This window comes from Stenotrophomonas sp. 21LCFQ19, from assembly GCF_056861425.1.
In genome coordinates this window covers 43,200-99,555 of record NZ_JBSPUF010000017.1, presented here as the reverse complement: position 1 = coordinate 99,555, position 56,356 = coordinate 43,200, and the positions used below count along the sequence as shown (strand labels likewise).

Here is a 56,356-nt window from a genome sequence, read left to right as displayed (position 1 = left end):
CCAAGGGCGCGCCCGCCAACAGGTGCAGGTGAATGTGGAATACCGTCTGCCCGGCATCTTCGCGGCAGTTCATCACGATCCGGTAGCCGTTCTCTGCGAAGCCTTCCTGGCGCGCATACGCCGCAGCCGCCAAGGCCAGCTTGCCGATCAGATGCGCCTGCGTCGGCTGCAGATCATCCAGGGTCGGGATGACCTCGTTCTTCGGGATGAAAAGCACATGCACCGGCGCCTGCGGGGCGATGTCCTTGAAGCCCAGCACTTCATCGTCTTCGTAGACGATGGCGGCGGGAATTTCGCGGCGGATGATCTTGCCGAAAATGGTGTCGGTCATGTGGGAGCTCGTTGCAGTAAACGACCTACAGCTTACAACCCCGGCGCGGCTTATTCGCCGACTTCGCTGCGGCTGCCGAAGGCGTGCGACAAGGTGCCGCGATCCACGTATTCCAACTCGCCCCCCAAAGGCAGGCCCTGTGCCAGGCGGCTGGGACGTACCTTGTTGCGACGCGCCAGCTGCGCCAGGTAATGCGCGGTGGCCTCACCTTCAACGGTGGAGTTGGTAGCGATGATCAACTCGGTGACTTCACCCTGCGCCAAGCGTGTTTCCAGCTGATCCAGACCCAGCTCACGTGGACCGATGCCATCCAGCGGCGACAAACGCCCCTGCAACACGTAGTACACGCCGCGGTAGCTGGTGGCATGTTCGATCGCCAGGCGATCGGCCGGTGATTCGATCACGCACAGCATTTGCCGCTCGCGGCTGCTGCTGGCGCAGACCGGGCACAGCTCGGTTTCGCTGAAATCGCGGCATTGCTTGCAATGACCGATCTTCTCGATGGCCTCGGCCAGCACTTCCGACAGTCGCTGGCCACCGTCACGGGCACGTTCAAGCACGTGGTATGCCATGCGTTGGGCCGTCTTCTGGCCAACGCCGGGCAGCACGCGGAAGGCTTCGATCAGTTGTTCCAGCAGCGGCAGGCTCATCGCAACGGTCTCATCACAGCAGGCGTATCGCTAAAACAAGCGCGCGAAGCCCGGAGGCTTCGCGGCGCGGGGACGTGCATGCGCCGGACCAGCCGGCGCGGACCACATCAGAACGGCAGCTTCATGCCTGGCGGCAGCTTCATGCCGGCGGTGGCCGAGCCCATTCGGCTCTGCGATTCGGCATCGATCTTGTTGGCGGCGTCGTTGAACGCGGCTGCGATCAGGTCTTCAGCCATTTCCGGATCGCTCAGCACCGACGGATCGATGCGCACCTTGCGGCACTCCTTGGTGCCACTCAGGGTCACGCTGACCATGCCGCCGCCGGCGCTGCCGGTGACTTCCAACTTGGCGATTTCTTCCTGGGCCTTCTGCAGGTTTTCCTGCATTTTCTGGGCCTGCTGCATCATTTGGGCGATATTGCCACGCATGGTTCGTTACTCTTTGAAAGGACGGATGGAATCGGCCACGACCCGTGCACCCTGCTGTATCAGCTGCTGCACCTGGGGGTCGGCCATGAACACGGCTTCGGCCGCGGATTGCTGTTCACCGCGCTGGCGATCTGCGCGCTGGTGCAAGGTTTCAGCCTGGGCGTTGCCAGTCTCAATGAGGATCTTGGGCGTGCTACCCAAGGCCTGCGACAGCGCCTGCGCCAAGGCATTCAAGGCACGCTCAGACTGCAGGTATTCAAAGCCCGGCAACAAGGCCAGCCGCAGCACACCATGCTGGAAGCTGACGAAGGCGGCATTGGCGGCCAGCTCGCGCGACGGACCACTCAGGCCGCTGTCGTCGATCAGGTCCAGCCATTGTTCTGCGTCGTTCAAGCTGCGGCCGCCCTGCGTCGGTGCAACTGACTCTGCGGATGCCGCCGGCTCGATGGCGATGCCGGTTGGGCGCACCGGCTCGGCCTGCTGGACCGGCTGCGGCGCGGCAACGGGCGCCGGCTTCGGCGCCTCAATTGGTGTTGCAACGGGCATCTCAATGGCTTCGGACGCTTCCGGCATGGCCATCTCGGCCGCCATTGCCTCGTCACGCGCATTCGCTTCAGCCGCCTCAACCGCCCATGGCGGCAGATCTTCGTCAGCAGCTACTGGCTTGGCGGCTTGAACCGGGGCCGGCGCTGCAACCGGAGCTTGCACAGGCTCAGGCGCGGGCGCTGCGGGTTCCGGCGCAGGCGCGACTTGCTGCGGCACGACGGCTGCGGGTTCGGGTACAGGCTCGGGCTTGGGTTCCGGCGCTGGCGCGACTGCAGCGGGTGCAGCCTGCGCTGCAACCGGCTTGGCGGTCTGCGCCGACGCTGCGGCAACGGCTGGTGTGGCTTGCGTATTGCCACCCACGCCTGCGCCAGTTCCGGATGCGCTGCCTTCCGGGGTCGCCGGTACCGCGCCTGCCGGGCGGAACGCCAGCATGCGCAGCACAGTCATTTCAAAGCCCGCACGCGGGCTGGGAGCCAAGTGCAGGTCGCGACGGCCGCCAAGGGCCATCTGGTACCAGAGCTGCACCACTTCCGGGCGCAGGCGCTGGGCAAAGGCCACGGCGTCGACGCCTTCACCCGGCACCGAAGTACCCGGCACCAGTTGCTGCACCTGGATGCGATGCAGGCCTTCGGCCAGGGCGTCCAGCACGCCACTCCAGTCCGGCGAGAACTCGGCCAGCCCGGCAACCACCTGCAACAGGCGCGCACCTTCGCCATCGGCCAGGGCATCGAGCATGGCGCTGACCTGCGTGCGATCAACCGTGCCCAGCATGGTGCGCACCACGTCGTCACGCAGCGCGCCACCGGCATAGGCGATGGATTGGTCCAGCAGCGACAAGCCATCACGCAGCGAGCCATCGGCCGCGCGTGCCAGCTGTACGATCGCGCTGTCGTCGAACTCGATCTGCTCGGCGGTCATGATCCGGGTCATCTGCCCACGGATCTGCTCCTCATCCAGACGCTTGAGGTTGAACTGCAGGCAGCGACTGAGCACGGTGACCGGCAGCTTCTGCGGATCGGTGGTGGCCAGCAGGAACTTCACGTGCTCCGGCGGCTCTTCCAGCGTCTTCAGCAGCGCATTGAACGCCGCCTTGGAGAGCATGTGCACTTCGTCGATCAGGTAGACCTTGTACTGCCCACGCGAGGGCATGTACTGGGCGTTCTCGATCACCTCGCGCACGTCATCCACGCCGGTATTGGACGCGGCATCGATTTCCAGCAGGTCGATGTAGCGGCCGGCGTCGATGTCCAGGCAGGCCCGGCACTGACCGCAGGGGTCGGCGCTGGTGCCGTTCTCGCAGTTCAGCGACTTGGCGAAGATGCGGGCAATAGTGGTCTTGCCGACACCCCGGGTGCCGGTGAACAGAAAGGCGTGGTGGACGCGGCCACTGTCGAGCGCATTGCTCAGCGCGCGGACCACGTGTTCCTGGCCCACCAACTCGGCAAAACGCTTCGGACGCCACTTGCGGGCAAGGACGAGATAGGACATCAGGCAACCGTCTTCATCTGAAGCCCCATTGTGCCACGCCCGACCCATCCGCCAGCACCCCGTTCCGGGGGTGCTTGTGAACGGCCGCCAGTCCCTATAGAATCCACGCCCCTGCCGAGGCATTAGCGCGGCAGGATCCGGAGAGGTGTCCGAGTGGTTGAAGGAGCACGCCTGGAAAGTGTGTAAGCGTCTAAACCGCGCTTCGGGGGTTCGAATCCCCCTCTCTCCGCCAGATTACATAAACCCCTGATTCGTCAGGGGTTTTTTGTTGGCAGAGAGAAATCCGCAGGGACACAAATCGGGACACACTTCCGATGCGCATTCCTCACTATCTGACACGCTCGCCCTCCGGTGCCTACACCTTCCGCTTGCTGGTGCCTCGTCACCTACGAGACACACTTGGCCGTAAGGTCATCAAGCGCAGTCTGCACACCACCGACCTGATGACCGCGCAAACCTCTGCGCTCTCTCTGTACAGTCAATGCCGACGACTGTTTGGAGGGCAAGGGATGGGCAAGACGTTCGACGAACTGCTGGCGAGTGCACAACGCGCCAACAGCAAAGAGTGGTCGCTGGAACGCGACCAATTCGGCAACATCATCAAAATGCAGGCTGACGGCCCTGCCGATCACAAACGACTTATGGAAGCGGTGGATGTACTGGGACGTCAGCCCACGTCCAACACTCCACCCGTTGCCGTTGCCCCTGTCCCGCCGAAGCCTACCGTTGCCAAGGTGCTGACACTGGGCCAAGCAAAAGAACTCTGGCTAACCGCCATCGAGCCGGCAACCATCCCCAAGACGCATACGATTAAACGCACGGCGATTACGCAATTCACCGCATACGTTGGCGCAGACACGAAACTGCCGGAGATTGCCCGGCCCGACGTGGCTAACTTCTTCCAGCATCTGCGCAACGGCAATATTTCAACGCCCACCATCGTCAACAAGTCCTCCTACCTCAAACACTTTTTTGAGTGGTGTTCGGCGTCTGGCTACTACCCAGAGGGCACGAGCCCAACGGTCGGACAAGTCAGTTACAAGAAACGCGAGAAGCGCCAACGCCGCAAATTTCGCTTCAAAGAATTCACGGCCGAACAGGTGCAACAACTGTTTGACCCTGCCAATTTTGCGACCTTGCCCCTTTCCAGCCGCTGGGCGGTAGTGATTGGCCTGTACACGGGGGCGCGCGTAAGCGAGGTAGGGCAACTGCATTTGAAAGACGTGGCAGAAGTGAACGGCGTGCTGTGCTTCAACCTCACCGATGACGGCGAGCACCAGCATCTGAAAACCGATGTATCAATTCGCGCCGTCCCCGTCCATCCCGACCTACTTGCGCTCGGCTTCGCCGACTACATCAAAACAGTGAAAGCGCAAGGCTCGAAGCGAGTTTTTCCCAATGCGAAAGACGGCGTAAAGAACGGCGCAGGCAACTGGATTACAAAAGCATTTGGGCGCTATCTGCAAGACCAGACAAAGGGCTGGGATAAATCCAAACGCGGGTTCCACTCCCTGCGCAAAACGTTCATCCAAGAGATGCAGGGCGTTGGCGTAGCATCTGAACTGCGTGCGCAAATCGTTGGGCACGAACTGGACGACGAACACCACGACACCTATTCCCGCGACTTCACCCCAAGCGAAAAAATGTCAGGAGTGAAATCCGAAGACTTCAATTCCGCAGGAATGAAGGCTGTGACCTACGGGCTGAAAACCAAAGAATTGCGGGCACTACTGACGCATCCCTAAAAAATCGCGATGGTGTTAACGGCGGGGTCACATCCCCGCTGATGCTGTTATCTCCACCCAGCCCCGATAGCCCCCTTTGAGGGGGCGTTATCGGAAGGGGGTGTTTCGCTTTTCCGCGTAGGGTTCAACGGTGAACAGCATTGTGGTCTACGACCTTGAACGCATTGCACGTTTTGCCTAGATGCCAACCCATTGGGATTGCTTGCGCCAATGTTGGGGAAGGGGAGCGTTCCCCTTCCCCGCATCTTGCGATGCTCCCCAACCGCCGACGCGTTGCGGGCTGGCGCCCTTTCGCGTCTTCCTCGTTGCCTCGGTTGCCTTCGGCCCCTGCAACTCGTTCGCTTTGCTCGTAGTAAGCGGGCAATAGTGCCCCTAGGGAAAAACAAATAGTTTTCCGTGCGGAGGTATGATCACGCTGGACTTACAGCGCTCTAGCGGACGATGTAATTCATTCCGCCTTGGGATGTTCACCGCATTACAGCAGCGTGCCTCAGGTCACCCCACACAACTACAGTCGTTGTGCCCATCTCTCTGACAGCGCTACAGCATCGTCTAGCGCGTGCTCGCAGATTGAACTGCTAGTGTCTATGACCGAGAACGACTCTGCGATTCTTCACGTGGGTTTTTCACCACTTACGCAGAGAGGGACGTATGTTCGACACCGCACAGACCATTGCGATTTTCGGACGTTGTAGCGAGTTGGGCTTGATTTTTTTCGATTGCTTGTTACGTTGAAGTCAGGAGCAATCACTGCTTGGGTATCGCAAAATCTTTCTTTGCCGTACTCGCCACTTGGTTCGTTACACCTCGTGGCCATATCTTCAAAGTAAAACAAAACCGCTCTATGTCAAGAGCGGTTTTGCTTTTTGTGCGTTATGGCTCTTCAGTGTCGTGTGTCTGGTGTGCTGATGTTGTCGCGTTCAGCGTTGGTGTGCAATCTGATGGGTTGAAGCACAAAGCAAATAAGTACTGATACAGCAATCGCACCTCGGGTGTCGGCTGTCATTGCATCGAAATCCATCGAAACCATTGATGCGACTGGGTTCCGAGTGTCGGCGCACCCCGCCGGCAAAAACGGCTGTTTTTACGCTGAAATCGTTACATCGCAATGACCTTCGTGTCGGCGCATTGATGAAAACCATCATTGAGTGGTGCCGTGTTTTTGGTTGTCGTTGTCACCTTGATGCAACGACAACAACAAGAAGACAAAAGCAACAACAGAGAGAGTGAAAGAGCAAAAGCACAACAACGACAGAAGAACCAACGACAGCAACGACAGAAGCAACAGCAACAGCAACAGCAACAGAAAAGTTTGAGTGTTGAGAACTGGTGAAAGCCGTTGAGGTTGGGTTGATGAAGGGCGGCGGCAACGACGAAAAAGCGCAGGTGGAGAAAGTTGGGTGGCGGAGCAGCGGGGTGGAGCAATAGCAAAGAACAGAAGCAAGCGCGAACGAAAACCGGACAAGAGCAACAGCAACAGCCGGGGGGATGGGGTTGAGTGGTTGTCGGGAAATGTTGAATTGAAGATATGCACATGTCGCACCTGCGGTTTTTGTGCACGTATGTACGTTTGAGTGCTTTTCTTCTGGAAAGCATTGGAGTGCAACGCTTTCAGCGTAATACGCTCTGGAATACGATTGTTGGCCAGAAATGCTCTCAATCCGTTGCGGCGCAACACTTTCCAGCGTATTCCAAATTTTCACAGGGTCGCGTGTTTAATCACTTACACGACCTCGCAAAAATTTGCGCTGAAAATTTTTCAGTGCTAACAGTACGTCACGAGTAGTGACCGCTCGCAACGAAATCATTGCGCTGAAAATTTGTACAAAAATTCATCACGTCGATTCAGCGCAGTGCGACCACTTGCGCAACTTCGCGAATCTGATTAGATGAAGTGATGAAACAAAAACGTCCACACACCGACAACAGCACTGACCATTTTCGGACGGTTATACCGTCCGAGAATGGGGGGAGAGTGGACGGTGTGGAACGAGAGTGGAACACCATAAGGCCACTCGGGGGCACAGCCCCCACGCCGGTTTGTGTATCGCAAACCGGCGTTGTTGCGCACGATGTTCACCCCTCACCCCTGTGTGAGGCGTGGACGAGTAAGCACGAAAAAAAACTAGAGCGCGATAAAAAATTTCACAAGAGGCAGAGCATTGCGTCGGGTAAGACGTGGACACTTGAAGCCGACAAGTACACGCGGAACGTTCTCGCCGACTGCCCAGCACGCGAACTCAACACAAGAACAGCGGGCGAATATCGGCGGGTCTATGCCCGCTTGGTCAGCGAAGGTGTTACCGCGTGGGAGAAAGCAAACAGCGCCCAGCACTGGAACAAACTGCGAACCGCCTGCCGTTGGATGATGGCGGAGGATGCGCGTGCGTGGCGTGTGCTGTCCGAGCAAGCGCGAAAAGCCGGAGACATTGCCCGCGCCCAAGAGTGCACGGCGGAAGCGTGGCGTTTGGCCGTTGCACTGGACGAACAATTTTTAGCCGCAGGTCATCCAACTTGGACAGACAAAGCGAGGGCAATGAAAGCGAGCGGCCAGAAGCCCGTAGACAAGTCCAAGAGGCGCACCTGTGCGCCTGCGGCCGACATTGCATCCTGCGCCCTACTAACCAGACATCAGCGGGACACGCGGCTGGCAGAACGGCACAGCGAGCGGCTGGCGGTGCTTGCGCTAACGGGTTGCCGCCCCGCCGAACTGCAAGCCGGCGTAGTGATTCGCTTATGGCACGACAGCAAAGGAGAACAAGCCATCGTGTTGGAAATCAAGGGCGCAAAGGTGAGCGAGCAACGTGGGCACGCTGTGCGTTGTCTGGGCTTCCCCGTTGCAGGTGCTGGGAGCGCGGTGCAGGCGTTGGCGCAGTTGTGCGCCGAGCGTGGCGGACGCTACACCCTCACCACCACGCCCGCCGATTGCAGGAGCCTCAACCGTGCATTGCAAGCCAGCGGCCTGAGTTGCTACTCGTTTCGACATACGATTGGAAGTGATTTAAAAGAGGCCATAGCGAGCGGAAAATCCACACCAGAAAAGGCAGCAGAGGTAATGGGCCACCGATCCACTTTGTCCCTCTCCTATTACGGAAGCCGCAGCCGTTCTCGAAGCGGCAGGGCGATTGAGGCTAGGGCTTTGAACGATGTGAGAGTCTTACCTGTGTCATATGAAGCCAAAGCCGAAGCCCGTATCAAAGCAAAAGCTAATTCTATGGGTATGCGCTTTGCGCCCCAGCCGAAGCCGAAGCCTCCACGCACTTAGTCATATCCATTCCGAGCTAAAATGTCCCCAACCCTTGGCAGCCCCCTTCCCTAGCAAAAGGTCTTAGTTGATTATGAAATCTGCAATTTACCGTTTCAGACTGACTGGCCTATTTATTGCGTTATGCATCTCTCTTTCTGCCAATGCTGCGACTAGCAACAACGACCTTCCTGTAGGTGAGGCATTAAATTTGTATCATGCCGCCGTCAGGCAAAGCGAAGCCACGACTTCTGCTCTGCAGACTGGAACGCACGATCAAGCCTCATCTGACAACGCGTATCAGGCAGCCTTTCGCAATGCAGTGTGGGAGGGCCTGAAACTCATTAGGCCACAAGCCACGCCAGAAGAACGGGCTCATATGGCGAGCCTCATCAACACGGCCAAATCGTTGGCAGATGCGTCCGCAGGTTCCGCCCTCGGCTACTACATAGCAACGGGCGTGGAAATCGACCAATTTATCGAAATTGGCGTGCAGAGGGATGCCGACGACGCATTCAGACTCGGATATGCCCAAGCGTTGAAACGAGAGCGCGCCACTTCACTCGAAGACTAGATGCTCTTGGCAACAAGAGTTAAACTGACAGGACACAATCAAGGGCATACCTAGGTTTGTGTAACTTGCGAGGATTCAAGGGGTTGGGACAGGTTCCGGAGTGTCCCCCTCTCTCCGCCAGACAAAAAAAGCAAAGGCCGCCCATCGGGTGGCCTTTGCTTTTTTTGTCTGGGGGAAAGCATGGGCGATGAGAGCCCCTATGGGTTCGACCGCCGGCGCAGCCGGTGGGACGGCGTAGCCGCCCGAAGGGTGAAGGTGCGAAGCACCGAATCAATCCCCTCTCTCCGCCAGACAAAAAAGAAAAGGCCGCCCATCGGGTGGCCTTTTCTTTTTTATCCGGGGGAAAGCATGGGCGATGAGAGCCCCTATGGGTTCGACCGCCGGCGCAGCCGGTGGGACGGCGTAGCCGCCCGAAGGGTGAAGGTGCGAAGCACCGAATCAATCCCCCTCTCTCCGCCAGATAAAAAGAAAAGGCCGCCCATCGGGTGGCCTTTTCTTTTTATCTGGGGGAAAGCATGGGCGATAAGAGCCCCAATGGGTTCGACCGCCGGCGCAGCCGGTGGGACGGCGCAGCCGCCCGAAGGGTGAAGGTGCGAAGCACCGAATCAATCCCCCTCTCTCCGCCAGTTAAAAAAGAGAAGGCCGCCCATCGGGTGGCCTTCTCTTTTTCCTGTCAATTGCCAGCAAGCGAAATAATTCCCAAAGCCAAGTTCAGAGACTCGAAGGAATCACTTTCGATGGGATTGCAGCGCTCGCTCTTTGAGCCACCGGCAACCTCAATATCCGCAGTTTCTTCGGTTCACTCCACCGACTCCCCCAGGAACGTCGCCACCTTTTGCAGCGCTGCGTCTCAGATCCAGACAGGACCCATGGCCCGCCAGACATCCCTTGGACATGCTAGCTTCCCAACATTAGACCGATCCAAAAGGTGCGGGATGAAGCAGCTTGGTGCGACCCTGTTAGTGCTTGCAGCAACCGTGGCAACCTCCTCGTTGGCAGCGCCTTCCGCGTTGGCGGCCTCGCCCGCCGCCAGCGAAGCCGCCTACGCCGCCGTAAACCCCTTCATTGGTACCGGTGGCGAGGGCCATACCTATCCGGGTGCCACCGTCCCTTACGGCATGGTCCAGCTCTCGCCCGATACCCGCATCCAGTCACGCAAGAACGGCTATGGCTGGGCGGCGGGTTACCGCTATGACGACAGCACCATCGTCGGTTTCTCGCATACGCACTTCTCCGGCACCGGCCATTCGGATCTCGGTGATCTGCTGTTGATGCCCACTACCGGCGAGTTGAAGCTGGAGCGCGGCAATCCCGATCAACCCTTGAGCGGCTATACCTCGCGCTTCAGTCATGCCAGCGAAACCGCCCAGCCGGGCTATTACGCGGTAACGCTGGATGACTACAAGGTGCGCGCCGAACTCACTGCCAGCGCGCGCGTTGGCATGCACCGCTACAGCTTCCCGGCTGGCAAGCCGGCACATGTAGTGCTCGACCTGCGCACCAGCATGTATGACTACCCGGGCAAGATCCTGTGGTCGCGCTTGCGGGTGCGGGCCGATGGCACGGTTACCGGCTTCCGCGAGACGCGCGGCTGGGCGCCAGGCCGGCAGCTGTATTTTGCGATGCGTTTCTCGCAGCCGCTCAGCGGCCATCAGCTGCACGACACCGAACAGGATGTCGCCTACAAGGGCTTCCCGCCGCCGGGCGAGAAGGACCCGACGCAGCGCGCGCAGATTGAAGGCCGGCAGCTGGTTGCTGCCTTTGATGTGGTGCCGCAGGCCGGCAAGCCCTTGCTGGTGAAGGTGGCGATCTCGCCGGTCAGCGAGGAAGGCGCGATTGCCAACCTCGATGCGGAAGCGCCGGGTTGGGATTTCGATGGCATGCGCGTCGCCGCCAAGCAACAATGGAGTGAAGCGCTGGGCGCTGTCGAGGCACAAGGTAGCGCGGATGAGCGCACCCGCTTCTACACCGCGCTGTATCACACGCTGCTTGGGCCAACCTTGTTCATGGACAGCGACGGCCGTTATCGCGGGCCGGACAACGCGGTGCATCAGGCCAAGGGCTGGACGAACTATTCGACCTTCTCGCTGTGGGATACCTATCGCGCCCTGCACCCACTGGCCACGCTGGTGCAGCCAGCGCAACGCACCAACGACTTCGTCAATTCGCTGTTGGCCTCACGCCGCGAAAGCCCTTATGGCGTGCTGCCGGTGTGGTCGTTCCACGGTCTGGAAACCTGGTGCATGATCGGCTACCACGCCGTGCCGGTGATCGCCGATGCCTATATGAAGGGCATCCGTGGCTACGACACCGAAGAGGCCTTGCAGGCGATGGTCGCCAGCGCCAACTACGGCCCGTACGACGGCATCGCGCAGTACCGCCAGCTCGGCTATGTGCCGATCGACGAGGAAGGCGAAGCAGCCAGCAAGACGCTGGAATATGCCTATGACGATTGGACCATCGCACAGGTGGCCAAGGACATGGGCAAGACCGAGGTAGCGAGCGAGTTCAGCAAGCGTGCGGCGAACTGGAAGCATGCATTCGACCCGGGTACAGGCTTCATGCGCGCGCGCAAGCGCGATGGCAGTTTCCGCGAGCCGTTTGATCCCAGCGCCAGCGGTTACGGCACGGATTTCACAGAAGGCAATGCCTGGCAGTATTCCTGGTACGTGCCGCAGGATGTCGCCGGCTTGGCGGCGGCGCATGGCGGCAGCGACAAGCTGCTGCAGCGTCTGGATGATGTGTTTGACGCCAAGGTTGATCCGTCGATCTTCGCGCACATGGAAGACATCACCGGGCTGATTGGCTGGTACGCACATGGCAACGAGCCCAGCCACCATGTTGCCTACCTGTATGCACATGCCGGGCAGCCGTGGCGCACGCAGGCACGCTTGAAGCAGATCATGGACACGCAGTACGCGGCACGCCCGGATGGCTTGGCGGGTAACGATGATCTTGGGCAGATGTCGGCCTGGTATGTGTTTACCGCGCTGGGCTTCTATCCGGTTACGCCGGGCAGCAACCAGTACATCATCGGCCGGCCGTTCCTGCCGCAGGCGACCTTGAATCTGCCGGATGGGAAGCGTTTCAGCATCGTGGCTACCGGGCTGGATGCTGCGCATACATATGTTGGTTCGGTGAGCCTCGATGGCAAGCCGCTGGACCGTGCATATGTGACGCACCAGGAGATTGTTGCTGGCGGGGAGCTGCGGTTCACGATGCAGGCTGAGCCGAACAAGTCTTGGGCTGCGGATGCGGCGACGTTGCCTTATTCGATGTCGCGTTGATTGGTTTTTGTGCTGCTAGGTTTGCGTTGTTTGACCGTTGAAAGCACGCTTCGCGCTCCCCTCTCCCCAACCCCTCTCCCGCAAGGGGAGAGGGGCTAAAGCTAAAACCAAAACCAAAGCCAAAGCAGCCCCCCCTCCCCAGCTGCTAGATTGCAGCCCATGCCGATCCGTCCCTATCAACCGTGTGATGCAGACGCCTGCCTGTCGCTGTTCGACAGCAATGTGCCCAAGTACTTCACGCTAGCCGAACGCGCAGACTTCGAGCAGTTCCTACAGCGCGATGCGCAAGGTTGCGACTATCAGCTGATCGAGCACGATGACCAAGTTGTCGCCTGCGGCGGTTTGGCGATACGGGACGATGGCGTCGCCGTTTTCTGCTGGGGCATGGTCGAGCGCAGCCTGCATCGGCAGGGGTTCGGCAGGCAATTGAGCCTTGCGCGTTTACAGCAGGCCAGACAGAACCCGAACGCGAAGCGCGTGGAGCTCAGCACCAGTCAGCACACGCAGGATTTCTACGCGCGACTCGGATTCAGCGTGACCCGGATCGTGGCGGATGGCCACGGTCCGGGTCTGGATGCAGTCGAGATGGTGTTGGTGCTGCGCGAGGACTGAGGCCGTTATCAGCTGCTGGACAGCTTCATCAGCACCAACCCGCTGACGATCAGCACCGCCGCGCCAATACGCATCGCACTGATCTGCTCGCCGAGGAAGATGATGCCGATGACGAAGGCACCTACCGCACCGATACCGGTCCAGATCGTATAGGCCGTGCCCAGCGGCAAGGTGCGCATGGCCAAGGCCAGCAACCAGAAGCTGGCGATCATGCCGACGATGGTGACGATGCTGGGAACCAGCTTGGTAAAACCGTGGGATTGCTTCATTGCCAGCGCCCAGACGATTTCCAGCGCACCAGCGATCACGAGATAGATCCAAGCCATACAGCCTCCTAGAGAAGCCAGGCCGTCCTGGGTGAAGTCCCGTGATGGGCGGAGGTCGTCCTCCGTTGGGTGGGCATTCTATCCAAGCCGGGCGTCTGGGGCCGCTAAATGGCGGCTGCGGGTTACACGGGGTTCAAGCCGGAACGCTGGTCGGGCGGTAGTGCATACGCTACAATCGCCGCACACGATCAGGACCTGCTCCAGTTTGTGTCCGGTCCATGAAGCATCGGCGGCTGATGATCGCATCGCCCCAGCCTCTCGTATCGTGAATGGCCGCGCCTAGCGCGGCCAAACCGTCTCTATGGTGGCCCCGTCGGCCCCTCGCGACGCTAGGTCGAAAATCCCGCCAGGGCCGGAAGGCAGCAACGGTATCGATCGACGCGGGCGCCGAGGTCAGCCGGCGGGGTCGCCACCTTTTTGGGCCTTGGAAAGTTCCGCCGCTGATGAAGCGGTGGCTTTTGCTTGTGCGCGTTGTAGCCCGGGTAAGCGCAGCGCACCCGGGGCTTTGGGTCGGGGGGGACTTCTGCCGGACGATCGACTGGGTTGCCGGCCACGAATCGGGCTCTTATTCGTTAAGAGCTACCCGACATGCGTCCCGGGTGCGCTGCGCCTAGCCGGGCTACGTTGCTTCGGAGGGTTCGGGTGAGGCTGATCTGGACCGGCTCCGGCCTTGCCCTCACCCCAACCCCTCTCCCGCAGGCGGGAGAGGGGCTCAGTGATCATTGCTGCGGACAATTTGGGCTCTACGTGCGCCTAAGCTCCGTGGAGCCGCAGCCCGACGCTCAACCCTCAAACCGCTCCGCACGCGGTGCCGTCGGCTCGGCCAGTACAACGCACTCACCCGGCATCGCCACGCGGTGGCCGCGCGCGCGCAGGGCGTCGCCGTCGGCGGCGCTGGCGTAGTGGTAGAGCATCATCCGTGCCTGGGTGGCGGCGTCGTATTCGCGCTCCAGATCATCCACGCCGGTGTGCGAAGGATTGCCGTGCAGTCCGCAGTCGTGCGCGATCAATTCGTTGTCATCGGCAAATCGCGCCAGCATCTCCGGGATCGGGCGGGTATCGCCGCTCCATACCACTGCGCCCTGCAGGCGCAGGCCGTAGGCGGTTTCCGGCCAGTGATGGCGCACCGGGAACACTTCCAGGCGCACGCCCTCATGCCAGAACGCCTCACCGACCACGATCAGCTGGAAGGCATCCCAGAAGTTGGCGCCGCCCTCGGCCAATACGTTCGGGTAGTCGCCTACCCGCTTGTGCAGCAGCGGCACCAGCGGCGCTGGCACGTATAGCCGCACCTTGCCGCGCCGTTGCGGGTTGAAGAAGGCATCGACGAACAGACGCTCGAAACCGGCCACATGGTCCAGATGGATATGGGTGACGAACACCGCATCCGGCATGGCGCGGTAATGGTTGCGATAGGCGGTCAGCCCTTCGCCGCCGCAATCGATGGTCAACCATGGCTGGCCGCCGTGCTCGATCACCGACATCGGCGAACCCAGCTCCACCGCCGACGCATTGCCGACGCCAAGGAAACGCAACGCCCAACTCATCTCACACGCCCCGGTTCCAAGCCAGATCATAGGCGCGGCGCAGCCGCGCATAGTCCTGCTCGACGTCCTCGCGGCTGCGCGCGCCGCGCAGCTTCAGCAAGGAGCGCAGCAGGCGCTTGAGGTTGCGCTCGCGCCAGCGGGTGGCGGGAATGCGCAGCACGCCGCGATCGAAATCGATCAGCCAACCACGGCGGGCGTCATCAAACAGGATGTTGTGGGCATTCAAATCAGCGTGATCCAGGCCCGCACGGTGGAAGCGCGCGATCATCCGCCCGGCCTCCTCCCATGGCGCGCCGCGCCCGGCGACCTGCGCGTGGTCGGCCAGCGAGCGCACGTCTTCCAGCCGCTCCATCAGCAGTGCCGCCTTGTAGCGCAGGCCTTCGCGCATGTAGAACGCCGCGTAGGGACGCGGTACCGGCAGCTTCTGCGCGATCAGTTCGCGCATCAGGCGGAACTCGGCAAAGCTGCGCGTGCGGTTGGCACCACGCCACAGATAGCTGCTGTGGCTGATCTTGGCGGCGACACCGCCGCGCAGGTACTGGCGCAGCACGCTGCGACCGAACGGCGCATCGATGAACCATGCGCCGCCACGGCCGCCATCGCCCACCGGATGGGCCTTGCTGCCCCACTGCGCAGGCACGAACAAACCGGGATCGGCTTGCCGCAGGCGTTCGCGGTCGAACAGAATGGCGCCATAGCCGCGACCATCGCGGCAGGGCGTCAGCGCTTCAGTGGCGTCGAATGCGACCATCTTTACGAGTCTAACAACACATGCCTGCATCGTCGTCCCCGTTGTGTCTTTTACGCCTGTCGGCACTGGGTGATGTCACCCATGTGGTGCCGCTGGTACGCACACTGCAGCGGGGGTTTCCGGGCACGCCACTGCACTGGGTGATCGACAAGGCCGGCCACAAGCTGCTTGATGGCTTGCCCGGGGTCAGTTTCCACGTCTACGACAAGAACAGCGGATTGGCTGGAATGCGTGCGCTGCGTCGCGAATTTCCGGCCGGTCGTTTCGAGGCCCTGCTGCAGATGCAGGTGGCCGCGCGCGCCAACCTGCTGTCAGCCTTCATCCCGGCCAAGCGCCGCATCGGCTACGACAAGTCACGCTCCAAGGACCTGCATGGGCTCTTCATCAATGAGCGCATCCCCGACCGCCCCGGCATCCATGTGCTCGATGCCATCGGCAGCTTCTGCGAGCCGCTGGGGCTGAAGCAGACCGAGGTCAGCTGGGACCTGGCCACACCGCCGCAGGCGCACGAGTGGGCGCGCGCGCAGTGGGAGGAAGATGGCCGGCCGGTGTTGATGATCTCGCCCTGCTCCAGCCACCAGCGCCGCAACTGGTACGCCGAGCGCCACGCCGCGCTGGCCGACCACGCTGCAAGCCAGGGCTGGCGGGTGGTGCTATGCGGCGGACGCAGCGAACTGGAACGCAGCACCAGCGACGCCATCCTCGCCGCGATGAAGCACCCGGCGCTGGACCTGGTCGGCAAGGACACGCTCAAGCAGTTGCCGGCCCTGCTGGCCCGCGCCTCGCTGCTGGTCACCCCGGACTCGGGGCCAATGCATATCGCCAATGCGGTCGGCACCAAGGTGCTGGGCCTGCATGCGGCCAGCAACCCGGCACGCAGCGGCCCGTACTCGGACCGCCGCTATTGCGTGGACCGTTATGACGATGCCGCCCGCCGCTATCTCAACAAGCCGGCCAGCGCGCTGAAATGGGGCACCAAGATCGAGTTCGACGACGTGATGTCGTTGATCACGGTGGAGGATGCGATTGCCGCGTTCGAGCGCTATCGCGCGGATCATCAAAGCTAGGCAGCTGCAGGAGCCGCTTTTTTGCAGGAGCGGCGTAAGCTGCGAAGCTAACCATGCTGCAGCGCTGGGAATTCCCGCCATCTGCTGATCTACGAGCTTCGCGGCTTACGCCGCTCCCACAAGGCGGATTTGGTTTTTATGTGGGAGCTGCGTCAGCTGCGAAGCTGACTGTGCTGACGCGCCCGGCATTCCTGCCATCTGATGATGTACGAGCTTCGCGGCTCACGCCGCTCCTACGAAACAGATTCAGCCCGCCCGGTAGTCCTGGTAGGACTTCTCTTCCACGTAGCTGGAACCCAGCGCCAGGTTGATGGCCTTCTTGATGCGTGCACGCTCATCGTTCTGGATGTAGACGCTGCGGGCCAGCTGCACGAACGAATCGTCGAAGGCCTGCGCCTTCTCTTTCAGGCGGATGTCGTCTTCGATGTCCCACAGGCGCTCATTGACCGCCTTCAGCTCGGTACGCAGCGCCGCGATGTCCTGCGCGGCGGCCGGGTGCGCCGCCCAGGTGCTGTCCAGCGCGTTCAACTCATTGCGCACATTGGCCAGCTTGGCCGCGTCGCTCATGCGCTCGGACTTGATCTGCAGGATGGAGATCTTGTCCAACAACTCACCGAAGGACACGGGGACGAGGATTTCTGACATGGGGCTTACCGGTTGGATCAGGCGCACAGTGTAGCCGCTGCTGCCGGGTATTCAGCCGCAGAGCCAAGGTGCAGGAGGAGCAAAAAGAAAAAGCCACCCGAGGGTGGCTTTTTCAAGTATCTGGCGGAGAGGGGGGGATTCGAACCCCCGAGGCGCTATAAACGCCTGCCTGATTTCGAGTCAGGTACATTCAACCGCTCTGCCACCTCTCCAGATGGTCCCGGCGAACCGGGCTGCGAATAATAAGGGGCATCGGCTGCGCGGACAAGCGGTTTTTAACAAAAAAACGCTATTGGCCATCCCGGCGCTGCATTCCGCCAGCCAAACGAGTGTCTGCAGGCGCTTGCCGTACACCTCCATGAACGCGATGATGCAGAGACCTTCACCGTTGATATACAGCCCGCTCGGGCACTCATGATCGAATTTGGACACCTCAGCCACGTCGGCCTGCGCCGCCAGCTCAATGAAGACACCTACTACGGTGACGGCGAGCTTGGCCTGTGGCTGGTGGCCGATGGTATGGGCGGCCATGCCTGCGGCGAGGTAGCCAGCGCCTTGGCGCGCGAAACCATCGTCCGCGAGGTGCGCAACGGCGCTTCGCTGGTGCAGGCCATCCGCACCGCCGATGAGGAGATCATCCGCACCTCGCGCCGCCGCAACGACAGCCTGCCGATGGGTACCACGGTGGTGGCCGCACGCGTGCAGGGCAATCGTTTCGAGGTGGCCTGGGTTGGCGACAGCCGCGCCTACCTGTGGCGCGACGGCAAACTGGGCCAGCTCAGCCAGGACCACAGCTATGTGCAGGAACTGATCGCCCAGGGCACGCTCACCGCCGAGCAGGCGCGCGCGCATCCTCACCGCAATGTGGTCACGCAGGCATTGGGCGTGACCGATCCGGCCCACCTCAACGTCGCCACCATGACCGGCGAACTGCGTCCTGGCATGCAGCTGCTGCTGTGCAGTGATGGGCTTACCGAGGAAGTCGACGATGCCGGCCTCACCGAGGCACTGGCCCACGGCGACTGCAGCGCGCAGGAATGCGTGGATGCGCTGGTCGCCGCCGCACTGGATGGCGGCGGCTCGGACAACGTCACCGTCGTCCTGGTCCGCTGCCACTAAAGCAGCGGAATTCCGCTCAAATCAACGACCGGCGTGACTCAGGCCGGCTCGCTCGGCGCGGGCGCGGGCTCGCCGTCCCACCACGCATGGCCGGCTTTCTTGCGCAGCCTGGCCAGGCGCGCCTCGTGCGCTTCCTGCTCGGAAGCGGTCACCAGTACGCGGGGGCGCGGCAACAGCGCCGACACATCGAATGTCTGTGCAACACCGCTGGCACTGGTCGATTCGGCTTCCGGCTGGCCAAAACCAATTTCTTCCTGGCCCGAGGTCAGCGCGATATAGACGTCGGCCAGGATCTGCGCATCGAGCAGGCCGCCATGCAGCGTGCGGTGGGCATTGTCCACACCCAGCCGCCGGCACAGTGCATCCAGCGAGTTGCGCTGGCCGGGATAGCGCTCGCGCGCCATCGCCAGGGTATCGGTCACCGTCACCCGGCTGGCCAGGCGGCCCTTGCCGGCCAGGCTCATCTCGTTTTCGAGGAAGCCCATGTCGAACGAGGCGTTGTGGATGATCAGCTCGGCACCGTCCACATAGGCCAGGAACTCATCCACCACTTCTTCGAAGCGCGGCTTGTCGGCGAGGAAATCCAGGCTCAGGCCGGTGACTTCCGCGGCGCCGGATTCAAAATCGCAATCCGGCTTCAGGTAGCGGTGGAAGTTGTTGCCACTGGGCCGCCGCTCAAGCAGCTCCACGCAGCCGATTTCGACCACGCGGTTGCCCTTCTTCCATTCCAGGCCGGTGGTTTCGGTATCAAGGACGATCTGGCGCATCAGCTACCTCAGTTGCTCGCGGCGCCAGCGCGCACGCGGATTGCAGCATCGCGGGCCAACTGGTCCACGCGTTCGTTGTCCGGGTCACCGGAATGGCCCTTCACCCAGCGCCAATCGATCTGATGACGCTGTGTGGCCTCGTGCAGGCGCTCCCACAGGTCACGGTTCTTGACCGGATCACCGCCGGCAGTCTTCCAGTTGCGTCGCACCCAGCCCGACATCCACTCGGTGATGCCCTGGCGCACGTACTGCGAATCGGTGAACAAGGTGATGTTGCAGGGCTCGCTGAGCGTTTCCAGGCCCATGATCGCGGCCATCAACTCCATCCGGTTGTTGGTGGTATGGGCTTCGCCACCGGCCAGCTCGCGCTCATGGCCCTTGTAACGCAACAACGCGCCCCATCCGCCGGGGCCGGGATTGCCGAGGCAGGCGCCATCGGTATGTACTTCAATTGACTTCATAGTGTTCCGTTGAATTCAGGTCGCCACCGGGTCGCGCCAACTGACGCGACTGGCCTTGATCGGGCCGATGTAAGCCTCGGTGCGTTTTTCAGCTTCCAGCACGCACAAGGCGCGCAGGGCCGGCAAAGCCGTGCCCGGGGTGTTGCCCGACTGCGTCCACAGCGGGCCATAGTGCCGCAGCGAGCGACATCGTATGCCTTGCCGCTGCAATAGTGTCCTGCAACGTGTCACCGAAGGTGGCCGCGCGCCCTGCCATTGCCAGTGCGCGCGGTAGGGACTGCAGCGGTTGAGCAGGGTCACCCAGACCCGACCGCCGGGCATCAGCACCCGCGCGCATTCGGACAGCAAGGGCTCCAGCTCCTCGGCCGCCGGATGCTCGATGACGATGGCCTTGATCGACTCGCTGGGCAGCGGCAACGGCAGGCTGCACCGCAGATCGCCCGTCCAGCCCGGCGCTTGCGGGTTGCGGTGCAGGCGCAGGCCGCGGCCCTGCGGCGGGGAATCGGGCTGCCAGAAGGCGTTTGGCGCCAGCCACAGCCATGGCGGCGAGGGAAATCCGCGCATTTGTTCAGACAGCAACCGCTGCTCCCATTCGCGCATCGCCTGTGCCCCGGCTTTCTCAAACCAGGGCGAGACTGCAGCTTGACGGGGGGACTGGGCGGCAGGCATTTTCCAATTCTATGCGACTGATCGCCCTGCCCGCATTTCAGGACAACTACATCTGGGCGCTGCAAACGCCCGATGACCGCACGATTTTCGTCGACCCCGGCCAGGCCGGTCCGGTTTTCGAAGCCGCTGCGCAAGGCATGCAGCCTGCAGGTGTCCTGCTCACCCACCACCACGACGACCATATCGGCGGGGTGGCGGAGTTGCGTGAGCGCTGGCCGCGCTTGCGGGTCATCGCGCCGGTAGATGAACGCATCGCACTGGAATGTGAACGAGTCAGCGAAGGCAACCGGGTAGAATTGTCCGGCTTCGACTTCAGTGTGATGGAAGTTCCCGGTCACACCCGAAGCCATATTGCCTACTACGGCCACGGCCATTTGTTCAGTGGCGACATGTTGTTCAGCTTGGGCTGTGGACGCATGTTCGAAGGTACGCCGGCCCAGATGTTGGCCTCGCTCCGGCGAATGGCCGCCCTGCCCCCACAGACACTGGTCTGCTGCGGGCACGAATACACGCTGGCCAATGCCGTGTTTGCGCGGCATGTCGACCCCACCAACGCGGCATTGCAGCGCCGCCAACAGGAAGCCTCGGACATGCGCAGCAGTTCCCGTCCTACCGTTCCCGCCATCCTGGCGAGCGAACTGGAATGCAATCCGTTTCTGCGGACCGCCGATACCGCCATCGTTGCAGCGATTGCGGCGCAGCTTGGTCGCGCGCCCACCGACGAGGTGGAAGTCTTCGCCGAATTGCGGCGGTGGAAAGACGGTTTTCGCGCATGAGGCGGCTCTGTCTGCCGTTGGTGCTGGGGATGTTGTTGGGCACGGGCAGCGGCACGCTGGCCGCGCAGACGCTTCCCGTCAGCGCCGGCATGACCCAGAACGTCGCCGCACTCACTGCATTACCGCTGGACCCGGCCTCACTGCCGGCCCCGACCACCCGTAACGGCCGCGAGATCTTCGCCAACTTCCGTGAGGGCCTGGCCGCACCACAGTGCGACGCCGAAGCCACCAGCCCACGCTGGCGCAAGCAGTTCTCGCACGCCCCGTCGCGACTGGGCAATGTCGAGGACGACGCGCTGCCGCTGTTCGGCTACGTCGTCGACGAGCTGCGCAGTGCCGGCCTGCCGACCGAATTCGCGCTGATCCCCTTCGTTGAAAGCGGCTACCGCCCCGGCGCCCGCAACGCCAGCGGCCCGGCCGGGCTGTGGCAGTTCATTGCCACCACCGCGCGCAACCACCGCGTGCCGATGGAGAAGGGCTATGACGGCCGCCTGTCGGCGGTGGATTCCACCCGCGCCGCGGTGCGCTACCTGAAGACCCTGCACGGCATGTTTGCCGGTGACTGGCAGCTGGCGGTGATGGCGTACAACGCTGGTGAATACCGCATCCTGCAGTCGCTGCGCCGCGGCGGCATGAACGCACAGAACGCCACCGCTTCCGAACTGCCGGGCCTGTCGCCGATCACCTATGCCTATGTTGAAAAGCTGCACGCACTGGCCTGCGTGCTGGAACAGGCCGAGAACGAACCCGACCTGATGGCGGCGCTGGACCGCCAGGTGCCGATCCTGAAGGGCCACACCCTGCCGGCCAACACCACCCTCGCCGCCTGGTCGGCGCAGAATGCGCTGGATCCGGCCCGCATCGCCCGCCTCAACCCCGCCCTGACCAGCTCGCGCTCCGGTGCCCGGGTGCTGGCACCGGCTGCGGCCATGGGCAGTGTGGAGAGCGACAACAGCGAGAGCGTGCTGGTTGCGACCCGCGATGCGGCACCTGCCGCAGCGACGCCCGTCGCCAGCCGCCGTCCTGCCGCTCCCTCGCGCGCGGTCGCCTCAGCCAGCACTGGCAGCCGCCACACCGTACGCAGCGGCGAATCGGCCTGGACCATCGCCCGCCGCTACGGCATTTCGGTGAAGACCCTGCTCTCGTCCAACAACCTGGATGCCAGCGCGGTGCTGAAGCCGGGCATGGTGCTGCGTTACGACGAGGCGCGCTGAGCCATAGCTGTCACACAGCAGAACGAAAGCAGAAGCCCGGCCAATGGCCGGGCTTCTGCGTTTGGTGTTGGGCTTCTGCGTTTGGTGTTGGGCTTCTGCGTTTGGTGTTGGGCTTCTGCGTTTGGTGTTGGGCTTCTGCGTTTGGTGTTGGGCTTCTGCGTTTGGTGTTGGGCTTCTGCGTTTGATGTTGGTTTTTGCGTTTGATGTTGGTTTTTGCGTTTGATTTTGGTTTTTGCGTTTGATGTAGTGCCGAGCCATGCTCGGCAGGGGCTTCAGCGCTGACCTACCCGCCTGTGGGAGCGGCATAAGCCGCGAAGCTGGTGATCCATCCGATTGCGCGGATACCGGCGATTCCATTGCTGTCGGCTTCGCGGCTTATGCCACTCCTGCAAAAGAGCTGGAGATTGCCGGTAAAGCCCCAGCCGAGCATGGCTCGGCACTACCAATGCTGCAGGCTGTATCGGTAATGCCCTTGCCGAGCATGACTCGGCACTACCCGGGGCTGCTGGCTGTATTGGTAATGCCCTTGCCGAGCATGGCTCGGCACTACATGAACAAAAAGCCCGGCTTTCGCCGGGCTTTTTGTTGGGGCTGCTCAGATGCTTAGAGCTGGGATTCCTGCACCTGCACCTTGTAGCGCTTGCGCATGCCGTCGACGTAGGCCTTGGCTGCGGCGGCGCCGTCGATCTGGCTCAGCTGGTCCTTGAGCATGGCCTGCTGCGCTTCCGGCACTTCGGCCGGGTTGCCCGGCGTCACCTTGGTGACCGCGAACACGGCATAGCGGCCCGGCTCCATCTCGACCTTGCCATAGCTCGGCTTGTCGCCGACCGGAGCCGCTGCAGTGAACGCAGCGCGGTTGGCTTCAACAGTCGGCATCGGTGCGGTGCGCGGCAGGCCCGGCATCGGCAACAGCTGCAGCTGCTCGCTGCCAGCCAATGCCTGCAGGGTCTGGCCGGCGTTCAACTTGGCCAGCAGCGCGTCCGCTGCCTTCTTCGAGGCTTCTTCGGAACGGTGCGCACGTACCGCGGCAATCACCTGCTCACGCGCCTGCGCAAGCGGAATCGCCTGCTCCGGGGTGTGTGCGGTAACGCGGACCATGACCGTGTGGTTCGGAGCCAGTTCGATCGGGTCGCTGACCGTACCGTCTTCCTTCAACGTATCGGAGAACACGGCCTTCAGCACAGCAGGATTGGCGGCGATGCCGCTGGCGGTGGCACGGTTGAACGGGCCCAGGGTCTGCACCGGCAGGCCAACTTCCTTGGCTGCGCCACCCAGCTCGGTCGGGTTCTTGTAAACCAGATCGACCAGGCGACCGCTCAGCTCATTGAATGCCTTCTCGGTATCGGCCTGCAGCTGCTCGGCAGCCAACTGGTCACGCACTTCCTCGAACGGACGGCCTTCGCCACCCTTGATCTCGCGCAGCTTCAGCACGTGGTAGCCGAACTCGGTCTTGACCGGGCCGACCACATCACCGGCCTTCATCGCGAACAGCGCGTCTTCGAACGGCTTGACCATCACGCCCTTCTCAACCCAGCCCAGGTCGCCACCGGAATCCTTGGAGCCCGGATCTTCCGAGTTGGCCTTGGCCAGCGCGGCGAAATCGGCACCCGGCTGCTTGGCCTCCGCGGCCAGCTTGGCGGCCTTGGCCTCGGCGGCCTTCTCGTCGCTGCCCTTGGCAATCAGGATGTGCGAAGCCAGACGCTGGTCGGCGCTGACAAAACGCGCCTTCTCGTCTTCATAGCGCTGACGCAGCGTGGCTTCGTCAGCCGCCGTCGCGGCCGGCATGCTCGCAGCATTGAGCTCGACGTACTCGATGGTGACGCTTTCCGGCTGGCGGAAGTCCTTCGGATGCGCCTTGTACCACTGGTCGATCTCGGCGTCCGTGACCGCTGCAGTATCTGGCGCAACGACCGGCAACAGTGCGAATTCCACATCACGGGTTTCACCAAGCAGCTTCAGCAGACGCTCGCTTTCACCCTTGGTGGTGAAGCCCGATTGGGCCAGTGCCGAAGGAATGATCGACTGCTGCAGGCTCGAGCGCACCAGCTGTTCGAACATCGCCGGCGTACGCGGCGGCATGCTCTGGGCAAGCGCCAGACGGTACTGGTCCGGATCGAACTTGCCATCCTTCTGGAAGCCTGGAATCGACGCGATGTAGTCGCGCACGGCCTTGTCGCCGATGACGATATGCGCGTCTTCAGCAGCCAGGCGCACAACCTGCTCGTCGATCAGCTGATCGAGCACGAGGCGCTTGTTTTCGGCGGTTTCAAATTCGCGCGGGTCGAAGTTGTCGCCCTGCTGCTCACGCGCCTGCATGCGCGCCTGCTCAAAACGGGTACGGAAGTCCTCGACGCTGACTTCGTGGTGGTTCCACAGGAACGACATCGGCCACCATGACGGTGCCGAGGTCCACCACGACGGCGGCGCCGACACTTTGGCAACGTTCTGTGCGCCGACGCCACCGAGGTAGCTGTTGTCGATCACAAACAGGAACGGGATCATCAACAGGCCCATGATCACCGTAACGATCCAGCCTGAGGTCTTGTCGCGAAGTTTCTGCAGCATGGGCAAATCGAGGCCTGAGTGGCGAGCCGGGCAGTTTAACCCGCTTCCTGCCCCGCGCCCAACTCGGCCGCTGCCAATAGCGGGGCAAAAAAAAGCCCCCGGCTTGCGCCGAGGGCTTTGAGACATCTGGCGGAGCGGACGGGACTCGAACCCGCGACCTCCGGCGTGACAGGCCAGCATTCTAACCAACTGAACTACCGCTCCACATTTGACTCGACCACCACCGGTTGCCCGGGGCGCGCGCTCCGAAAAGCGACTTGATTAAATGGCGGAGCGGACGGGACTCGAACCCGCGACCTCCGGCGTGACAGGCCAGCATTCTAACCAACTGAACTACCGCTCCACATTTAATTTTTTAGCTTTCCCTCCCTCTTGTGGAGTTTGAGAAAACAAGGCCCCCGATTTTGTCAGGGGCCAATTTGAAACTGGCGGAGCGGACGGGACTCGAACCCGCGACCTCCGGCGTGACAGGCCAGCATTCTAACCAACTGAACTACCGCTCCACACTTTCAAACTGTACTGCAATGCTTAACTTGGTGGGTGCTGAGGGTTTCGAACCCCCGACCCTCTCCGTGTAAGGGAGACGCTCTACCGCTGAGCTAAGCACCCCAGCTGAGCCGCTTAGTTTACAGCGTCTTTCAGAGCTTTACCAGCCTTGAAGGCAGGATTTTTTGCAGCAGCGATTTTGATCTCTTCGCCGGTCTTCGGGTTACGGCCGGTGCGCGCAGCGCGCTCACGAACCTGGAACGTACCGAAGCCCACCAGAGTCACGGCATCACCCTTCTTCAGGGCCTTGGTGATCTCGGCGATGACGGCATCAACCGCACGGCCAGCTTCAGCCTTGGTCAGGTCAGCAGCACCGGCAACGCCATCGATCAATTCGGTCTTGTTCATTCTGTAAAACTCCCTTTGCGGTAATCCGCGGAATTATTGAGTGGCACCCGTACGTCCCCAAGACGCACGACTGCCGAAGAACCTGCAAACACGCCGACAAAAAACCACTGCCGCGTGAGTCGCACTTTTATACCAGTGCCCCCCTACCCGCGCAAGCTGAAAAGCCTTTAATGACGCGGGTTTTGAGGGGTTTTACGTTCACATTTCAGTGCTTGACGCGGGCCGTCGGAGCTGCCTTCGCCTTGCCGCGAACTGCGACACGCTGCGCACTTTTGCCGGCTTTCTTCGGCCTCAGCGGCGTTGCCAATGCGATATCCAGCACTTCGTCGATCCACTTCACCGGCACGATGGTCAGGTCGCGGGTGACATTGGCCGGGATATCCACCAGATCCTTGCGGTTCTCTTCGGGGATGACCACGGTGCGGATGCCGCCGCGCAGCGCAGCCAACAGCTTCTCCTTCAGACCACCGATCGCGGTAACACGACCACGCAAGGTGATCTCACCGGTCATTGCCACTTCGGCCTTGACCGGCACCTTGGTCAGCGTGGATACCAGCGAGGTCACCATCGCGATGCCGGCGCTCGGACCATCCTTCGGCGTCGCGCCATCGGGCACGTGCAGGTGGACATCGTGCTTCTGCAGGAAATCCACGTCGATGCCGAGTGCCTCGGCACGTGCACGCACCACCGACAAGGCAGCCGTGGCCGATTCCTTCATCACGTTGCCAAGCTGGCCGGTGAGCGTGACCGCGCCCTTGCCCGGGATCAGCGTCGACTCGACCTGCAGCAGCTCGCCGCCGACTTCGGTCCAAGCCAGGCCGGTGACCAGGCCGATCTCGTTTTCTTCCTCGGCACGGCCGAAGTCGAAACGTTGCACGCCCAGGTACTTGTCCAGGTTCTTCGCGTCCACCACAACCAGCGCCTTCGGCTTCTTGGCCGACTTCTTGGCAGCAGCCTTCTTCACCGGCTGCGGGCCGGCCAGGGCGATTTCCTTCACTACCTTGCGGCAGATCTTGGCGATTTCGCGCTCGAGGTTACGCACACCGGATTCGCGCGTGTAATAGCGCACGATGCCGCGGATGGCATCTTCTTCGATCGCCAGCTCCTCCGCCGTCAGGCCATTGGCCTTGAGCTGCTTGCTGAGCAGGTAGCGGGTGGCGATGTTGAGCTTCTCGTCTTCGGTGTAACCCGGGATGCGGATCACTTCCATGCGGTCCAGCAGCGGACCCGGAATATTCAACGAATTGGAGGTAGCCACGAACATCACTTCGCTCAGGTCCAGGTCGACCTCGAGGTAGTGATCGTTGAAGGCGTTGTTCTGTTCCGGGTCCAGCACTTCAAGCAGTGCCGAGGACGGATCGCCGCGGAAGTCCATCGACATCTTGTCGATCTCATCCAGCACGAACAGCGGGTTCTTGCTGCCGACCTTGTTGAGGTTCTGCACGATGCGGCCCGGCATCGAACCAACATAGGTACGGCGATGGCCACGGATCTCGGCCTCGTCGCGCACGCCACCAAGGCTCATGCGCACGAACTTGCGGTTGGTGGCCTTGGCGATGGACTGGCCCAGCGAGGTCTTGCCCACGCCCGGCGGACCGACCAGGCACAGGATCGGGCCCTTCATCTGCTTCACCCGCGCCTGCACTGCAAGGTATTCAAGGATGCGATCCTTGACCTTGTCCAGGCCGTAATGGTCGGCATCCAGCGTGTCCTGCGCGACCTTCAGATCCTTGCGGACCTTGGTGCGCTTCTTCCACGGCACGCCCAGCAGCCATTCCAGATAATTGCGCACCACCGCGGCTTCGGCCGACATCGGCGACATCTGCTTGAGCTTGTTGAGCTCGTTCTTGGCCTTCGTCTCGACCGGCTTGGGCATGCCGGCTTCGGCGATCTTGCGCGCCAGTTCTTCCATCTCACCCGGCGCTTCATCCAGGTCACCCAGTTCTTTCTGGATGGCCTTCATCTGCTCGTTGAGGTAGTACTCGCGCTGGCTCTTCTCCATCTGCGACTTGACGCGGCCGCGGATGCGCTTCTCCAGCTGCTGCACGTCGATCTCGCCGTCGACCAAGCCGACCAGCATCTCCAGGCGGTCGCCGACCTGCAGGGTTTCCAGCAGCTTCTGCTTGTCGGCCAGGCGCACGCCGATGTGCGCGGCGATGGTATCGGCCAGGCGCGTTGGTTCTTCGATGCCGGCCAGGGTCTGCAACAGCTCCGGCGGCAGCTTGCGGTTGGTCTTGACGTACTGCTCGAACAGCGACATCAGCGAACGGGCAATCGCCTCGATCTCACGCGGCTCGCGCGATTCGTCCGATTCGATTTCCACGCCATGGCCCTGCAGCGAGCCGTCCTGCTCATGGACCTTGTCCACGGCAACGCGCGACAGGCCTTCGACCAGCACCTTGATGGTGCCGTCGGGCAGTTTCAGCAATTGCAGTACCTGCGCCAGGGTGCCGACCGTGTACAGGTCGGCAGCCGCCGGGTCGTCGGTTTCGGCCGACTTCTGCGCAAGCAGCAGGATGCGCTTGTCGGCCTCCATCGCGCGCTCCAGCGCCTGCATGGACTTGTCGCGGCCCACGAACAGGGGGATGACCATGTGCGGGAACACCACCACGTCGCGTAGCGGCAGGACCGGCAGGTCGAGGACTTCGAGTTGGGACTGGGCCATGGGGGCTCCGAGATTCGGTGGAGGCTAAATAAAAAAAGCCGATGGCCCCGTTATGGGGCCATCGGCGAGGTGTTGCAAGAGCTGTCGAAAGCTGAACGTGAGCGGCGCAACCGCCTATTCACCTCAGTTCGCCCGGGTTCACTCGCCAGAGGCGGTTTTGACCGGTTCCGGCGGCGCCTGGTAGACGATGTACGGCTCGGATTTGTTCTCGATGACCGACTCGTCCACGACCACCTTGCTGACGTTTTCCTGCGAGGGCAGCTCGTACATGGTGTCCAGCAGTACCGACTCGACGATGGTGCGCAGGCCACGGGCGCCGGTCTTGCGCTTCAGCGCCTTCTTGGCGATGGCCGACAGCGCATCGGGGCGGAACTCCAGCTCCACGTTCTCCATCTCGAACAGCTTCTTGAACTGCTTGGTGATGGCGTTCTTGGGCTCGGTCAGGATCTGGATCAGGGCCGCTTCGTCCAGCTCTTCCAGGGTCGCGACCACCGGCAGGCGGCCAACGAATTCCGGGATCAGGCCGAACTTGATCAGGTCTTCCGGCTCGACTTCAGCCAGCACCTTGCCCACTTCCTGCTTGCGCTCGGCACTCTTCACCTTGGCACCAAAACCGATGCTGCTGGTATCGGTGGAACGAGCCTGGATCACCTTGTCCAGGCCGGCGAACGCGCCGCCGCAGATGAACAGGATGTTCTTGGTGTCGACCTGCAGGAACTCCTGCTGCGGGTGCTTGCGGCCGCCCTGCGGCGGAACGCTGGCCACGGTGCCTTCGATCAGCTTCAGCAGGGCCTGCTGTACGCCTTCGCCAGACACGTCACGGGTGATCGACGGGTTCTCGCTCTTGCGCGAGATCTTGTCGATTTCATCGATGTAGACGATGCCCTGCTGTGCCTTCTCGACGTCGTAGTCGCACTTCTGCAGCAGCTTCTGGATGATGTTTTCCACGTCCTCACCCACGTAACCGGCTTCGGTCAGGGTGGTCGCATCGGCCATGGTGAACGGCACGTTGAGCAGGCGCGCCAGCGTTTCGGCCAGCAGCGTCTTGCCCGAACCGGTTGGGCCGACCAGCAGGATGTTGGACTTGGACAGCTCGACGTCGTCGCTCTTGGAACGGCTCTCGATGCGCTTGTAGTGGTTGTACACCGCAACCGCCAGCGTGCGCTTGGCGCGGTTCTGGCCAATCACGTACTGGTCGAGCACCTCGAGGATCTCGCGCGGCTTGGGCAGCGAACTGCGCGCCGACTGCGCCTTTTCCTCAAGTTCCTCACGGATGATGTCGTTGCACAGCTCCACGCATTCATCACAGATGAATACGCTCGGGCCTGCGATCAGCTTACGAACTTCGTGCTGACTCTTGCCGCAGAACGAGCAGTACAGAATCTTGCCACTGCTGTCCCCGGTACGACCTTGCCGGTCTTCGCTCATGCTTCGCTTACCCAGTTGCTTCCCCCTCTGAACAGGGGGTTCAATTTCGAGAATAGCACAGGGCCGGAGGGACACCAGTCCGATTCCGACCCTGCAAAAATAGGCCGATTTTCTGGCCGTTCAACGCATCAGGAGGCCTGGATGCTCTCTTCCGGACGGCGCTCCAGCACCTGGTCCACCAGGCCGTACGCCGCAGCTTCGGCCGCGCTCTTGAAGTTGTCACGCTCGGTGTCGCGGGCGATGGTCTCCAGGTCCTGGCCGGTGTGCTTGGCCAGCACTTCGTTCAGGCGCGAACGCAGGGTCAGGATTTCACGGGCGTGGATGTCGATGTCCGTGGCCTGGCCCTGGTAGCCGCCCAGCGGCTGGTGGATCATCACGCGTGAGTTCGGCAGCGCGAAGCGCTTGCCCGGCGCACCGGCAGCTAGCAACAGCGCGCCCATCGAGGCGGCCTGGCCGATGCAGGTGGTGCTGACGTCCGGCTTGATGTACTGCATGGTGTCGTAGATCGCCATGCCAGCAGTGACCACACCGCCCGGCGAGTTGATGTAGATGCTGATTTCCTTCTCGGGGTTTTCCGACTCAAGGAACAGCAGCTGCGCGACCACAACGTTCGCCATGTGGTCGTCGATCGGACCGACCAGGAAAATCAGGCGCTCTTTGAGCAGGCGCGAATAGATATCGTAGGCGCGCTCGCCGCGGCTGGTCTGTTCGACCACCATCGGAACCATGTTCAGAGCTTTGGTTCGGTTGTCCATTACGTGAGGCACCTATTTTGGGAGGGAACTCCCCGCGCCGTGGCGCGGGGATGAAACACCGCCAGCTTACTGGCGGATGGCTTCCTGGAACGTCAAGGCCTGCTCGGTGTGCTGGGCACGCTCGGCGATCCAGTCGATGACCTGCTCTTCCATCACACGGTTCTGCAGACCCGACATAAGCTGGGGATCATTGCGGTACATCTCAATGACCTGCTCCGGCTCTTCGTAGGTCGAAGCGATCAGGCGCATGGTTTCGTTCAGGCGCTTCGGGTCCAGGCGCAGCTCGTTCTTGCGGGCCACTTCGCCGACCAGCAGGCCGACCAGCACGCGCTTGGAAGCGGCATCCTTGAAGCCTTCGTGGGCATCGGCCGGCACTTCGCCCGGGTTGCCGCCCTGGCGACGGATGGCATCGATCTGCTGGGCCAGCATCGAGCGGGCTTCACCCTCGACCAGGCGCGGCGGCAGCTCGACCGAGGAATAAGCGGCAATCAGCTGCTCGCCCACTTCGCGGCGCAGGCGGTTCATCAGCGCGCCCTTGAGCTCGCGCTCCAGGTTGGAACGGATGTCGGCGCGGAACTGCTCCACGTCGCCGTTCTTCACGCCGAAGCTCTTGATGAAGGCGGTGTCGACTTCCGGCATGTCCTGCTCGGACACTTCAACGGCCTTGACGGTGACCTGCACGGTCTTGCCCGCCAGTGCCGGCACGCGCCAGTCAGCCGGGAACTCGACGTCCAGGGTCTTTTCTTCGCCCTTGGCCAGGCCGACCAGGCCCTTTTCGATCTGCTCGAACATCATGCCCTGGCCGATGATGATGGTGCCCTTCTCGACACCCTCAGCCGGCAGACGCTCGTCGCCAGCCTGCGACCAGGTTTCCAGACCAACCAGATCGCCTTCCTGGGCGCCACGTGCAACCGGCTTCCAGGTGCGGCGCTGGGCGCGCAGGTTCTCGATCATCTGGTCGATGTCGGCATCGCTGATTTCGGCGGTGTGGCGCACGACGGTCAGCTTGGTGACGTCGACGTCGCCGAAGTCCGGGATCAGCTCAACGGTGGCAACGAAGTCGAACTCGCCTTCGCCAGCCTTGTCGATGCGCGGGTTACCGGCAATGCGCAGCTCGTGCTGGCGCAGGGCGGCGTCAAAGGTCTCGCGCAGCAGGCCGTCCAGCGCCTCGGCGCGCACCTGCGGGCCAAAACGCTGTTCGATCACCTTGGCCGGCACCTTGCCCGGACGGAAACCCTTGATGCGCGCGGTGCGCGCGATTTCGCCCAGACGGCCGCTGATATGCCCCTGCAGACGCTCTTCCGGCAGCGAGAAGCTCAGGCGGCGTTCCAGATTGCCGGTGGATTCGATCGAAGCTTGCATGTTGACTCCTGCCACCGGCGGCAACCGCGCCGGTTCGATGTGATGGATGAAACGGTTGTAGGGCGCGGTTATGCACCGCAGCCCTTTAGTTTGGCCGATATCGCCCGTGGCCGCCAGCGGGCAGACCCATACAGGTTGTCAAAAAGGCCCGCAGCGGGCAGAGAACACCACTGTCTGGTGCGAAAGGGGGGACTCGAACCCCCACGCCTTGCGGCACTGGAACCTAAATCCAGGGCGTCTACCAATTCCGCCACTTTCGCAATACTGACTCAGCGCAGCATTGTTGCAGGAGCGCCAGCAAAGCGGAAGCCAGCCCCGCCTGCGCATCGATCAAACGATGAGCGCCCCAACAATGCCAAGACGGCATGCCGCCCTGGCTAAGAAAAAAGCCGCCAGATTTCTCCAGCGGCTTCTTGATTTGGTGGGCTGTCAAGGATTCGAACCTTGGACCTATTGATTAAGAGTCAACTGCTCTACCAACTGAGCTAACAGCCCTGAAACTTCGAGGTGAATTCTACACTACAAGCGTGTTTCATGCACCCGCCCAAAACGCCGGGCTTACATAAAAAGAGAAAGCCGCTGGATCGCTCCAACGGCTTTCTTGATTTGGTGGGCTGTCAAGGATTCGAACCTTGGACCTATTGATTAAGAGTCAACTGCTCTACCAACTGAGCTAACAGCCCTGAAAATCAGGAGGCGAATAATGCCCCAATCCGACTTTTATTGCAAGCCCGGATTTCACTCCGAAGCCTTGAAACAGTGGGGTGGCTGAGGGGATTCGAACCCCCGACCACCGGAATCACAATCCGGTACTCTAACCAACTGAGCTACAGCCACCACTGAAACCTTACTTACCTACCGCTTGCACCTGATGGCGCGCCCGACAGGAATCGAACCTGTAACCGCCGGCTTAGAAGGCCGGTGCTCTATCCAGTTGAGCTACGGGCGCTCTGACCGGATTGTCGCACTCCAACACGCGCTTGGTGCGTTGGATGGTCGGGGTAGAGGGATTCGAACCCCCGACATCCTGCTCCCAAAGCAGGCGCGCTACCAGACTGCGCTATACCCCGGCGGTGAATCCTTCCAATGCCCCGGAAAGGTCGGCTATTGTGGGAAAAACGCGCCTACCTGTCAACGGTAAATTTCATTTTGTTTGAATTGGGTATGCTGGCGTTCGATTCCCGCCCATTTCATAGCAACGGAGCATTGCATGCGCAGCGGCAACCCTGCCCTTTCCGATACAACCTTCCTCGACCTTGGCAGCGGCAGCGTGGTGTCGCGCGGCGCCGATGCGATGAGCATCAACGGCACGGTCAACAAGACCGGCATTCTGTTGTTGCTGGCCGCGTTGACTGCCGCGTTCGCATGGAACGGCACGCTCAGTGACAGCGGCGAGCTGCTGCCTGCCGCCAAACTCTACATGTGGGGCGGCCTGATCGTCGGCTTCATCCTGTCGATGGTGACCATCTTCAAGAAGACCTGGGCACCAGTCAGCGCGCCGCTGTATGCGCTGGCGGAAGGCCTGTTCCTGGGTTCGATCTCGGCCATCTACGAAGCGCGCTTCAACGGCATCGTGTTCCAGGCGGTGATCCTCACGTTCGGCACCTTGTTCGCGCTGCTGTTCGCCTACCGCAGCGGCCTGATCAAGGCCACCGAGAACTTCAAGCTGGGCGTGGTCGCCGCTACCGGCGGCATCGCCCTGGTGTACCTGGCGACGATCGTACTGGGCCTGTTCAACATCAATATCCCCTTCATCCATGAGTCCGGCCTGATCGGCATCGGCTTCAGCCTGTTCGTGGTGGTGATCGCCGCACTGAACCTGGTGCTGGATTTCGACTTCATCGAAAGCGGCGTGGAAGCCGGCGCACCGAAGTACATGGAGTGGTACGGCGCGTTTGGACTGATGGTCACCCTGGTGTGGCTGTACATCGAGTTCCTGCGCCTGCTGTCGAAGCTGCAGTCGCGCAACTGAGGTTGCTGCAGGTTGTTTGCGAAGGGCGCCCTTTGGGCGCCCTTTGTTTTGTAGTGCCGAGCCATGCTCGGCTGTGGCATTACCGATAAGGCCTCTGCCGAGCATGGCTCGGCACTACAACTGACCCCACCCTCTGCCGAGCATGGCTCGGCACTACAACTGGCCCCACCCTTTGCCGAGCATGGCTCGGCACTACGCAAACAAAAACGGAGCGCTTTCGCGCTCCGTTTCTGTACCAGCAACTACCGCAGCTGCACTCAGAGGCGGCTGGCGATGGCCTGGGCGAAGCCCATGGTGGAGCCGTTGCCGCCCAGGTCGCCGGTCAGCGAATCCTTGGCTTCCATCGTGGCAACGATGGCCTTGCGCAGGCGCTCGGCGTTTTCCGGCTGGCCGACATGGTCCAGCATCTGTGCAGCGCCCAGCAGCAGGGCGACCGGGTTGGCCTTGCCCTGACCGGCGATGTCCGGTGCGGTGCCGTGCACGGCTTCGAAGATGGCCGCGTCAACGCCGATGTTGGCACCCGGGGCCAGGCCCAGGCCGCCGACCAGACCAGCACACAGGTCGGAGATGATGTCGCCGAACAGGTTGGTGGTGACGATGATGTCGAACTGCTCCGGACGCATCACCAGCTGCATGCAGGCGTTGTCGACGATCATTTCCTGGAACTCGATTTCCGGGTACTTGGCGGCGACTTCGCGCGCCACGTCCAGGAACAGGCCCGAAGTCGACTTGATGATGTTGGCCTTGTGCACGGCGGTGACCTTCTTGCGGCCGGTGCTCTTGGCCAGCTCGAAGGCGTAGCGCACGATGCGCTCGGAGCCCTTGCGGGTGATGCGGGTGCCGGAGAACGCGGTCTCGCCGTCGGCCGACACTTCCTGGCCTTCGGCCAGGTAGGCGCCTTCGGTGTTCTCACGCACCGTGATCATGTTGATGTTCTCGTAGCGCGACTTGGTGTTCGGGAACGAGATGGCCGGGCGCACGTTGGCGTACAGGTCGAACTGGCGACGCAGGGCAACGTTGATCGAGCTGAAACCACCACCAACCGGCGTGGTCAGCGGGCTCTTCAGGGCGACCTTGTTCTTCTTGATCGACTCCAGGGTGGAAGCCGGGATCAGCTCACCATGCTTTTCCAGCGCGGCCAGGCCGGCGTCGGCGAACTCATAGCTCAGGCCAGCGCCGAGCTTGTCCAGCACGAACAGGGTGGCGTCCATGATTTCCGGGCCGATGCCATCGCCGCGGATGACGGTGATTGTCTGCGTCATTTCTAGGTATTCCGAACAGGGAGGAGGAATGCGCCATCCGGCTGCCCGGAACCCGGCGCGATTGAAAAGGTTTCAACTGTCAATTATGCCTGATCAGCCGCGCCAGCCCCAACTGGACGAAGGTCTGGGGTTCAGCTGTGCTCGTGCCCGGCCGGGGCCTCGGCCGCGCCGTTCTCCAGCTGGTCGAGGAAATCCACCGCCCGCCGCAGGTGCGGGATGACGATGGAGCCCCCCACCACCAGGCCGACCGAGAAGGTCTCGAAGAACTCCTCGCGACTGACCCCGGCCTCCTTGCACTGGGCCACGTGGTAGCTGATGCAGTCATCGCAGCGCAGCACCATCGAGGCGACCAGGCCCAGCAGCTCCTTGGTCTTCACGTCGAGCGCGCCAGCCTGGTAGGTCTGCGTATCGAGCGCGAAGAAGCGCCGCACCACCTGGTTGGGCTCGGCCAGGATGCGCTGGTTCATGCGCTGGCGGAATTCGGTGAACTCGGCCAGACGGTCCTTTTCGTTGTCCGCGCTCATGCGCCCTGCCCGGCCAGCAACGGCTCCAGCTTGCCTTCGCGGTGCAGCGCGATCATGTCGTCATAGCCGCCAACATGAACGTCGCCGACGAAGATCTGCGGCACGCTGGTGCGCTTGGTCAGCGCCATCATCTTCTCGCGCGCGGCCGGATCCAGGTCGATCCGGACCTCGGTCCACGACTGGTTCTTGCTCTTCAGGAAATTCTTTGCCGCTACGCAGTACGGGCAGACGGCGGTGGAGTAAATGGTGATCTCCGGTACACCGGCGCTGGATGAGGTTGTCACAACGAAACTCCTGGGTGGAAACATTGTCTATATATGGTACCGGTCGCGTGGATTTTCGATGCCACCGGCAGAACACAGCGGGTTAACCTTTGCTTCACACCCGCGCCCCGCTTCCCCGTCATCCTCCGCCCTGCCACTACCCGGAGTCATCGCTTGCGCAACCTGCTGCTTGCCACCGCCATAACCCTGGCCATGGCCACCCCACTGTCCCACGCCGATGAAAGCAAACTGCCCGACATCGGCTCGTCGGCAGGCGAGCTGCTGACCCCGGCGCGGCAGGCGGAGTACGGCGGCATGATGCTGCGCGAACTGCGCAACTACGGCTACCTGCTGGACGACCCGCTGGTGGCCGACTGGCTCACCACCATGGGTACCCGGCTTGGCTCCAACAGTGCCCAGCCACAACAGAAGTACACGTTCTTCATGATGAAGGACCGGCAGATCAATGCGTTTGCCACATTGGGTGGTTACATCGGCATGAACGCCGGCCTGGTCCTGACCGCCGAGCGCGAGGACGAAGTGGCCGCGGTGCTGTCGCACGAAATCGCCCACGTCACCCAGCAGCATGTGCTGCGCGGGGTAGAGCGTGCCCAGCGCGACCAGATCCCGATCCTGCTCGGCATGCTGGCAGCAGTGATCGCTGCGCAGCAGGCCGGCGGCAACTCCTCCGGCGACGCCACCATGGCCGCGATCACCTCCGGCATGGGGCTGATGCAGCAGCGCCAGATCAACTTCACCCGCTCCAACGAATCGGAGGCCGACCGCCTCGGCATCCGCACACTGGCCCGCAGCGGCTATGACGTGGACGCCATGGCCGGCTTCTTCGAGCGCATGTCGGCAGCGATGCGCGGCAACGAAGGTGGCTATTCCACGCCGGATTTCCTGCGTACCCACCCGGTCAACATCACCCGCATCAGCGAGGCCAAGGCGCGCGCGGAGCAGATGAAGAAGGACACCGTCCTGTTGACCACCCAGACCCCGACCGGGGTCCTGCAGGAGCGGGTCAATCCGTCAGTGCCCGATACCAGCAGCCCGCTGGGTGGCGGCAATCCGCTGCTGCCAGCCGGCCTGCAACTGTCCCTGCCCGACAACAGCCTGCCACGCGGCGCCACCGGCCAGTTCGACTGGGCCCGCGAACGCCTGCGCGTGCTCAGTGCGCCAACCCCGTCGGAACTGGTGCGCGAATACGAAGGCCTCAAACGCAGCCAGAAGAATGGCCTCACCGATGCGCAACGCTATGGCGTGGCCATCGCCCGCCTGCGTGACGGCGGTGCCGGCGGCGTTACCCAGGCCCTGCCGGAGCTGCTGCAGTTGCTGCAGGAATACCCGGGCAACCTGTGGATCAACCTGGCCGTTGGTGAGGCCGAATCACGCAGCGGCCGTCACGAAGACGCCAACAAACGCTTCGACGCCCTGCTCAAGCGCCTGCCACAAAGCCGCCCGGTGGCCCTGACCTATGCGCAGGTGCTCAATGAGCAGGGTGGCGTCGCCGCCGGCCAGCGCGCGCAGGCCATGCTGCGGCCACTGCTGGCCCGTTCCAGCGACGACCCGGTATTCCAGGCCACCTTCGCCCGCGCCAGCGAACTGGCTGGCGACAGCACCCGCGCCAGCGAGGGGTATGCCGAAGCTGCGTACCTGAATGGGCGGCCGGAACAGGCGTTGATCCAATTCCAGGCCCTGCTCAAACAACCAGGCTTGGACTACGTGAGCCGCGCGCGGGTCGACGCCCGCATCGAGTCGATCATGCCGACCGTGCTGGAAATGCGCCGACTCGGTGTGCAGGACCCGGAAATGTCACGAAAGTGAACCCGCTTGCGGCAATTTGTCGGTTTTACCCTCCATCAATGTCACAAACCCGTCATCAAACCGTAGTCTACTGAGCACATCCCTTATTGATGGGCATTCCGGTAGGCGCCACGTGCAGAAACGTATCCTGATTGTCGACGACGAACCCGCGATCCGTGACATGGTCGCCTTCGCCCTGCGCAAGGGTGAATACGACCCGGTCCATGCCGGCGACGCACTCGAAGCACAGACCGCCATTGCCGACCGGGTACCGGACATGATCCTGCTGGACTGGATGCTGCCCGGCACCAGCGGCCTGGAACTGGCCCGCCGCTGGCGCAAGGAAGTCCTCACCCGCGATGTGCCGATCATCATGCTCACCGCACGCGGTGAAGAAAATGATCGCGTCGGCGGCCTGGAAGCCGGCGTCGACGACTATGTGGTCAAGCCGTTCTCGGCGCGCGAACTACTGGCACGTATCCGTGCAGTGATGCGCCGCACCCGCGATGATGACGAAGACGGCAGCGTCGGCGTTGGCAACATCCGCATCGATGGCGCCGCCCACCGCGTCTTCGCCGGCGATGTACCGGTGCCGATCGGTCCCACCGAATACCGCCTGCTGCACTTCTTCATGACCCACCCGGAGCGCGTCTACACCCGCTCGCAGCTGCTCGACCATGTCTGGGGCGGCAGCGTGTATGTGGAAGAACGCACCATCGACGTGCATATCCGCCGCCTGCGCAAGACGCTGGAACCCTTTGGTGCCGAGAACATGGTGCAGACCGTGCGCGGTGCCGGCTATCGCTTCTCCGCCGCCACCTGAACCTTGGCGGCCAAGCAGCCGCCATAACCCGGGACACCCCCGACGGATCCACCCAGTACCACCGAGAGCGCAATGCCCCGCCAATTCCGATCTGCCTGGTTGAAGACGCTGGCCACCGTGGCCGCGTTGTTGTTGCTGGCGTGGGGGCTGGGGGCGTTGCTGGGCCATCCGGCGTTGATCGTTGCGATCACCGCCATGGCAATCCTTACCTGGCACTACTGGCGGCTGCGCCAGCTGCTGTTGCGGCTGACCGCACGCCAGCGCTGGGACACGCCGCAAGGCGTGGGCGTCTGGAACGAGCTGGACCGCCTGCTGTCACGCAACCAGCAGGAAATGCGCGCGCGCAAGCGCCGTCTGGTCGAAATGCTGCGCAGCTACCGCGCCGCCGCCGCCGCGCTGCCCGATGCGGTGGTGGTGGTCGATCGCAACACCCAGCGCGTGCAGTGGTTCAACGAAGCCGCGACCGCCCTGCTCGGCCTGCAGCATCCGGCCGACATGGAGGCTGCACTGGTGCCCCGCCTGCAGCCGCTGCCGCTGGCCCATTGGCTGGCCGGTGGCCGCAATGCCGAACCGATCCTGGATGCGAACTCGCCGGTCGATCCGGCCATCCGCCTGCATATGCGCTTGATCCCCTACTCGGATCACCATTGGCTGCTGGTCGCGCGTGACGTGACCAAGCTGCTGCACCTGGAGCAGGTGCGCCGCGACTTCGTCGCCAATGTCTCGCACGAGCTGCGCACGCCGCTGACCGTAGTGCACGGCTACCTGGACATGATGGACCCGGAGGATTTTCCCGATACCGGGCCGATGCTGTCGGAGATGCGCAAACAATCGCAGCGCATGGCGCAGCTGGTCGAAGACCTGTTGACCCTGTCACGGCTGGAATCCCAGCAACATACCGAGCTGGAAACGGTGGGCATGACCTCGATGCTGGCATCGCTGCGGCGCGAAGCCGAGGCACACAGCCAGGGCCGCCACACCATTATCGTCGAGGACCAGGCCGGGGTGGATCTGGCAGGCTCGAACAAGGAACTGCACAGCGCCTTCTCCAACCTGCTGACCAATGCCGTGCGCTACACCCCGGCCGGTGGCCGCATCAGCCTGACCTTCAGCCGCGAAGGCAATGGCGCGGTGCTGGCGGTCACCGACACCGGTTACGGCATCCCGGCCAATCATCTGCCGCGCCTGACCGAGCGCTTCTACCGTGTTTCCAGCAGCCGTTCGCGCGAAAGCGGCGGCACCGGGCTGGGCCTGTCCATCGTCAAACACATTCTTGGCCTGCACCAGGCACGCCTGGAAATCCGCAGCGAAGTCGGCCAGGGCAGCACCTTTGCCTGCCACTTCGACGCCGAGCATGTACGCCCGCGCAATGCATCCCCCTCGCCCTTGTCCATGGAAGACTTTCCGGCATGACTCCTCCTCCGCCCCCCGCCACGCCCGCTGTCGGCACCGATCCCCTGCGTGATCCGTCGCTGTACATCAACCGGGAACTGTCACAGCTGGATTTCAACTTCCGCGTGCTGGCCCAGGCGATGGATGAGCAGGTGCCATTGCTGGAGCGTCTGCGCTTCCTGTGCATCTCCTGCACCAACCTGGACGAGTTCTTCGAGATCCGCGCTGCGGCGGTACGCCATGCGCAGGAATTCGGCCTGCCACCAGCACCGGACGGGATGAGCCCGCAGGCCATCCTCAACGCCATCCATGACCGCGCCGCCGAACTGGTGGACCAGCAGTACCGCTGCTGGAACCAGGTGCTGCGTCCGGCCCTGGGCGAGGCCGGCGTCGGCATCCTCGCCAACAAGACCTGGACCCCGCGCCAACGCCGTTGGCTGCGCGCCTACTTCCGCAACGAGATCATGCCGGTGCTGTCGCCGCTCGGCCTGGACCCGTCGCACCCGTTCCCGAAGATCCTCAACAAGTCGCTGAACATCGTCGTCGTGCTGAAGGGCACCGACGCCTTCGGTCGCGCCGGCCATCTGGCACTGGTGCGTGCACCGCGTTCACTGCCGCGCATCATCCAGCTGCCCGAGTCGCTGGGCGGCCCACAGAACTTCGTGCTGCTGTCGGCGGTGTTGTCGGCCTTCGTCGACGAGCTGTTCCCGGGCATGGATGTGCAGGGCGCCTACCAGTTCCGCGTCACCCGCAACTCCGAGCTGGTGGTGGACGAGGAAGAAGTGGAGAACCTGGCGCTGGCGCTGCGCGATGAGCTGGTCGACCGCGGCTATCGCCCGGCGGTACGCCTGGAGATCGCACACGACTGTCCCAAGCCCATCATGCAGACCCTGCTGCAGAATTTCGGCCTGTCCGAAAACGCGGCCTACCGCATCGATGGCCCGGTCAACCTCAACCGCGTCATCCAGGTGTACGACCTGCTGCAGCGCGCGGACCTGAAGTACCCGCCGATGACCCCGCGCGTGTTCAAGTCGCCCGAGGGCATCTTCGAGACCGCCGCACAGGGCGACGTCCTGCTGCACCATCCGTTTGATTCCTTCAGCACCGTGCTGGAGCTGATCCGCGAAGCGGCAGTCGATCCCAACGTACTGGCGATCAAGCAGACGCTGTACCGCACCGGCAAGGACTCGGGCATTGTCGAGGCGCTGATCCTGGCCGCGCGCAACGGCAAGGACGTCACCGTCGTGGTCGAACTGCGCGCGCGCTTCGATGAAGAAGCCAACCTCGGCCTGGCTGACCGCCTGCAGGATGCCGGCGTGCAGGTCGTCTACGGCGTGGTCGGCTACAAGACCCACGCCAAGATGCTGCTGATCGTGCGCCGCGAGGGCCGCAAGCTGCGCCGCTACGTGCACCTGGGCACCGGCAACTACCATAGCGGCACCGCCCGCGCGTATACCGACCTGAGCCTGATCACTGCCGACGCCGACATTGGCAACGATGTGCACCTGCTGTTCCAGCAGCTCTCCGGGCTGGCCCCGAAGATGAAGCTCAAGTGCCTGCTGCAATCGCCCTTCACCCTGCACACTGGCCTGATCAAGCGCATCGAGCGCGAGACCAAGCTGGCATTGGAGGGCAAGCCGGCACGCATCATCGCCAAGATGAACGCCCTCAACGAGGCGCAGGTGATCCGCGCCCTGTACGCGGCCTCGCAGGCTGGCGTGCAGATTGACCTGATCGTGCGCGGCGCCTGCACCCTGCGCCCCGGCGTGGAAGGCGTATCAGACAACATCCGCGTGCGTTCGATTGTTGGGCGCTTCCTCGAACACAGCCGCGTCTACTGGTTCGGCAACAACGGCGCGCCCGAGCTGTACTGCGCCAGCGCCGACTGGCTGGAGCGCAACCTGCTGCGCCGCGTGGAAACCTGCTTCCCGATCCTGGATACCGATCTGTCCCGGCGGATCTACCGCGAAGTGCTGCAGAACTACCTGGACGACAACCTCAATGCCTGGGACCTGCAGGAAGACGGCCGCTACATCAAGAGCACGCCCGCGCCCGGCCAGCCGCCACATTCGGCGCAACAGGCATTGATGGAAGGGCTGTAACCAGCAGCCACCGGGAACACGCGGGCTGGAGCTGGCGAAAGGGATCAGTGCAACAGCGGGTATCCGCCCGCTTTCACTGGTTCCTACGTGGGCGGCCGCTAGCGTCTGGGTCACTCGCCGCAGATTGCGCCGCCACTGGTTCCCGGACCCCGCATCTATGTCCCTGGTTACTTCATCCGCTACCATTCCGCCATGCCCCAGTCCTCTCTGACCCCACCGCCCCTGCAGGACGGCGACCTGCTGGCCGCCATCGATCTGGGCTCCAACAGCTTCCACATGGTCATCGCACGCTACCTGCTCGGGCAGCTGCGGGTGGTGGACCGCCTGCGCGAAACCGTACGCATGGCCGATGGCCTGGATGGCAAGGGCGGTCTGTCGCCCGAAGCCCGCCAGCGCGCGCTGGAATGCCTGGCCCGTTTTGGCCAGCGCATCCGCAACATCCCGCCCTACCGCGTGCGCGCCCTGGCCACCAATACCGTGCGTCAGCTGCGCTCGCCGCTGACGTTCCTGATGCCAGCCGAAACCGCGCTCGGCCACGCCATCGAAGTGGTCAGCGGCCGCGAAGAGGCGCGCCTGATCTACCTCGGCGTTGCCCATGCGCAGCCACCCAAGCCCGACCAGCACCGGCTGGTGATCGACATCGGCGGCGGCTCCACCGAGTTCATCATCGGCCAAGGCATGCAGACGCTGGAACGCGAAAGCCTGCAGGCCGGCTGCATCGCCAGCACCAGGCGCTTTTTCCCCGGCGGCAAGCTGAGCAAGAAACGCTGGAAGGACGCACTCACCGAGATCGGCGCCGAATTCCAGCCCTTCGCCAACAAGTACAAGGCGCTGGGCTGGCAGGAAGCACTGGGCTCGTCCGGCACCCACAAGGCGATCAGCGAGATCTGCGCGGCGATGAAGCTGAGCAAGGGCGCGATCACCGCCGAAGCGCTGCCACAGCTGCGCGAGGAACTGCTGCGCGCCAAGAACATCAACGAGATCGTGTTGCCGACACTGTCCAACGAGCGCCGCCCGATCATCGCCGGTGGCGTACTGGTGCTGGAAGCCGCGTTCCAGGCCTTGGGCCTGCAGAAGCTGCTGGTCAGCAAGGCGGCGATGCGCGAAGGCATCCTCTACGACATCATGGGTCGCGCCAACGACAACGATCCGCGTGACGAGTCGGTGGCCGCGCTGACCCAGCGTTACGCCATTGACGAAGCCCAGGCGCAGCGTGTGGAAGCCACCGCGCAGCGCTTGTTCGAACAGGTATCCGACGCCTGGAAGCTGGATGTCGACGATGCCCGCATGCTGGGCTGGGCCGCACGCCTGCACGAGCTCGGTTTGATGATCGCGCACAGCGGGTACCACACCCACGGCAGCTACGTGATCGAGCACTCGGACATCGCCGGCTTCTCGCGGCAGGAGCAGCAGATGCTGGCGGCACTGATCCGCACCCATCGTCGCGGCATTCCCAAGAGCGCTTTCGAGGCCCTGCCCGAGCGCCTGTTGCTGCCGGCCAAACGCACGGCAGCAATATTGCGGCTGGCAGTGCTGCTGCACCGCGCACACGAATCCGACCCGATCCCGACCCTGGAGCTGTCCGTAGACGGCAATGCGCTGTCGCTGATCCTGTCCAAGGACTACATCGACGCCCGCCCGCTGCTGCGCGCGGATCTGGTTGGCGAGGCAGAAGGCATGACCGGGCTGGGTTTCAGCTTCCGCCCGTTCGTGGCCTGAGCGCTGAGGCCAACCCGCCGCCATCCGGATCAATCTGAAAGTGGCGACGTCAATGCGTAACTGCGGTTACCCATTGCGTTAAAACAAACATTTTTTTTACAAACGACGCTACTCTCGCCAGACCACCGCTGCACTCGCAGCGATGGTCTTTGATGGAGACCGCGACGGCCTTGCGTCGCAGTCTCTTTTTGACATTTGTCTGTTTCGAAAAAGAGAGAGAGTAAGCCCGTAATGCAAACACGTTCCAGCACACTGGGGCAGGCAATCCGCTATGCCCTGGTTTCGAGCACCGTCGGCATGACCGCCCTGCCAGCGCTCGCCCAGGACAGCAACCCCACCACCCTTGATCGCATCGAAATCACCGGTTCGCGCATCCGTCAGGTTGACGTAGAAACCGCACAGCCGGTGTTCGCCATCAGCCGCACCGATATCGAACAACAGGGCTTCAGCTCGGTTGCCGACATCCTCCAGAACGTCACGGCAATGGGCAGCCCGGCCATCAGCCGCGCCAACGCGCTGACCGCAGGCGAGAATGCAGGCGGCACCTACATCGACATGCGTAATCTGGGTGCGCAGCGTACCCTCGTGCTGGTCAATGGCAAGCGCCTGGGCATCAGTACGTCCGGTTACCAGGACGTGTCCAGCCTGCCGGTATCGGCAGTGGAACGCATTGAAGTGCTCAAGGATGGTGCATCGGCAATCTACGGTTCCGATGCAATGGCTGGTGTCATCAACATCATCACCCGCACCAACGTCAGCGGCGTCACCGCCAATGTTTACCACGGCCAATACAGCCAAGGCGACGGCGCGCGCGATCGTTTCGACGTGGTCACCGGCTGGAGCAACGACCGCATCTCCCTCACTCTGTCAGCTGAACACAGCGAAGAAAAGGAAGTCTGGGCCAAGGACCGCTGGTTCAGCGCCTACGGCATCAGCGACCGCCACCCGGCAGACAGCAGCAACTGGACCACGATCAGCCAGTTCGGTCAGATCACCGGCCTGATCGGCGGCCCCGGCTGCAAGGACGTCAAGGGCTGCAACTACTCCCTGGACCGCGGCAAGGATCCAACCAATCCGGCCAATTACCACCTGACCGATGCCACCCCGTTTACCGGTGACGTGAGCAATGCCAACGAACAGATGCACGTGAACTACCCGATCAAGCGGGATTCGGTGTATTTCGATGGCCGCTTCAAGATTACCGACAACATCAACTTCAAGACCGAGCTGGGGTACAACGAACGCACCTCGCGCCGCCAGATCGCCGGTTATCCGCTGCAGTCCAGCACCGCAGGGGTAGGCCCGATGTCGGTGGACAGCTACTTCAACCCGTTCGGCAACCAGCACGGCTACGCAACCCCAACCGCAGTCGCCTGGAACCGTCGCGCCTGGGAAGTGCCGCGCGTCACCACCAGCGAACTGAAGACCTACCGTGCAGTGGCCTCGTTTGACGGCTCGTTTGATCTGGGTGAGCGCTACTTCGACTGGGAAGTTGGCTACCAGTACAACCGCAACGAACTCGAATCCATCGCCACCGGCAACCTGCACAAGGGTCGCGTCGCAGCCGCAGTAGGCCCGTCGTACTACAACGCCACCACCGGCAAGGTCGAATGCGGCACGCCCGGCGCACCAGTTGCCAACTGCACCCCGTGGAATCCGCTGGCTCCCTACGGCAGCACCGATCCGAATGGCCTGAGCGCCAACGCTACCCTTCTGGATTGGCTGTTCCCCACGGAAATCACCAAGGGCAAGACCACCAGCAAGAACTTCTTTGCCAACATCGCAGGCAGCATCGTCACGCTACCAGGCGGCGACATGGGCTTTGCCTTTGGCGTGGAAAGCCGTCAGGAAGCGGGTGAATACCGTCCAGACCCCCTCGCCCAGACCGGCGCAACCACCAACCTGGCAGCCGGCCCGACCGGTGGCGACTACCGCGTCAACGAGGCCTACCTCGAACTGAACCTGCCGGTGCTGTCCGACCTGCCGGGTGCGCGCGAACTGAGCTTCAACGCCGCTACCCGCTATTCTGACTACGACACCTTCGGCGATACGCTCAACAGCAAGTTCGGCTTCAAGTGGAAGCCACTGGACCAGCTGCTGGTGCGTGGTACCTGGGCAGAGGGCTTCCGCGCTCCCACCATCAATGATCTGTACGGTGGCGGTTCGGAGACCTTCGCCCAGTTCAGCGATCCATGCGACACCCAGTTCGGCTCGTCGCGGACCAGCCAGGAAGTACGCCTGCGCTGCGCCAAGGACATCGCCAACGCCGATACGTTCCGCCAGCTGAAGCAGGGCATGACCCCGGTGACCACGGCCACCGACGCAACTCCGGTGCCGTTCGTTTCAGGTTCCGACCCGACGCTGACCCCGGAAACCTCGGTCAGCAAGACGCTCGGCCTGGTGTGGAGCCCAAGCTTCATCAGCAACCTCAACGTGTCGCTGGACTGGTGGAAGATCCGCATCGAGAACACCATCGTTGCCGACAGCCCCACCCAGATCCTGATCGACTGCTACGAGCAGGACATCGCCTCCCGTTGCGAACGTTTCACCCGTGACCCGAACAGCGGCATCGTCAATACGCTGAAGTTCGCGAACCGCAACTCCGGCTTCATGCAGACCGAAGGTTACGACCTGGATGTGAGCTACCGGCTGGATACCAGCTATGGCAAGTTCAGCAGCAGCTGGGCTACCACCTATGTCAGCGAGAACATCTACCGCTCGACCAACAACAGCAAGACCGTGCCGACACCGACCAACGGCATTGGCAGCGGCTTCCGCATCCGCTCCAACCTGAGCCTTGGCTGGGACCTGGAGAACTTCGGCGTGAGCTGGACCACCCGCTACTACTCCGGTGTCAAGGAGCAGTGCCCGAGCATCAAGCTGTATCCGGAAGAGTGCTCCGATCCAGGCGTGGTGGCGCCTTGGTACGCGGGCGCGCGCAACTACAACGAGCGTGGCGCGGTGACCTTCCACGACGTGCAGGTACGTTACAAGCTGCCGTGGGATGCCACCGTTTCGGTCGGTGCCAACAACGTGTTCGAAAAGTACGGCCCGGTGATGTACAGCAAGCCGAACTCTGCCTTCTCGTACTACGGTGGCTACGACATCGGTCGTCTCGTGTACATGAAGTACCAGCAGCGCTTCTGATCCCTGCCTCGCAGGGAAAAAAGCACCAGGAACCACGGCCCTTCAGGGCCGTGGTTTTTTTGTTGGCCCAGTAACAAAGTCGTCAACTGGGAGTAACAGTCGCTTCATTCCCGGCGCGCATCCTCGCCAAAAACCGGGAGCCAGCCATGCGCTTTGCGATCGTCACCGAGACCTATCCGCCAGAGGTCAATGGCGTTGCCTTGACCGTGCAGGGACTGGAACACGGCCTGCGCAGCCGCGGCCACGACGTCGATGTCGTACGCCCGCGCCAGCAGCAGGAAGGCGCCGGCGGCGCCCACGAGATGCTCGTGCGCGGCGCAGGCCTGCCGCGTTATCCCGGCCTGCGTTTCGGCCTGCCGGCACCGTTGCGGCTGGCCCGGCAATGGCAACAACAACGTCCGGACGCGGTCTACGTGGCCACGGAAGGCCCGTTGGGATGGTCGGCCATGCGCACCGCGCGGCGGCTCGGTATCCCGGTCGCTTCGGGCCTGCACACACGTTTTGATGAATACCTGCCCGACTATGGCGCCGCCTGGTTGCAGGGCACCGCACTGCGCTGGATGCGGCGCTTTCACAATCAGGCAGAAGCCACCTTGGTTCCCACCCGCGAGTTGCAGCAGTTCCTTCTGGACAACGGTTTCTCCCGAGCGCGGTTGCTCGCGCGCGCGGTGGATGGCAGTCAGTTCGACCCAAACAAGCGCGATGCCGCCCTGCGCGCCGACTGGGGCATCGAAGGCGAAGGCTTTGCGGTGATCTACGTCGGCCGCATCGCCGCGGAGAAGAATCTGGGCTTGGCTATCAAGGCATTCCGCCGCATCCAGCAACACCGGCCGAAGGCACGCTTTGTCTGGGTCGGCGACGGCCCGATGCGCGAGAAGCTGGCCGAGCAGAATCCGGACTTCATTTTCTGCGGTGTGCAACGCGGCGAGGCATTGGCACGGCATTTCGCCAGCGGCGACCTGTTCCTGTTCGCCAGCCGCAGCGAAACCTTCGGCAACGTCACCCTGGAAGCCATGGCCAGCGGCGTGGCGACGGTGGCCTTCAACTACGGCGCGGCCCGCGAACACCTGCAAAGTGGACACAGCGGCGTTGCGGTCGACAACGATGAGAACTTCATCGCCGCCGCCGTGCAGCTGGCCAATGATGACGAAATGCGCACCACGCTTGGTGCTAATGCCAGCCGCGCGATGCAGCGCCTGCACCCGGAGCGGGTGGTCGCCGAATTCGAAGCACTGCTCAGCGAACTGGCCTCCCGGAGACGCTGCCATGCGATTGCTGCCGCCTGAAGGAATCGCCGCGCGCGAGGCACGCTGGTGCCGCCGCGCAAACCGCTACGGCCGCCGCCGCGGCATCCGCCGCCTGTTCTCGGTGCTGAGCCGGCTCGGCGATGGCGTGTTCTGGTACATGTTGATGGGCGCGCTGGTGTTGGCCGATGGCCTGGATGGCCTGCAGGCCTCGGCGCACATGGCTGCCACCGGCGTGCTGGCGCTGACCCTGTACAAGCTGCTCAAGCGCTGGACCCGGCGCCCGCGCCCATTTGCCGCCGACCTGCGCATCCGCGCCTGGGTGGCACCGCTGGATGAATACAGCTTCCCGTCCGGCCACACCCTGCATGCGGTGTCCTTCACCGTGGTGGCGCTGGCCTACTATCCCTGGCTGGCCCCGTTGCTGCTGCCCTTCACCGTCGGTGTAGCGCTGTCGCGGGTGGTACTGGGCTTGCATTACCCCAGCGATGTATTGGCTGCCACCGTCATCGGGGTGCTGCTGGGCGCGGGCTCGCTGCAGCTGTTGCCGCTGCTCGCAGGCTGATCAGGCTCTACAATGCGGGCATGACAACGCTGTTCATCTCCGACCTGCACCTGGACCCCAGCCGTCCAGCCATCACTGAGCTGTTCCTCGACTTCCTGCGCGGCGAAGCGCGGCAGGCTGAGGCGCTGTACATCCTGGGCGACCTGTTCGAAGCCTGGATCGGCGATGACACGCCTTCCAGCGCCGCCGATGCGGTCGCGCTGGCGCTGCGTGAAGTCAGCGACGCCGGTGTGCCGGTGTACTTCATCCGCGGCAACCGCGACTTCCTGCTGGGCAACGACTATGCCGCGCGCGCCGGCATGCGCATCCTGCCGGATCCCTCGGTGATCGAGCTCTACGGCAAGCCAGTGCTGCTGCAGCACGGCGACCTGCTGTGCACCGATGACGTCGCCTATCAGGCCTTCCGCGCACAGACCCGCAACCCGGCCTTCATCGCCCAGTTCCTGTCGCAGTCGCTGGAAGCACGCGTGGCCTTCGCGCAGAAAGCCCGGGCCGCCAGCCAGGCGCATCAATCGGAAATGAAGCAGGACGACAAGGCGACGTTTGAAACCGTCACCGATGTCGCAGCCGCCGAGGTGGTTGCCACCTTCCAGCGCTACGGCGTGGACACGATGATCCACGGCCATACCCATCGCCCGGCAATCCACACGGTGAACGCCGGCGAGCGCAGCTTCGCCCGCATCGTGCTGGGGGACTGGTACGAGCAGGGTTCGGTGTTGCGTGTGGATGCGGATGGCTTCCGGTTGGAAGCATTGGGCTGACGCTGCTTGCAGGAGCGGCGTCAGCCGCGAAGCTGGAGCAAAGAGAACCGCCAGAGTTGGCTGCAATCGCAGACCTTTCTGGCGGTTCTTGCATTTGCGGCTTCGCGGCTTACGCCGTTCCTACAAGGCTCGGTCATATGTTTTGTGGGAGCGGTGTGAGCCGCGAAGCTGGCACAAAAAAAACCGCCAGGCATACCTGCAATTGCAGACCTGTCTGACGGCATTTGCTTTTGTGGCTTCGCGGCTGACGCCGCTCCTACAAACACGTGGGATCAGGGTGCCTCGACAGGTACCGACGGGTCACGGGCGCAGCCCTTGAAGGTGTCCTTGCCCAGCACGAATTCAGCGGTGAACGGGTGTTTCAGGTCGGACATGCCGTCCGAGCACTCGGCACGCTGCACGGTCAGCCGGAAGGCTTCCTTCCCTTCCCCGCCCTGCACTACCAGCAGGCCATCCTGCAGCGCGCGGCTGCCTTCCAGATGCAGCGGACTGGCCTGGGTTTCCGGGGTGCTGTAATCGAGCTTGGCACCGTCCACGCGTACACCCCAGAACGGCTCGGTGCCGGAGGCCTGCACGATGACCGGGAAATCATCCTTGGCAGCCACTGCTTCAGCCGCTGCGACAGGCGCAGCCGGAGCCGGCGTCGTGGCGCTGGAATCAGCCGCAGGCTTGGGTCCGTTGCACGCCGACAATGCCACTACCAGCGCGGCCAGCGTAAGAATCTGCTTCATCGTTTTCTCCTTGATTGCATCGTTGCCGATCGAGGACGCCGTGACATGCGACTCGACCTGATGTTGGCGCATGCCCTTGCATCAACCCGTGAAAGACAGGGATACGGAAAGCCGCAGCTGCCACGCCGATGGTGGAATGCAGGCAAGCTGGCCGTCAATCGGACACGACCCGAGTTGCGGGGATCATTCATCGTTGCGCCCTGCCATGCCGACGGGAACAGGCGCCGCCAATGACGCGGCGACCTGCCTCACCGCGCGCGGCATTCAACCGGCTTGTTCAACCAGATAGTCCAGCTCGTCTTCATCGAAACCAGCCAACAAGCGGGCTTCCAGATTGAAGGGCCCGCGCAGATAGCCACCGGCGTATTCGCCCAGCAGCTCCTTGAACCGCTTGCGTGGCTCGACACCAACGCGCGCGCAATACCAGTGGTACCAGCGCGTGCCGGCAGCGACGTGGGCCACCTCTTCGCGCAGGATCACCTCCAGCACGTCGGCAGTCGTTGCATCGCCAAGCGAACGCAGCTTGCTGATCATCGCCGGCGTCACATCCAGGCCGCGCGCTTCCAGTACCCGGGGCACCAGAGCCATGCGTGCCAATCCGTCGTGCGCGGTCTTCTCGCACATTTCCCACAGGCCGTTATGGGCGGGGAAATCGGCGTAGTCGTGGCCATGTGCCAACAGACGATCACGCAGCAATACGAAGTGGCGCGACTCATCATCGGCACAGCTCACCCAATCGGCGTAGAAACTTCCCGGCAGGCCGCGGAAGCGATACACCGCATCCCAGGCCAGGTCGATGGCATTGAGTTCGATATGGGCGATGGCGTGGATGAAGGCGGCGCGTCCATCCACCGAACCCAGGCCACGACGTGGCAGGTCGCGCGGATGCACCAGCACCAGTTGCGGCGGGCGGCCCGGCGCGCGGATGGGGTCGGGCTGTGGCGCTTCTGCCGGCAGCTTCAATGTGCCTGCGCGATAGCGCGCGGCGTAGTGCTGGGTTAGTGCGACTTTCTCAAGCGGGTCGACGGCGGCCATGCAGATGCAGGCGGCGTCGAGCAGGGTGAAGTCGGCTGCTTCGGGCGGTGATAGGTAGCTTGTGTCTGCAGCTGCAGGCTGTGCTTGTTGCCGGTTCATGGGTGCTCGCACATTGCTGCTTCGTTCTGCCCTCGCCCCAACCCCCGCTCCGCGCCCCGGCCCTTGCGCTGGCGCAAGGGCGTTCGAGGGGCAGCGAACCGATGGTTCGCAAACTGCCCCCCTCACCCCGCAGGGAGAGGGCTTATGGGTCACGCGCGGCGCTGGGTCTTGGCTTCGTCCGAACGCAGTTGCTGGATGCGCTCGAAGTAACCCGGCTCGATGCCGGTGACGTATTCGCCGTTGAAGCAGGAGGAGTCGAATTCCTTCAGCTCCGGGTTGCCTTCACGCACGGCGACTTCCAGGTCTTCCAGGTCCTGGTAGACCAGCCAGTCGCAGCCCAGGTGCCTCTCGATTTCCTCGACGCTGCGGTTGTGCGCGACCAGTTCTTCGGCCGCCGGCATGTCGATGCCGTAGATGTTCGGGAAACGCACCGGCGGCGCGGCGCTGGCCAGGTAGACCTTGCGTGCACCGGCATCGCGCGCCATCTGCACGATCTGCTGGCTGGTGGTGCCGCGCACGATGGAGTCATCCACCAGCAGCACCACGCGGTTGCGGAATTCCAGATGGATGGGATTGAGCTTGCGACGCACGGACTTCACCCGCTCACCCTGCCCCGGCATGATGAAGGTGCGGCCGACGTAGCGGTTCTTGACGAAGCCTTCGCGGTACTTCACGCCAAGCACGTTGGACATCTCCAGCGCGGCATCGCGCGAGGTGTCCGGGATCGGGATGATGGTATCGATGTCATGGTCCGGACGCAGGCGCAGGATCTTCTCGCCCAGCTTCTGGCCCATGCGCATACGCGCCTTGTGCACCGACACGTTGTCCATCATCGAGTCCGGGCGTGCGAAATACACGTACTCGAAGATGCACGGCGTCTGCTGGGTGTTGGTCGCGCAGATCTCGGTGAACAGCTCGCCGCGCTCGGTGATGACCACCGCTTCACCCGGCGCCACGTCGCGCATGCGCTCGAAGCCGAGCACGTCCAGCGCCACCGATTCGGAGGCCACCGCGTACTCGACGCCTTCGGCATGCTCGCGCTTGCCCAGCACCAGCGGACGGATGCCGTGCGGGTCACGGAAGGCCACCAGGCCCAGGCCCAGCACCACGCTGACCACCGCATAGCCGCCCTTGCAACGACGGTGCACGCCGGCCACGGCGCGGATCGCCGCTTCCGGAGTCAGCATGCGCTGTGCGTCCAACTCGTAGGCGAACACGTTCAACAGCACTTCGCTGTCCGAATCGGTATTGATGTTGCGGCGGTCGGCCTCGAACACCTGGCGACGCAGCGCCTCGGTGTTGATCAGGTTGCCGTTGTGCGCCAGCGCGATGCCGTACGGCGAGTTGACGTAGAACGGCTGCGCCTCGTCGGTGCCTTCCGAGCCTGCGGTCGGGTAACGCACATGGGCGATGCCGATGCGGCCCTGCAGCAGCGCCATGCGGCGCTCGTCGAAAACATCACGGACCAGGCCGTTGGCCTTTTCCACCCGCAGGCGGGTGCCGTCAGCGGTAGCGATACCGGCCGCATCCTGGCCACGGTGTTGGAGGACGGTCAGGCCGTCATAAAGCTGCCCGGCGACGTTCTGGTTGCCGACGATTCCGACGATGCCACACATGTTGCGCGATCTCCGCTGGGCGATGCCCGTTAACGTGAAGGTGGCCGTGCCTGGCCTTGAGGCTCAACCCGTATCGGCTTGAGTTGACCCGGGCGCACCTGCGCCGGATCGATGTTGGAGGGCAACGCCCCCGCCGGGTCAGCTCGGCCTTGCTCTGCACTGCGCTGGCGGGGATCAAAACGCGTCCCTTCCAACGGCGCCGGTAGCAAGCCACTGCCCGCATCTGCTTCGTTCGGTCCGCCATTATCGCCTGCCAACACCGACTTACCCAAGTCCATCAGCGCCATTGCCGGCGATTCAGGTGGCTGCGGCAGCTTTTCACGCATCCAGCCAGCCATCGGCTGCAGCCACGGCACCACACTGGACTGGCGCCAACCCGGCTCCTGAGGCATCGAGGTGAAACCCAGCAGCAGTACCGCCAGCACCGCGAACACCCCCCCGCGCACCACGCCCAACGCCAGGCCCAGCAGCCGATCCGGCCATTTCAGCAGCACCGTGGCATCGACCACGCCACGCAGCAGGCGCCCGACCAGGGTCGCCGCCAGCAACACGCCGATGAATACCAGCAGATAGCCGCCGATGTATTCGCCAGTGCTGGGCTGGCCTTGATCGGCCAGCAGCAGGGCGGCGCGCTCACCGTAGTAGAACGCGGCCGCAGCGGCCAACAGCCAATTCACTACGCCGAGCACGGTCGCCAACAGCCCGCGCATCAGCCCGAACAAGGCCGACACACCGATCAGCGCCAACAACAGCAGATCAATCACCGCAGACCCCGCACGTGAGGCGTAGCGCTGCGCGACTGATCGGCGGGACGCAACGCCGCATCAAGGATGCGGGCGGACCATGCCGGCAATGCCGACCTTGGCCGCGACCTGCGCCTTGAGCTGTTCGGCCTGCTCGCGACTGGCAACGGGGCCAACACGGACGCGGTTGAGCACGCCGTTATCGGTACGCACCTGTTCAACAAACGCACTGAAGCCGGCGGCACGCGCGCGATCACGCAGCGCATTGGCATCGGCGGCCTGGCCGAAGGCACCCAGCTGCACGGCGAAACCCACACCGCTGGCGGCCGGTGCGGCCGGGGTGGTGACCGCCGGCTTGGCCGGGGTTGCCGCCACCGGCTTGGCCGGTTCAGGCTTCGGTGCTTCCGGCTTGGGCGCGGCCACGACCGGCTTGGCCGGCTCCGGCGGCAAGGCCTCGGTGCGCACCGGCGCAGTGTTCGAAGCGGCCACAGGGGTGCTGCTGGTAGACGGTGTGGCGGCAGCGGTCGGTGCAGCGACGGCGTTCTCGGCAGTGGCGTTGAGCACCACCACCTGCGCGTTCACGTCGTTGCGGACCTTGCCCGCTTCCAGCCGCACCAGCTCGGCCTGGGCACGATCGGCGTACGGGCCGATGCGCACACGCCAAGCCTGGCGACCATTGATGGTGTCGGCCTGGCGGAAGCCTGGCAGATCGGATTTCTTCAGGTGCGCGATCACCGCATCGGCGTCGGCCTCGCTGCCGTAGGCACCAAAATTGACCGCGTAGTTGCCAGCGGCGGTCGCCGGCGGCAGGCCATTGGCCGGCGGCTCGACGGCGGCGGCCACGCCGGTTTCCGGTTGCGCGGCGGGCATTCCCAAGGCACCACCCGCCGGTGCACCCGGCGCGACCAACGGTAATTCACGGGTCTCGAACTGGCCTTCGGCCGGTGCTGCGGGCGCGCTGAGCGGCACGTCCTGTACGCCACTGTCCGGTGCAGGCCCTTTGACCAGCATCGGCAGGAAGATCACGGCAAGCGCCACCAGAACGATGGCACCAATCAGTCGCTGTTTCAGAGGAGTTTCCACAATTGGCGTATGCGCGGCGCGGCGGAGTGCCCCGGTGATTATATGCGGGGCACGCGTGGCAACGTCTTAGTCAGCTGAACGGAGTACCGGCAGCGCCTCGGCCACCGTATGGAAGGAGCCGAACACCAGCACCCGGTCGCCTGGCCTGGCCTGGGCCAATGCAGCGTCCAGCGCCGCGCTGACGTTGGCGGACAAACCGGCCTCGGCGGCATGGGTCTGCGCCAGGCGTTCGCGCAGGTGTGAGGCGGTCTGCCCGCGCGCCCCTTCCAGCCCGGCCAGGAACCAGCCATCGACCTGCGGCTGCAGGGCTTCGACTACTCCCACGGCGTCCTTGTCGGCCAGCGCGGCATATACGGCCAGCGTGCGCCCCTGCACCGGTTCGGCCTTCAATGCCGCGGCCAGCGCAGCAGCAGCCTGCGGGTTGTGGCCGACATCCAGCAACACCTCCACATCACCGCGCTGGAAGCGCTGCAGGCGCCCGGCGACATGCGCATCGGCAATGCCCTGCGCCCACGCCGTGCGCGGCACCGGCTTGTCCAAGGCGCGCAGCGCAGCGACCGCAGTGGCGGCATTGTTGCGCTGGATCGGCGCCCACAATGCCGGCTGCGGCAGTTCCAGGCGGAACGAGACATCACGCCAGCGCCACAGTTCGCCATCAATGTCCTCGGCGAAGAAGTCGCTGCCGAAGCGGATCGCATTGGCACCGAGCACGTAGGCGCGACGCAGCACGCTGGAGGGCGGATCGATCTCGCCGAGGATCAGCGGCTTCCAGCCGCGGATGATGCCGGCCTTCTCCTGGCCGATGGCTTCGCGGTCGGCGCCCAGCCAGTCGGCGTGGTCGATATCGACGGTGGTGATCACCGCTACATCGGCGTCGATGATGTTGACCGCGTCCAGCCGTCCACCGAGGCCGACTTCAAGCACGGCCAAGTCCAGGCCGGCCTGCTGGAACAGCCACAGCGCACACAGGGTGCCGTATTCGAAATAGGTCAGCGCGGTGTCGCCACGGGCGTCTTCGACTGCATTGAAGCCGGCCACCAGGCTGGCGTCATCCACATCCTTGCCATCGATGCGCACGCGCTCGTTGTAGCGCAGCAGGTGCGGCGAGGTGTAGGCACCTACCTTCCACTCCGCGGCGCGGGCGATGGACTCGATGAAGGCCACGGTCGAGCCCTTGCCATTGGTGCCGCCAACCACGATGCAGTGCTCCGCCGGCCGCCCCAGCTGCATGCGCTGGGCAACCTCGCGCACGCGCTCCAAGCCCATTGCGATGGCTTGCGGGTGCTGCTGTTCGATATGGGCGAGCCACTGTTCAAGCGTGGCGGGACGGGCGGAAGACATGCGGAAGACTCTCGGGATCATGGGCCGGCACTGCAAGCCGGCTGCGCGTTGCGCGCGGGAATGGCGCCCATGATACAGCGGCGGCTGCATGCGGCCGCCAAGCTTGCCGGCATGTCATACCGGGACTGTGTGTAGTGGGGGGGGGGGGGGGGGGGGGGGGGGCGCCCGGGGGGGGGGGCCCCCGCGGGCGCGGGAGCCCCAGCGCCGGCCGC

46 protein-coding genes, 12 tRNA genes and 1 other RNA gene (1 of these 59 running past the window's edge) are annotated in these 56,356 nt (G+C 63.1%); 21 read left to right on the top strand and 38 right to left on the bottom strand.

Annotated elements, in window-relative coordinates; all coding sequences use genetic code 11:
* The 4 genes from AC13FW_RS17385 to dnaX form a co-directional block, all read right to left on the bottom strand.
* Positions 1 to 331: the 5' portion of a histidine triad nucleotide-binding protein gene (locus AC13FW_RS17385; RefSeq protein ID WP_296252765.1), read on the bottom strand. 17 nt of this gene lie to the left of the window's left edge; only the first 331 of its 348 coding nucleotides appear in the window; it begins with the start codon at positions 329 to 331; its stop codon lies beyond the left edge, outside the window.
* A 50-nt stretch (positions 332 to 381) separates the two neighbouring features.
* A complete protein-coding gene (recR, locus tag AC13FW_RS17380; protein ID WP_282270729.1) occupies positions 382 to 981 on the bottom strand; it encodes a recombination mediator RecR in 600 nt (199 codons plus the stop codon).
* A gap of 107 nt (positions 982 to 1,088) precedes the next feature.
* Entirely contained in the window at positions 1,089 to 1,409 is a 321-nt protein-coding gene (locus AC13FW_RS17375; protein ID WP_057629296.1) for a YbaB/EbfC family nucleoid-associated protein, read from the bottom strand.
* A 6-nt stretch (positions 1,410 to 1,415) separates the two neighbouring features.
* On the bottom strand, positions 1,416 to 3,443 hold the full coding sequence (dnaX, locus tag AC13FW_RS17370) for a DNA polymerase III subunit gamma/tau (protein ID WP_482989896.1): 2,028 nt from the start codon (positions 3,441 to 3,443) through the stop codon (positions 1,416 to 1,418).
* Positions 3,444 to 3,582: 139 nt separating this feature from the next.
* Here dnaX and AC13FW_RS17365 point away from each other — a divergent pair.
* Positions 3,583 to 3,675 (top strand) — tRNA-Ser (locus tag AC13FW_RS17365).
* Positions 3,676 to 3,757: 82 nt separating this feature from the next.
* Positions 3,758 to 5,188, top strand: coding sequence for a DUF6538 domain-containing protein (locus AC13FW_RS17360; RefSeq protein ID WP_482989895.1), 1,431 nt, complete (start codon positions 3,758 to 3,760; stop codon positions 5,186 to 5,188).
* A gap of 1,141 nt (positions 5,189 to 6,329) precedes the next feature.
* Here AC13FW_RS17360 and AC13FW_RS17355 read toward each other — a convergent pair.
* Positions 6,330 to 6,866 (bottom strand): hypothetical protein, encoded by a 537-nt coding sequence (locus tag AC13FW_RS17355; protein WP_482989894.1) that lies wholly within the window; start codon positions 6,864 to 6,866, stop codon positions 6,330 to 6,332.
* A gap of 219 nt (positions 6,867 to 7,085) precedes the next feature.
* On the opposite strand from AC13FW_RS17355, the gene AC13FW_RS17350 reads away from it, so the two are divergent.
* The 4 genes from AC13FW_RS17350 to AC13FW_RS17335 all read left to right on the top strand — a co-directional run bounded on the left by AC13FW_RS17350 (position 7,086) and on the right by AC13FW_RS17335 (position 12,905).
* Positions 7,086 to 8,453: a site-specific integrase gene (locus AC13FW_RS17350; protein ID WP_482989893.1), complete on the top strand. Its 1,368-nt coding sequence runs from the start codon at positions 7,086 to 7,088 to the stop codon at positions 8,451 to 8,453.
* A gap of 73 nt (positions 8,454 to 8,526) precedes the next feature.
* The gene (locus tag AC13FW_RS17345; RefSeq protein WP_482989892.1) at positions 8,527 to 9,006 is read left to right on the top strand and encodes a hypothetical protein; all 480 of its coding nucleotides are present in this window, start codon (positions 8,527 to 8,529) and stop codon (positions 9,004 to 9,006) included.
* A 935-nt stretch (positions 9,007 to 9,941) separates the two neighbouring features.
* Complete coding sequence (locus tag AC13FW_RS17340; protein WP_482989891.1) at positions 9,942 to 12,293, top strand: GH92 family glycosyl hydrolase; 2,352 nt, start codon at positions 9,942 to 9,944, stop codon at positions 12,291 to 12,293.
* A gap of 159 nt (positions 12,294 to 12,452) precedes the next feature.
* On the top strand, positions 12,453 to 12,905 hold the full coding sequence (locus AC13FW_RS17335; RefSeq protein ID WP_482989890.1) for a GNAT family N-acetyltransferase: 453 nt from the start codon (positions 12,453 to 12,455) through the stop codon (positions 12,903 to 12,905).
* A gap of 8 nt (positions 12,906 to 12,913) precedes the next feature.
* Here the strand turns inward: AC13FW_RS17335 and AC13FW_RS17330 are convergent, their stop codons facing one another.
* On the bottom strand, positions 12,914 to 13,231 hold the full coding sequence (locus AC13FW_RS17330) for a DMT family transporter (RefSeq protein ID WP_482989889.1): 318 nt from the start codon (positions 13,229 to 13,231) through the stop codon (positions 12,914 to 12,916).
* 310 nt (positions 13,232 to 13,541) lie between these two features.
* Here AC13FW_RS17330 and ffs point away from each other — a divergent pair.
* An RNA gene (ffs, locus tag AC13FW_RS17325) (signal recognition particle sRNA small type) lies at positions 13,542 to 13,638 on the top strand.
* A gap of 375 nt (positions 13,639 to 14,013) precedes the next feature.
* Here the strand turns inward: ffs and AC13FW_RS17320 are convergent.
* Together AC13FW_RS17320 and AC13FW_RS17315 are read right to left on the bottom strand one after the other, a co-directional pair.
* A complete protein-coding gene (locus AC13FW_RS17320; protein ID WP_482989888.1) occupies positions 14,014 to 14,778 on the bottom strand; it encodes an MBL fold metallo-hydrolase in 765 nt (254 codons plus the stop codon).
* A 1-nt stretch (position 14,779) separates the two neighbouring features.
* Entirely contained in the window at positions 14,780 to 15,529 is a 750-nt protein-coding gene (locus AC13FW_RS17315; protein WP_296247846.1) for a 3-deoxy-D-manno-octulosonic acid kinase, read from the bottom strand.
* A 20-nt stretch (positions 15,530 to 15,549) separates the two neighbouring features.
* Here AC13FW_RS17315 and AC13FW_RS17310 point away from each other — a divergent pair, with 20 nt between their 5' ends.
* Positions 15,550 to 16,596 (top strand): glycosyltransferase family 9 protein, encoded by a 1,047-nt coding sequence (locus AC13FW_RS17310; protein WP_482989887.1) that lies wholly within the window; start codon positions 15,550 to 15,552, stop codon positions 16,594 to 16,596.
* Between the two features lie 246 nt (positions 16,597 to 16,842).
* On the opposite strand, the gene AC13FW_RS17305 is transcribed toward AC13FW_RS17310, so the two are convergent.
* Together AC13FW_RS17305 and AC13FW_RS17300 are read right to left on the bottom strand one after the other, a co-directional pair.
* Positions 16,843 to 17,241, bottom strand: coding sequence for a DUF6165 family protein (locus AC13FW_RS17305; RefSeq protein ID WP_296247850.1), 399 nt, complete (start codon positions 17,239 to 17,241; stop codon positions 16,843 to 16,845).
* Between the two features lie 121 nt (positions 17,242 to 17,362).
* Positions 17,363 to 17,453 (bottom strand) — tRNA-Ser (locus AC13FW_RS17300).
* A gap of 202 nt (positions 17,454 to 17,655) precedes the next feature.
* On the opposite strand from AC13FW_RS17300, the gene AC13FW_RS17295 reads away from it, so the two are divergent.
* Positions 17,656 to 18,360 carry a PP2C family protein-serine/threonine phosphatase gene (locus AC13FW_RS17295; RefSeq protein ID WP_282272066.1) on the top strand — a complete coding sequence of 235 codons (705 nt, stop codon included), beginning with the start codon at positions 17,656 to 17,658 and terminating at the stop codon, positions 18,358 to 18,360.
* 38 nt (positions 18,361 to 18,398) lie between these two features.
* On the opposite strand, the gene dnaQ is transcribed toward AC13FW_RS17295, so the two are convergent.
* Genes dnaQ through AC13FW_RS17280 form a run of 3 tightly spaced genes read right to left on the bottom strand, consistent with a single transcriptional unit; the run spans position 18,399 to position 20,152 of the window.
* The gene (gene dnaQ, locus AC13FW_RS17290) at positions 18,399 to 19,127 is read right to left on the bottom strand and encodes a DNA polymerase III subunit epsilon (protein ID WP_296247854.1); all 729 of its coding nucleotides are present in this window, start codon (positions 19,125 to 19,127) and stop codon (positions 18,399 to 18,401) included.
* An 8-nt stretch (positions 19,128 to 19,135) separates the two neighbouring features.
* Positions 19,136 to 19,588, bottom strand: a complete 453-nt coding sequence (rnhA, locus tag AC13FW_RS17285; protein ID WP_296247856.1) for a ribonuclease HI — start codon at positions 19,586 to 19,588, stop codon at positions 19,136 to 19,138.
* Positions 19,589 to 19,603: 15 nt separating this feature from the next.
* Positions 19,604 to 20,152, bottom strand: a complete 549-nt coding sequence (locus AC13FW_RS17280; protein WP_296247857.1) for a class I SAM-dependent methyltransferase — start codon at positions 20,150 to 20,152, stop codon at positions 19,604 to 19,606.
* Between the two features lie 116 nt (positions 20,153 to 20,268).
* Between AC13FW_RS17280 and gloB the strand changes: the two genes are divergently transcribed.
* Together gloB and AC13FW_RS17270 are read left to right on the top strand one after the other, a co-directional pair.
* A complete protein-coding gene (gene gloB, locus AC13FW_RS17275; RefSeq protein ID WP_482989886.1) occupies positions 20,269 to 21,033 on the top strand; it encodes a hydroxyacylglutathione hydrolase in 765 nt (254 codons plus the stop codon).
* Positions 21,030 to 22,247 (top strand): lytic transglycosylase domain-containing protein, encoded by a 1,218-nt coding sequence (locus AC13FW_RS17270; protein WP_482989885.1) that lies wholly within the window; start codon positions 21,030 to 21,032, stop codon positions 22,245 to 22,247. The genes gloB and AC13FW_RS17270 overlap by 4 nt, the downstream gene beginning before the upstream one ends.
* A 603-nt stretch (positions 22,248 to 22,850) precedes the next feature.
* Here AC13FW_RS17270 and AC13FW_RS17265 read toward each other — a convergent pair.
* From AC13FW_RS17265 to AC13FW_RS17190, 16 genes are all read right to left on the bottom strand, one after another.
* Positions 22,851 to 24,812, bottom strand: a complete 1,962-nt coding sequence (locus tag AC13FW_RS17265; protein ID WP_482989884.1) for a peptidyl-prolyl cis-trans isomerase — start codon at positions 24,810 to 24,812, stop codon at positions 22,851 to 22,853.
* Positions 24,813 to 24,939: 127 nt separating this feature from the next.
* A tRNA-Asp gene (locus AC13FW_RS17260) sits at positions 24,940 to 25,016 on the bottom strand.
* Between the two features lie 62 nt (positions 25,017 to 25,078).
* A tRNA-Asp gene (locus AC13FW_RS17255) sits at positions 25,079 to 25,155 on the bottom strand.
* Between the two features lie 83 nt (positions 25,156 to 25,238).
* Positions 25,239 to 25,315, bottom strand: a tRNA-Asp gene (locus AC13FW_RS17250).
* A gap of 31 nt (positions 25,316 to 25,346) precedes the next feature.
* Positions 25,347 to 25,421: transfer RNA gene (locus AC13FW_RS17245), tRNA-Val, on the bottom strand.
* 12 nt (positions 25,422 to 25,433) lie between these two features.
* Positions 25,434 to 25,706 (bottom strand): HU family DNA-binding protein, encoded by a 273-nt coding sequence (locus tag AC13FW_RS17240; protein WP_282270927.1) that lies wholly within the window; start codon positions 25,704 to 25,706, stop codon positions 25,434 to 25,436.
* Positions 25,707 to 25,911: 205 nt separating this feature from the next.
* A complete protein-coding gene (lon, locus tag AC13FW_RS17235) occupies positions 25,912 to 28,371 on the bottom strand; it encodes an endopeptidase La (RefSeq protein ID WP_482989883.1) in 2,460 nt (819 codons plus the stop codon).
* Between the two features lie 138 nt (positions 28,372 to 28,509).
* Entirely contained in the window at positions 28,510 to 29,799 is a 1,290-nt protein-coding gene (gene clpX, locus AC13FW_RS17230) for an ATP-dependent Clp protease ATP-binding subunit ClpX (protein ID WP_282270923.1), read from the bottom strand.
* A gap of 128 nt (positions 29,800 to 29,927) precedes the next feature.
* The gene (clpP, locus tag AC13FW_RS17225; RefSeq protein WP_057629317.1) at positions 29,928 to 30,554 is read right to left on the bottom strand and encodes an ATP-dependent Clp endopeptidase proteolytic subunit ClpP; all 627 of its coding nucleotides are present in this window, start codon (positions 30,552 to 30,554) and stop codon (positions 29,928 to 29,930) included.
* Positions 30,555 to 30,620: 66 nt separating this feature from the next.
* On the bottom strand, positions 30,621 to 31,916 hold the full coding sequence (tig, locus tag AC13FW_RS17220) for a trigger factor (protein WP_282270920.1): 1,296 nt from the start codon (positions 31,914 to 31,916) through the stop codon (positions 30,621 to 30,623).
* A gap of 175 nt (positions 31,917 to 32,091) precedes the next feature.
* Positions 32,092 to 32,176, bottom strand: a tRNA-Leu gene (locus AC13FW_RS17215).
* 159 nt (positions 32,177 to 32,335) lie between these two features.
* Positions 32,336 to 32,411: transfer RNA gene (locus AC13FW_RS17210), tRNA-Lys, on the bottom strand.
* 112 nt (positions 32,412 to 32,523) lie between these two features.
* Positions 32,524 to 32,599: transfer RNA gene (locus tag AC13FW_RS17205), tRNA-Lys, on the bottom strand.
* Between the two features lie 77 nt (positions 32,600 to 32,676).
* A tRNA-His gene (locus AC13FW_RS17200) sits at positions 32,677 to 32,753 on the bottom strand.
* A gap of 35 nt (positions 32,754 to 32,788) precedes the next feature.
* Positions 32,789 to 32,865: transfer RNA gene (locus AC13FW_RS17195), tRNA-Arg, on the bottom strand.
* A 44-nt stretch (positions 32,866 to 32,909) separates the two neighbouring features.
* A tRNA-Pro gene (locus AC13FW_RS17190) sits at positions 32,910 to 32,986 on the bottom strand.
* A 140-nt stretch (positions 32,987 to 33,126) separates the two neighbouring features.
* On the opposite strand from AC13FW_RS17190, the gene AC13FW_RS17185 reads away from it, so the two are divergent.
* Positions 33,127 to 33,888 carry a Bax inhibitor-1/YccA family protein gene (locus AC13FW_RS17185; RefSeq protein ID WP_482986198.1) on the top strand — a complete coding sequence of 254 codons (762 nt, stop codon included), beginning with the start codon at positions 33,127 to 33,129 and terminating at the stop codon, positions 33,886 to 33,888.
* Between the two features lie 257 nt (positions 33,889 to 34,145).
* Here the strand turns inward: AC13FW_RS17185 and AC13FW_RS17180 are convergent, their stop codons facing one another.
* From AC13FW_RS17180 to grxC, 3 genes are all read right to left on the bottom strand, one after another.
* The gene (locus AC13FW_RS17180; protein ID WP_282269697.1) at positions 34,146 to 35,150 is read right to left on the bottom strand and encodes an isocitrate dehydrogenase; all 1,005 of its coding nucleotides are present in this window, start codon (positions 35,148 to 35,150) and stop codon (positions 34,146 to 34,148) included.
* Between the two features lie 131 nt (positions 35,151 to 35,281).
* On the bottom strand, positions 35,282 to 35,674 hold the full coding sequence (locus AC13FW_RS17175) for a carboxymuconolactone decarboxylase family protein (RefSeq protein ID WP_282269701.1): 393 nt from the start codon (positions 35,672 to 35,674) through the stop codon (positions 35,282 to 35,284).
* Positions 35,671 to 35,982, bottom strand: a complete 312-nt coding sequence (grxC, locus tag AC13FW_RS17170; protein WP_482989882.1) for a glutaredoxin 3 — start codon at positions 35,980 to 35,982, stop codon at positions 35,671 to 35,673. Before grxC ends, AC13FW_RS17175 begins: the two co-directional genes overlap by 4 nt.
* A gap of 129 nt (positions 35,983 to 36,111) precedes the next feature.
* On the opposite strand from grxC, the gene AC13FW_RS17165 reads away from it, so the two are divergent.
* The 9 genes from AC13FW_RS17165 to lpxH all read left to right on the top strand — a co-directional run bounded on the left by AC13FW_RS17165 (position 36,112) and on the right by lpxH (position 49,496).
* A complete protein-coding gene (locus tag AC13FW_RS17165; protein WP_482989881.1) occupies positions 36,112 to 37,764 on the top strand; it encodes a M48 family metalloprotease in 1,653 nt (550 codons plus the stop codon).
* Positions 37,765 to 37,876: 112 nt separating this feature from the next.
* Complete coding sequence (gene phoB, locus AC13FW_RS17160; protein WP_282269705.1) at positions 37,877 to 38,566, top strand: phosphate regulon transcriptional regulator PhoB; 690 nt, start codon at positions 37,877 to 37,879, stop codon at positions 38,564 to 38,566.
* Between the two features lie 72 nt (positions 38,567 to 38,638).
* Positions 38,639 to 39,979, top strand: coding sequence for a phosphate regulon sensor histidine kinase PhoR (gene phoR / locus AC13FW_RS17155; RefSeq protein ID WP_482989880.1), 1,341 nt, complete (start codon positions 38,639 to 38,641; stop codon positions 39,977 to 39,979).
* Complete coding sequence (gene ppk1, locus AC13FW_RS17150) at positions 39,976 to 42,060, top strand: polyphosphate kinase 1 (protein ID WP_282269709.1); 2,085 nt, start codon at positions 39,976 to 39,978, stop codon at positions 42,058 to 42,060. Before phoR ends, ppk1 begins: the two co-directional genes overlap by 4 nt.
* A 192-nt stretch (positions 42,061 to 42,252) precedes the next feature.
* The gene (gene ppx / locus AC13FW_RS17145) at positions 42,253 to 43,779 is read left to right on the top strand and encodes an exopolyphosphatase (protein WP_296253290.1); all 1,527 of its coding nucleotides are present in this window, start codon (positions 42,253 to 42,255) and stop codon (positions 43,777 to 43,779) included.
* A gap of 231 nt (positions 43,780 to 44,010) precedes the next feature.
* Positions 44,011 to 46,926 carry a TonB-dependent receptor domain-containing protein gene (locus AC13FW_RS17140; RefSeq protein ID WP_296253292.1) on the top strand — a complete coding sequence of 972 codons (2,916 nt, stop codon included), beginning with the start codon at positions 44,011 to 44,013 and terminating at the stop codon, positions 46,924 to 46,926.
* Positions 46,927 to 47,072: 146 nt separating this feature from the next.
* The gene (locus AC13FW_RS17135; RefSeq protein ID WP_482989879.1) at positions 47,073 to 48,212 is read left to right on the top strand and encodes a glycosyltransferase family 4 protein; all 1,140 of its coding nucleotides are present in this window, start codon (positions 47,073 to 47,075) and stop codon (positions 48,210 to 48,212) included.
* The gene (locus AC13FW_RS17130) at positions 48,193 to 48,735 is read left to right on the top strand and encodes a phosphatase PAP2 family protein (protein WP_481615345.1); all 543 of its coding nucleotides are present in this window, start codon (positions 48,193 to 48,195) and stop codon (positions 48,733 to 48,735) included. The genes AC13FW_RS17135 and AC13FW_RS17130 overlap by 20 nt, the downstream gene beginning before the upstream one ends.
* Before the next feature lie 20 nt (positions 48,736 to 48,755).
* Positions 48,756 to 49,496, top strand: coding sequence for a UDP-2,3-diacylglucosamine diphosphatase (gene lpxH, locus AC13FW_RS17125; RefSeq protein ID WP_482989878.1), 741 nt, complete (start codon positions 48,756 to 48,758; stop codon positions 49,494 to 49,496).
* Positions 49,497 to 49,768: 272 nt separating this feature from the next.
* On the opposite strand, the gene AC13FW_RS17120 is transcribed toward lpxH, so the two are convergent.
* The 6 genes from AC13FW_RS17120 to folC form a co-directional block, all read right to left on the bottom strand.
* Positions 49,769 to 50,227, bottom strand: a complete 459-nt coding sequence (locus AC13FW_RS17120) for a COG3650 family protein (protein ID WP_482989877.1) — start codon at positions 50,225 to 50,227, stop codon at positions 49,769 to 49,771.
* A 264-nt stretch (positions 50,228 to 50,491) separates the two neighbouring features.
* Positions 50,492 to 51,262 carry a ferritin-like domain-containing protein gene (locus tag AC13FW_RS17115; protein WP_296251952.1) on the bottom strand — a complete coding sequence of 257 codons (771 nt, stop codon included), beginning with the start codon at positions 51,260 to 51,262 and terminating at the stop codon, positions 50,492 to 50,494.
* A gap of 248 nt (positions 51,263 to 51,510) precedes the next feature.
* Entirely contained in the window at positions 51,511 to 52,977 is a 1,467-nt protein-coding gene (purF, locus tag AC13FW_RS17110) for an amidophosphoribosyltransferase (RefSeq protein WP_482989876.1), read from the bottom strand.
* A gap of 29 nt (positions 52,978 to 53,006) precedes the next feature.
* Positions 53,007 to 53,741 (bottom strand): CvpA family protein, encoded by a 735-nt coding sequence (locus tag AC13FW_RS17105; RefSeq protein WP_482989875.1) that lies wholly within the window; start codon positions 53,739 to 53,741, stop codon positions 53,007 to 53,009.
* 60 nt (positions 53,742 to 53,801) lie between these two features.
* On the bottom strand, positions 53,802 to 54,803 hold the full coding sequence (locus tag AC13FW_RS17100; RefSeq protein ID WP_482989874.1) for an SPOR domain-containing protein: 1,002 nt from the start codon (positions 54,801 to 54,803) through the stop codon (positions 53,802 to 53,804).
* Positions 54,804 to 54,869: 66 nt separating this feature from the next.
* Positions 54,870 to 56,144 carry a bifunctional tetrahydrofolate synthase/dihydrofolate synthase gene (gene folC, locus AC13FW_RS17095; protein ID WP_482989873.1) on the bottom strand — a complete coding sequence of 425 codons (1,275 nt, stop codon included), beginning with the start codon at positions 56,142 to 56,144 and terminating at the stop codon, positions 54,870 to 54,872.
* Positions 56,145 to 56,356: the final 212 nt, after the last annotated feature.

Bases quoted from the DNA above. Each gene is read 5' to 3' on its own strand.
- AC13FW_RS17340 (WP_482989891.1), top strand. From the start codon at position 9,942: ATGAAGCAGCTTGGTGCGACCCTGTTAGTGCTTGCAGCAACCGTGGCA.
- clpP (WP_057629317.1), bottom strand. From the start codon at position 30,554: ATGGACAACCGAACCAAAGCTCTGAACATGGTTCCGATGGTGGTCGAA.
- AC13FW_RS17375 (WP_057629296.1), bottom strand. From the start codon at position 1,409: ATGCGTGGCAATATCGCCCAAATGATGCAGCAGGCCCAGAAAATGCAG.
- AC13FW_RS17360 (WP_482989895.1), top strand. From the start codon at position 3,758: ATGCGCATTCCTCACTATCTGACACGCTCGCCCTCCGGTGCCTACACC.
- AC13FW_RS17330 (WP_482989889.1), bottom strand. From the start codon at position 13,231: ATGGCTTGGATCTATCTCGTGATCGCTGGTGCGCTGGAAATCGTCTGG.
- grxC (WP_482989882.1), bottom strand. From the start codon at position 35,982: ATGTTTCCACCCAGGAGTTTCGTTGTGACAACCTCATCCAGCGCCGGT.
- AC13FW_RS17310 (WP_482989887.1), top strand. From the start codon at position 15,550: ATGCCTGCATCGTCGTCCCCGTTGTGTCTTTTACGCCTGTCGGCACTG.
- tig (WP_282270920.1), bottom strand. From the start codon at position 31,916: ATGCAAGCTTCGATCGAATCCACCGGCAATCTGGAACGCCGCCTGAGC.
- dnaX (WP_482989896.1), bottom strand. From the start codon at position 3,443: ATGTCCTATCTCGTCCTTGCCCGCAAGTGGCGTCCGAAGCGTTTTGCC.
- AC13FW_RS17265 (WP_482989884.1), bottom strand. From the start codon at position 24,812: ATGCTGCAGAAACTTCGCGACAAGACCTCAGGCTGGATCGTTACGGTG.
- AC13FW_RS17335 (WP_482989890.1), top strand. From the start codon at position 12,453: ATGCCGATCCGTCCCTATCAACCGTGTGATGCAGACGCCTGCCTGTCG.
- phoR (WP_482989880.1), top strand. From the start codon at position 38,639: ATGCCCCGCCAATTCCGATCTGCCTGGTTGAAGACGCTGGCCACCGTG.
- AC13FW_RS17350 (WP_482989893.1), top strand. From the start codon at position 7,086: ATGAAACAAAAACGTCCACACACCGACAACAGCACTGACCATTTTCGG.
- AC13FW_RS17345 (WP_482989892.1), top strand. From the start codon at position 8,527: ATGAAATCTGCAATTTACCGTTTCAGACTGACTGGCCTATTTATTGCG.
- AC13FW_RS17270 (WP_482989885.1), top strand. From the start codon at position 21,030: ATGAGGCGGCTCTGTCTGCCGTTGGTGCTGGGGATGTTGTTGGGCACG.
- AC13FW_RS17180 (WP_282269697.1), bottom strand. From the start codon at position 35,150: ATGACGCAGACAATCACCGTCATCCGCGGCGATGGCATCGGCCCGGAA.
- AC13FW_RS17140 (WP_296253292.1), top strand. From the start codon at position 44,011: ATGCAAACACGTTCCAGCACACTGGGGCAGGCAATCCGCTATGCCCTG.
- rnhA (WP_296247856.1), bottom strand. From the start codon at position 19,588: ATGAAGTCAATTGAAGTACATACCGATGGCGCCTGCCTCGGCAATCCC.
- recR (WP_282270729.1), bottom strand. From the start codon at position 981: ATGAGCCTGCCGCTGCTGGAACAACTGATCGAAGCCTTCCGCGTGCTG.
- AC13FW_RS17175 (WP_282269701.1), bottom strand. From the start codon at position 35,674: ATGAGCGCGGACAACGAAAAGGACCGTCTGGCCGAGTTCACCGAATTC.
- purF (WP_482989876.1), bottom strand. From the start codon at position 52,977: ATGTGTGGCATCGTCGGAATCGTCGGCAACCAGAACGTCGCCGGGCAG.
- AC13FW_RS17240 (WP_282270927.1), bottom strand. From the start codon at position 25,706: ATGAACAAGACCGAATTGATCGATGGCGTTGCCGGTGCTGCTGACCTG.
- folC (WP_482989873.1), bottom strand. From the start codon at position 56,144: ATGTCTTCCGCCCGTCCCGCCACGCTTGAACAGTGGCTCGCCCATATC.
- gloB (WP_482989886.1), top strand. From the start codon at position 20,269: ATGCGACTGATCGCCCTGCCCGCATTTCAGGACAACTACATCTGGGCG.
- AC13FW_RS17320 (WP_482989888.1), bottom strand. From the start codon at position 14,778: ATGAGTTGGGCGTTGCGTTTCCTTGGCGTCGGCAATGCGTCGGCGGTG.
- lpxH (WP_482989878.1), top strand. From the start codon at position 48,756: ATGACAACGCTGTTCATCTCCGACCTGCACCTGGACCCCAGCCGTCCA.
- AC13FW_RS17315 (WP_296247846.1), bottom strand. From the start codon at position 15,529: ATGGTCGCATTCGACGCCACTGAAGCGCTGACGCCCTGCCGCGATGGT.
- AC13FW_RS17115 (WP_296251952.1), bottom strand. From the start codon at position 51,262: ATGGCCGCCGTCGACCCGCTTGAGAAAGTCGCACTAACCCAGCACTAC.
- AC13FW_RS17295 (WP_282272066.1), top strand. From the start codon at position 17,656: ATGATCGAATTTGGACACCTCAGCCACGTCGGCCTGCGCCGCCAGCTC.
- lon (WP_482989883.1), bottom strand. From the start codon at position 28,371: ATGGCCCAGTCCCAACTCGAAGTCCTCGACCTGCCGGTCCTGCCGCTA.
- ppk1 (WP_282269709.1), top strand. From the start codon at position 39,976: ATGACTCCTCCTCCGCCCCCCGCCACGCCCGCTGTCGGCACCGATCCC.
- AC13FW_RS17305 (WP_296247850.1), bottom strand. From the start codon at position 17,241: ATGTCAGAAATCCTCGTCCCCGTGTCCTTCGGTGAGTTGTTGGACAAG.
- dnaQ (WP_296247854.1), bottom strand. From the start codon at position 19,127: ATGCGCCAGATCGTCCTTGATACCGAAACCACCGGCCTGGAATGGAAG.
- clpX (WP_282270923.1), bottom strand. From the start codon at position 29,799: ATGAGCGAAGACCGGCAAGGTCGTACCGGGGACAGCAGTGGCAAGATT.
- AC13FW_RS17130 (WP_481615345.1), top strand. From the start codon at position 48,193: ATGCGATTGCTGCCGCCTGAAGGAATCGCCGCGCGCGAGGCACGCTGG.
- AC13FW_RS17280 (WP_296247857.1), bottom strand. From the start codon at position 20,152: ATGCGCGGATTTCCCTCGCCGCCATGGCTGTGGCTGGCGCCAAACGCC.
- ppx (WP_296253290.1), top strand. From the start codon at position 42,253: ATGCCCCAGTCCTCTCTGACCCCACCGCCCCTGCAGGACGGCGACCTG.
- AC13FW_RS17120 (WP_482989877.1), bottom strand. From the start codon at position 50,227: ATGAAGCAGATTCTTACGCTGGCCGCGCTGGTAGTGGCATTGTCGGCG.
- AC13FW_RS17135 (WP_482989879.1), top strand. From the start codon at position 47,073: ATGCGCTTTGCGATCGTCACCGAGACCTATCCGCCAGAGGTCAATGGC.
- AC13FW_RS17185 (WP_482986198.1), top strand. From the start codon at position 33,127: ATGCGCAGCGGCAACCCTGCCCTTTCCGATACAACCTTCCTCGACCTT.